This window comes from Cellulomonas sp. 73-92 (assembly GCF_001898175.1).
Classification (GTDB): domain Bacteria; phylum Actinomycetota; class Actinomycetes; order Actinomycetales; family Cellulomonadaceae; genus Cellulomonas.
The window spans coordinates 1-57,523 of the sequence record NZ_MKTH01000012.1 but is presented as its reverse complement, the minus strand read 5'-3'; the positions used below and the strand labels follow the sequence as shown (position 1 = coordinate 57,523).

General features: G+C 73.5%; 49 protein-coding genes, 2 tRNA genes and 1 riboswitch (1 of these 52 cut by a window edge). Of the genes, 27 read left to right on the top strand and 24 right to left on the bottom strand.

What is annotated here, in order from left to right; translation table 11 throughout:
- The 5 genes from BGO37_RS06085 to BGO37_RS06065 form a co-directional block, all read left to right on the top strand.
- A protein-coding gene (locus tag BGO37_RS06085) for a response regulator transcription factor (RefSeq protein ID WP_291753117.1) crosses the window boundary here: on the top strand, positions 1-646 show its 3' portion. 5 nt of this gene lie to the left of the window's left edge; 646 of the gene's 651 nt are visible here — the last part of the coding sequence; its start codon lies off the left edge, out of view; its stop codon occupies positions 644-646.
- Positions 643-1,881, top strand: coding sequence for a HAMP domain-containing sensor histidine kinase (locus tag BGO37_RS06080; protein ID WP_291753116.1), 1,239 nt, complete (start codon positions 643-645; stop codon positions 1,879-1,881). Before BGO37_RS06085 ends, BGO37_RS06080 begins: the two co-directional genes overlap by 4 nt.
- Positions 1,882-2,219: 338 nt before the next feature.
- Positions 2,220-2,690, top strand: coding sequence for a hypothetical protein (locus tag BGO37_RS06075; protein ID WP_291753115.1), 471 nt, complete (start codon positions 2,220-2,222; stop codon positions 2,688-2,690).
- A 112-nt stretch (positions 2,691-2,802) separates the two neighbouring features.
- Entirely contained in the window at positions 2,803-3,462 is a 660-nt protein-coding gene (locus BGO37_RS06070; RefSeq protein WP_291753113.1) for a hypothetical protein, read from the top strand.
- Between the two features lie 158 nt (positions 3,463-3,620).
- Positions 3,621-5,108, top strand: coding sequence for a DUF2079 domain-containing protein (locus tag BGO37_RS06065; protein WP_291753111.1), 1,488 nt, complete (start codon positions 3,621-3,623; stop codon positions 5,106-5,108).
- A gap of 307 nt (positions 5,109-5,415) precedes the next feature.
- Here BGO37_RS06065 and BGO37_RS06060 read toward each other — a convergent pair whose 3' ends face one another.
- The 3 genes from BGO37_RS06060 to BGO37_RS06050 form a co-directional block, all read right to left on the bottom strand.
- Entirely contained in the window at positions 5,416-6,081 is a 666-nt protein-coding gene (locus BGO37_RS06060; RefSeq protein WP_291753109.1) for a hypothetical protein, read from the bottom strand.
- Between the two features lie 255 nt (positions 6,082-6,336).
- A complete protein-coding gene (locus BGO37_RS06055) occupies positions 6,337-7,209 on the bottom strand; it encodes a hypothetical protein (protein ID WP_291753108.1) in 873 nt (290 codons plus the stop codon).
- Between the two features lie 337 nt (positions 7,210-7,546).
- Positions 7,547-7,625 (bottom strand) — tRNA-Phe (locus tag BGO37_RS06050).
- A 447-nt stretch (positions 7,626-8,072) separates the two neighbouring features.
- Between BGO37_RS06050 and BGO37_RS06045 the strand changes: the two genes are divergently transcribed.
- Positions 8,073-8,957 (top strand): OST-HTH/LOTUS domain-containing protein, encoded by an 885-nt coding sequence (locus tag BGO37_RS06045; protein ID WP_291753106.1) that lies wholly within the window; start codon positions 8,073-8,075, stop codon positions 8,955-8,957.
- Positions 8,958-10,525: 1,568 nt separating this feature from the next.
- Here BGO37_RS06045 and BGO37_RS06040 read toward each other — a convergent pair.
- A tRNA-Arg gene (locus BGO37_RS06040) sits at positions 10,526-10,598 on the bottom strand.
- Positions 10,599-10,783: 185 nt separating this feature from the next.
- Here BGO37_RS06040 and ppk2 point away from each other — a divergent pair.
- The 6 genes from ppk2 to BGO37_RS06010 all read left to right on the top strand — a co-directional run bounded on the left by ppk2 (position 10,784) and on the right by BGO37_RS06010 (position 16,723).
- Complete coding sequence (gene ppk2 / locus BGO37_RS06035; protein WP_291753104.1) at positions 10,784-11,674, top strand: polyphosphate kinase 2; 891 nt, start codon at positions 10,784-10,786, stop codon at positions 11,672-11,674.
- Positions 11,675-11,715: 41 nt separating this feature from the next.
- Positions 11,716-12,450 carry a TRIC cation channel family protein gene (locus BGO37_RS06030; RefSeq protein WP_291753103.1) on the top strand — a complete coding sequence of 245 codons (735 nt, stop codon included), beginning with the start codon at positions 11,716-11,718 and terminating at the stop codon, positions 12,448-12,450.
- A complete protein-coding gene (locus BGO37_RS06025; RefSeq protein ID WP_291753101.1) occupies positions 12,447-13,691 on the top strand; it encodes an amidohydrolase in 1,245 nt (414 codons plus the stop codon). The genes BGO37_RS06030 and BGO37_RS06025 overlap by 4 nt, the downstream gene beginning before the upstream one ends.
- Positions 13,692-13,975: 284 nt before the next feature.
- Entirely contained in the window at positions 13,976-15,280 is a 1,305-nt protein-coding gene (locus tag BGO37_RS06020; protein WP_291753100.1) for a glycoside hydrolase family 6 protein, read from the top strand.
- A 283-nt stretch (positions 15,281-15,563) separates the two neighbouring features.
- On the top strand, positions 15,564-16,025 hold the full coding sequence (locus BGO37_RS06015) for an OsmC family protein (protein ID WP_291753099.1): 462 nt from the start codon (positions 15,564-15,566) through the stop codon (positions 16,023-16,025).
- Between the two features lie 5 nt (positions 16,026-16,030).
- Positions 16,031-16,723, top strand: a complete 693-nt coding sequence (locus BGO37_RS06010; protein ID WP_291753098.1) for a hypothetical protein — start codon at positions 16,031-16,033, stop codon at positions 16,721-16,723.
- A 169-nt stretch (positions 16,724-16,892) separates the two neighbouring features.
- Here the strand turns inward: BGO37_RS06010 and BGO37_RS06005 are convergent, their stop codons facing one another.
- Positions 16,893-18,815 (bottom strand): FAD-dependent oxidoreductase, encoded by a 1,923-nt coding sequence (locus BGO37_RS06005; protein ID WP_291753097.1) that lies wholly within the window; start codon positions 18,813-18,815, stop codon positions 16,893-16,895.
- A gap of 87 nt (positions 18,816-18,902) precedes the next feature.
- On the bottom strand, positions 18,903-19,889 hold the full coding sequence (locus BGO37_RS06000; RefSeq protein WP_291753095.1) for an aldo/keto reductase: 987 nt from the start codon (positions 19,887-19,889) through the stop codon (positions 18,903-18,905).
- A 174-nt stretch (positions 19,890-20,063) separates the two neighbouring features.
- Between BGO37_RS06000 and ddaH the strand changes: the two genes are divergently transcribed.
- Complete coding sequence (gene ddaH, locus BGO37_RS05995; protein WP_291753093.1) at positions 20,064-20,900, top strand: dimethylargininase; 837 nt, start codon at positions 20,064-20,066, stop codon at positions 20,898-20,900.
- On the opposite strand, the gene BGO37_RS05990 is transcribed toward ddaH, so the two are convergent.
- The 5 genes from BGO37_RS05990 to BGO37_RS05970 all read right to left on the bottom strand — a co-directional run bounded on the left by BGO37_RS05990 (position 20,893) and on the right by BGO37_RS05970 (position 25,912).
- Entirely contained in the window at positions 20,893-22,104 is a 1,212-nt protein-coding gene (locus BGO37_RS05990) for a CAP domain-containing protein (RefSeq protein ID WP_291753091.1), read from the bottom strand. The two genes, ddaH and BGO37_RS05990, sit on opposite strands and share 8 nt — an antisense overlap.
- A gap of 272 nt (positions 22,105-22,376) precedes the next feature.
- Positions 22,377-23,324, bottom strand: a complete 948-nt coding sequence (locus BGO37_RS05985) for a universal stress protein (protein ID WP_291753089.1) — start codon at positions 23,322-23,324, stop codon at positions 22,377-22,379.
- 46 nt (positions 23,325-23,370) lie between these two features.
- A complete protein-coding gene (locus tag BGO37_RS05980) occupies positions 23,371-23,850 on the bottom strand; it encodes an HNH endonuclease (protein WP_291753302.1) in 480 nt (159 codons plus the stop codon).
- Positions 23,851-24,115: 265 nt separating this feature from the next.
- The gene (locus BGO37_RS05975; RefSeq protein WP_367188087.1) at positions 24,116-24,706 is read right to left on the bottom strand and encodes a C40 family peptidase; all 591 of its coding nucleotides are present in this window, start codon (positions 24,704-24,706) and stop codon (positions 24,116-24,118) included.
- A gap of 157 nt (positions 24,707-24,863) precedes the next feature.
- Positions 24,864-25,058: riboswitch (cyclic di-AMP (ydaO/yuaA leader) on the bottom strand.
- Positions 25,059-25,216: 158 nt separating this feature from the next.
- The gene (locus tag BGO37_RS05970; protein ID WP_291753085.1) at positions 25,217-25,912 is read right to left on the bottom strand and encodes a metal-dependent transcriptional regulator; all 696 of its coding nucleotides are present in this window, start codon (positions 25,910-25,912) and stop codon (positions 25,217-25,219) included.
- A gap of 103 nt (positions 25,913-26,015) precedes the next feature.
- Between BGO37_RS05970 and serC the strand changes: the two genes are divergently transcribed.
- Positions 26,016-27,137, top strand: coding sequence for a phosphoserine transaminase (gene serC, locus BGO37_RS05965; RefSeq protein ID WP_291753084.1), 1,122 nt, complete (start codon positions 26,016-26,018; stop codon positions 27,135-27,137).
- A gap of 78 nt (positions 27,138-27,215) precedes the next feature.
- Here serC and BGO37_RS05960 read toward each other — a convergent pair whose 3' ends face one another.
- The 5 genes from BGO37_RS05960 to BGO37_RS05940 all read right to left on the bottom strand — a co-directional run bounded on the left by BGO37_RS05960 (position 27,216) and on the right by BGO37_RS05940 (position 33,557).
- A complete protein-coding gene (locus tag BGO37_RS05960; protein WP_291753082.1) occupies positions 27,216-27,926 on the bottom strand; it encodes a peptidase in 711 nt (236 codons plus the stop codon).
- A 94-nt stretch (positions 27,927-28,020) separates the two neighbouring features.
- A complete protein-coding gene (locus BGO37_RS05955; protein ID WP_291753080.1) occupies positions 28,021-30,243 on the bottom strand; it encodes a DUF4012 domain-containing protein in 2,223 nt (740 codons plus the stop codon).
- 60 nt (positions 30,244-30,303) lie between these two features.
- The gene (locus BGO37_RS05950) at positions 30,304-31,599 is read right to left on the bottom strand and encodes an MFS transporter (protein ID WP_291753078.1); all 1,296 of its coding nucleotides are present in this window, start codon (positions 31,597-31,599) and stop codon (positions 30,304-30,306) included.
- The gene (locus BGO37_RS05945; protein ID WP_291753077.1) at positions 31,596-32,021 is read right to left on the bottom strand and encodes a MarR family transcriptional regulator; all 426 of its coding nucleotides are present in this window, start codon (positions 32,019-32,021) and stop codon (positions 31,596-31,598) included. Before BGO37_RS05945 ends, BGO37_RS05950 begins: the two co-directional genes overlap by 4 nt.
- Before the next feature lie 210 nt (positions 32,022-32,231).
- Positions 32,232-33,557 (bottom strand): UDP-glucose/GDP-mannose dehydrogenase family protein, encoded by a 1,326-nt coding sequence (locus tag BGO37_RS05940; protein ID WP_291753076.1) that lies wholly within the window; start codon positions 33,555-33,557, stop codon positions 32,232-32,234.
- 125 nt (positions 33,558-33,682) lie between these two features.
- Here BGO37_RS05940 and BGO37_RS05935 point away from each other — a divergent pair, with 125 nt between their 5' ends.
- On the top strand, positions 33,683-34,150 hold the full coding sequence (locus BGO37_RS05935) for a VanZ family protein (RefSeq protein WP_291753074.1): 468 nt from the start codon (positions 33,683-33,685) through the stop codon (positions 34,148-34,150).
- A 143-nt stretch (positions 34,151-34,293) separates the two neighbouring features.
- Here the strand turns inward: BGO37_RS05935 and BGO37_RS05930 are convergent, their stop codons facing one another.
- The gene (locus BGO37_RS05930) at positions 34,294-35,760 is read right to left on the bottom strand and encodes an NCS2 family permease (protein WP_291753073.1); all 1,467 of its coding nucleotides are present in this window, start codon (positions 35,758-35,760) and stop codon (positions 34,294-34,296) included.
- A 172-nt stretch (positions 35,761-35,932) separates the two neighbouring features.
- On the opposite strand from BGO37_RS05930, the gene BGO37_RS05925 reads away from it, so the two are divergent.
- Positions 35,933-36,166, top strand: a complete 234-nt coding sequence (locus tag BGO37_RS05925; protein ID WP_291753072.1) for a DUF2530 domain-containing protein — start codon at positions 35,933-35,935, stop codon at positions 36,164-36,166.
- A 25-nt stretch (positions 36,167-36,191) separates the two neighbouring features.
- On the opposite strand, the gene BGO37_RS05920 is transcribed toward BGO37_RS05925, so the two are convergent.
- From BGO37_RS05920 to BGO37_RS05895, 6 genes are all read right to left on the bottom strand, one after another.
- Positions 36,192-39,242, bottom strand: a complete 3,051-nt coding sequence (locus tag BGO37_RS05920; protein ID WP_291753071.1) for an ATP-binding protein — start codon at positions 39,240-39,242, stop codon at positions 36,192-36,194.
- Positions 39,239-40,162 carry a DUF3027 domain-containing protein gene (locus BGO37_RS05915; protein ID WP_291753070.1) on the bottom strand — a complete coding sequence of 308 codons (924 nt, stop codon included), beginning with the start codon at positions 40,160-40,162 and terminating at the stop codon, positions 39,239-39,241. Before BGO37_RS05915 ends, BGO37_RS05920 begins: the two co-directional genes overlap by 4 nt.
- A 2-nt stretch (positions 40,163-40,164) precedes the next feature.
- Positions 40,165-40,548 (bottom strand): cold-shock protein, encoded by a 384-nt coding sequence (locus tag BGO37_RS05910; RefSeq protein WP_291753069.1) that lies wholly within the window; start codon positions 40,546-40,548, stop codon positions 40,165-40,167.
- Positions 40,549-40,620: 72 nt separating this feature from the next.
- Entirely contained in the window at positions 40,621-41,100 is a 480-nt protein-coding gene (locus tag BGO37_RS05905; RefSeq protein WP_291753068.1) for a (4Fe-4S)-binding protein, read from the bottom strand.
- On the bottom strand, positions 41,100-41,408 hold the full coding sequence (locus BGO37_RS05900) for a GNAT family N-acetyltransferase (RefSeq protein ID WP_291753067.1): 309 nt from the start codon (positions 41,406-41,408) through the stop codon (positions 41,100-41,102). The genes BGO37_RS05905 and BGO37_RS05900 overlap by 1 nt, the downstream gene beginning before the upstream one ends.
- A gap of 148 nt (positions 41,409-41,556) precedes the next feature.
- Positions 41,557-42,774 carry a M20 family metallopeptidase gene (locus BGO37_RS05895; protein WP_291753066.1) on the bottom strand — a complete coding sequence of 406 codons (1,218 nt, stop codon included), beginning with the start codon at positions 42,772-42,774 and terminating at the stop codon, positions 41,557-41,559.
- A gap of 170 nt (positions 42,775-42,944) precedes the next feature.
- Here BGO37_RS05895 and BGO37_RS05890 point away from each other — a divergent pair, with 170 nt between their 5' ends.
- The 11 genes from BGO37_RS05890 (at position 42,945) to BGO37_RS05840 (ending at position 56,978) form a co-directional block, all read left to right on the top strand.
- A complete protein-coding gene (locus tag BGO37_RS05890; protein ID WP_291753065.1) occupies positions 42,945-45,566 on the top strand; it encodes a helicase-associated domain-containing protein in 2,622 nt (873 codons plus the stop codon).
- Between the two features lie 10 nt (positions 45,567-45,576).
- A complete protein-coding gene (locus BGO37_RS05885; protein ID WP_291753064.1) occupies positions 45,577-47,223 on the top strand; it encodes a DNA repair helicase XPB in 1,647 nt (548 codons plus the stop codon).
- A 97-nt stretch (positions 47,224-47,320) separates the two neighbouring features.
- Positions 47,321-48,979: a cation:proton antiporter family protein gene (locus BGO37_RS05880; RefSeq protein ID WP_291753062.1), complete on the top strand. Its 1,659-nt coding sequence runs from the start codon at positions 47,321-47,323 to the stop codon at positions 48,977-48,979.
- A gap of 74 nt (positions 48,980-49,053) precedes the next feature.
- Positions 49,054-51,093, top strand: a complete 2,040-nt coding sequence (locus BGO37_RS05875; RefSeq protein WP_291753060.1) for a TPM domain-containing protein — start codon at positions 49,054-49,056, stop codon at positions 51,091-51,093.
- Positions 51,094-51,156: 63 nt separating this feature from the next.
- Positions 51,157-51,924 carry a PspA/IM30 family protein gene (locus BGO37_RS05870; RefSeq protein WP_291753059.1) on the top strand — a complete coding sequence of 256 codons (768 nt, stop codon included), beginning with the start codon at positions 51,157-51,159 and terminating at the stop codon, positions 51,922-51,924.
- A 98-nt stretch (positions 51,925-52,022) separates the two neighbouring features.
- Positions 52,023-52,742, top strand: a complete 720-nt coding sequence (locus BGO37_RS05865; protein WP_291753057.1) for a response regulator transcription factor — start codon at positions 52,023-52,025, stop codon at positions 52,740-52,742.
- Positions 52,739-54,514, top strand: coding sequence for a HAMP domain-containing sensor histidine kinase (locus BGO37_RS05860; RefSeq protein WP_291753056.1), 1,776 nt, complete (start codon positions 52,739-52,741; stop codon positions 54,512-54,514). Before BGO37_RS05865 ends, BGO37_RS05860 begins: the two co-directional genes overlap by 4 nt.
- Positions 54,515-54,535: 21 nt before the next feature.
- On the top strand, positions 54,536-55,318 hold the full coding sequence (locus BGO37_RS05855; protein ID WP_291753055.1) for a hypothetical protein: 783 nt from the start codon (positions 54,536-54,538) through the stop codon (positions 55,316-55,318).
- A gap of 113 nt (positions 55,319-55,431) precedes the next feature.
- Complete coding sequence (locus tag BGO37_RS05850; protein WP_291753053.1) at positions 55,432-55,731, top strand: WXG100 family type VII secretion target; 300 nt, start codon at positions 55,432-55,434, stop codon at positions 55,729-55,731.
- Between the two features lie 14 nt (positions 55,732-55,745).
- A complete protein-coding gene (locus tag BGO37_RS05845) occupies positions 55,746-56,024 on the top strand; it encodes a DUF4031 domain-containing protein (RefSeq protein WP_291753052.1) in 279 nt (92 codons plus the stop codon).
- 123 nt (positions 56,025-56,147) lie between these two features.
- Positions 56,148-56,978, top strand: coding sequence for a hypothetical protein (locus BGO37_RS05840; RefSeq protein ID WP_291753050.1), 831 nt, complete (start codon positions 56,148-56,150; stop codon positions 56,976-56,978).
- Positions 56,979-57,036: 58 nt separating this feature from the next.
- Here the strand turns inward: BGO37_RS05840 and BGO37_RS05835 are convergent.
- The coding region (locus BGO37_RS05835) for a TCP-1/cpn60 chaperonin family protein (RefSeq protein ID WP_291753046.1) at positions 57,037-57,523 on the bottom strand (487 nt) is incomplete at its 5' end.

Here is a 57,523-nt window from a genome sequence, read left to right as displayed (position 1 = left end):
GGTCCTGGTGGTGGAAGACCACGTGACGTTGGCGGAGCGCATCGCTGAGGGTCTGCGGGACGCGGGCATGGCGGTCGACGTCGTGCACGACGGCGGCGCCGCCCTCGAGAGCGCCACGACCGTCACCTATGACGTGATCGTGCTGGACCGTGACCTGCCGGTCGTGCACGGCGACGCAGTCTGCCGCACGCTCGTCGCGAGCGGTGCACCGACGCGGATCCTCATGCTCACTGCGGCGACGGAGGTCGACGACCGAGTCGCAGGCCTCGATCTCGGCGCCGACGACTACCTCGGCAAGCCCTTCGCGTTCTACGAGCTTGTCGCGCGGATCAGGGCACTCGGGCGGCGCGAGCCATCGACTCCGCCGATCGTGCGCGTCGGCGACCTGAGTGTGGACCGAGCGCGGCACCGCGCGACCCGGGCCGACCAGCTCCTCTATCTGACCCGCAAGGAGTTCGGCATCCTTGAGCTGCTCGCGTCGTCCGACGGCCGGGTCATCAGCGCCGAGGAGCTGCTCGAGAGGGTGTGGGACTCGACCATCGACCCGTTCAGCAACATCGTTTCGGTCACCATGGCCAGGCTCCGCCGCAAGCTCGGCGAACCACCGTTGATTGTGACCGTCACCGGCAAGGGGTACCGGCTATGAGGCACCGGCGCCTGACGATCCGGGCCCGATTGACGCTGCTGGCGACGGCCCTGTCCGCGGCCGCGGGTGCCGTCGTCGTCGCGACCACCTACGCCCTTGTTGCGGGCACCGTGCCCGCGAGCAAGGCCATCGCGCGGTCCACCAGCTCGGACGCCCTCGCCGCCGCGTGCAGGACGGCACTGCACGACCCCACCGCGGACGCCAACCTGCGCGAGAAGTGTCAGATCGCCTTCAAGGCCGGCGTCCAGCTCGGTGCGCAGACCCAGAGCGACACGACACTCAGCCACCTGTTGACGTTCTCGCTGGTCACCCTGGTCGCGGCGACGGCGCTCATGGCCGTCGCGAGCTGGTTCGTCGTCGGGCGGGTGCTCCGCCGCATCCAGCGCATCACCACGGCAGCCCGCGCTGCCTCAGACGCCAACCTCTCCGAGCGCGTCGCTCTGCAAGGCCCGCGCGACGAGGTCTACGAGCTCGCCGACACGTTCAACGCGATGCTCGCGCGGCTGGACGCGTCCTTCGCCAGCCAGCGCCGCTTCATCGCCAACGCGAGCCACGAGCTGCGCACGCCCCTGACAGTCATCCGCACGTCGGTGGACGTCGCGCTGGCCAAGCCGTCGCCGACGGTCGAGGAGCTGGGCGCGATGGCTGTCGACGTCCGGGAGGCGGCGAACCGTGCGACGGCACTCATCGAGGCGCTGCTCACGTTGGCGAGGACCGATCAGGCGCTGACCACGCGCGAACCGGTGGACCTCGCGACGGTGGTCGAGGATGTCGTCGACTCGGTCTCGCACGAGGGCCTCGACGTCGACGTGTCGCTCGCGCCAGCGCGGACGACGGGCGACCCGGTGCTGCTCGAGCGGCTCGTCACGAACCTCGTCGACAACGCGGTCCGCTACAACCGGCCTGACGGGCGCATCGCCATCAGCACCCGGACCGACGAGGACGCCGACCGGGTCGTCGTCACGGTCGCCAACACCGGTGCGGTCATTCCCGCCGGCGAGGTCCGGGCCTTGTTCGAGCCGTTCCGTCGCCTGCACGACCGCACCGGCCCGGATGGATTCGGGCTCGGCCTGGCCATCGTCGATGCGATCACCACAGCCCATTCGGGATTGGTGACGGCCGTCGCACCCGACTCCGGCGGGTTAGCCGTCACGGTCCATCTCCCCCGACCGGCGGCCGCGCCTCCGGCGTCTGTCGGGCCCGGCCCGACCGCGGTGGCCGTCGGACGAGGCTGACGCCGTCGGGAGCTCGACGCTCTCGACGGCGCAGCGGCGAAGCAGGACAGGCCCCGGCCTGCGGCGATCCGGGCCACGCCGCCCACTTCGCCGCGTGAGGGTCCACTGACGCGCGCTCGAGCACGGCGTCGCAAAGGAAGACGCCACGCAGGTCGCCGAATGGCCGCTCTGGATCGAGCCGCTCGACGACGACGCCCCCTGCGATGCGCGCTGACCAGGTGTTTTGCCTCGGCCATCAGGCGCCAGACCGAGCGCGCACTACTACGATTCGAGCCACCGACGACGAGCAGTCCGCAAGGGGGCGGTGCTCCATGTGGTGGTCACGCACGGCTCGATCCATGGTGGCGCTCGGCCTCGTGGTGCCGGCGCTCGCCGGCTGCGGCGTCGCGACGGGCGGCACCGGCGGCGGCGGGTCGTGCGTCGGGCCCAGCGGACAGGTGCCGACGAGCGCAGCGCCCGGCGAGACCGTCACCATCCCTCTGACGTACCTCTGGGACCCCAACGACTGTCACGACACGAGCCTCAACGGCGAGACGTGGCCGCCCCGCACGGTGCTCACCCAGGTCACCGCGGAGCTCCGGGGCCCCTGCTCGGCGGGCGCGCCCGTCGTGGCCTCGGACACGACGAAGGTCAACGACGACGCCGATCACACGGCCACCGTCCACCTGGCGGTACCGACCGACGCCCACGGCGTGTACTGGGTGCTGGTGTCCGGCAACCCTGTCGGCGGCATCAACGTCGGCCTCGACCCGGCGGCGTCAGCGACCAACGTCGGCTTCGACCCGACGGCGTGCGCGATGCAATCTTGACCCAGCCGTCGGCGGCGCCGTCCGCGAGAGATCAGGTCCGACCGCAGCGGTGTCGATGAGGCCGGTGGGGCCGCTCGAGAGTCGCAGGGGGTGCTAGATCAGCGCGGAGTCCGTGACGGCGGCACTGGCCGGCTGGGAAGACCGGCTGCGCGGCCTCGGGTCGGTGGCCGTGGACTGCCTGCGCCCGGGCATCAGCTGCGAGCAGGCCGACGCGCTCGCCGCGGAGTTCGAGGGCGGGCTCCCGGGGGAGGCCGCCGCGATCTGGATGTGGCACGACGGCTGCGACCACGGCGACGCGCCCATGCCCGGCCTCCGGGGCCTGGTCCCGCACCGGTTCTTCCTGCCGCTGCGCCAGGCGTTCGCCCAGGCCCTCGAGCTCTACGAGATGACGTCCGAGCCGACGCGGTACGTCGAGCACCTGGCCGACCGCCACGAGCACGCCGCCACTCTCCGGGCGTCTCCCCTGGACAGCGAGCAGCCGGGCCATGCCTCGTGGTACCGGCCCTGGTGGCTGGTGGTGCTCACCGGCGGCGGGACCACCTTCGTCGATTGCGCCGACCCCGACTCCCCCGAAGCGCCCATCGGTGTCTGGGACCCGCACGACGACCTGTACGTCGGCACCCTGACCCTGCCCGAGCGCGTGTGGTGGTGGCACTGGGCGCTGGACACCGGGCACTGGTGGGTCGACGACGACGGCCTGTGGGGCTACGACCACACGACGAGCCCCGAAGCGGTGCTCGGCGACATCGCGTTCCGCCACGTGCTGCCCTGACACGCCACGGCCGGCGCTCACCGCCCGAAGTTCGCCGCGGCACGCCCGCTGCAACCGAGGGCGATTCGCCTCTCGGGGCGACCGTCCGTCGATAGCCTCGCCGAGACGCGCTCGCCGGTCGGCGGGTGCGAGCCGGGGGCGACTGAGCAGTGGCAGCGGTGGCGCTGCAGGCCGGCGCACCTGCGCCGGCCGGGCTCCGCGCCGGCTGGCGCGGTCGCCTGCAGCCGCCAACAGCGGAGCTGCTGCTGGGCGCCGGCACCTTCGGGCTCTACTCGACCCTCTCGCTCGCGCGCTTTCACCACATGGATGCCGGGATCGACCTGGCGATCTTCGGCCAGGCGGTGCGCGAGTACGCGCACGGGCACCTGCCGTGGTCCACCATCAAGGCCGTCTCCGGCTTCAACTTGCTCGGCGACCACTTCTCCCCGGTGGTGGCGCTCGCCGCGCCCGCGTACTGGCTGGCGCCGCACGTCTGGGTGCTCCCCCTCGTGCAGGCGGCCCTCATCGGGTTGACCACGTTCCTCATCACGCGCACCGTCACGCGGCGGCTCGGGCAGGCCACTGGTCTGCTGGTCGGCGCGCTCTACGCGCTGGCCTGGGGCACCCCGGGGCTGGCGCTGTTCGACCTCCAAGAGGTCGCGTTCGCCCTGCCGCTGGTGGCGATGTGCTACCTGCGCCTGCTGGAGGGCCGCGACCGGTCGGCGCTGTTGTGGGCGCTGCCGCTCATGCTCGTCAAGGAGGACTCGTTCTTCCTGCTGCTCGGGCTTGCCCTCGTGCTGCTGGCGCGGCGCCGACTCCGGCTGGCGGGCGTCGCGGCACTCTACGGAGCCGGGTCGTTCGCCCTGATCGTCGGTCTGATCATCCCCGCCATCTCGTACTACGGGCGGTACACGTACTGGAGCTCCAGCGCCGCCGGCCAAGGCTTCGTCGCGCGGGCCGTCACGGACCTCGGCCACGCCTTCGGCAGCGGCCAGGCGCCACGCCTGCTGGTCGTGCTCCTTCTGCCGACCCTCGGGCTGGCCCTCCGCTCGCCGCTGATGCTCGGCGTGATCCCGCCGCTGCTGTCCAGATGGACGTCACCCGACGCGACCTACTGGGGCACCGGGTACCACTACAACGCCACCATCACCGTCATCTGCGCGATCGCCCTCGCCGACGCCCTCGGCCGCATGAACCGGCAGCGGCTCACCGGTCGGCTCCTCGCGGCCGGCCTGGGCGTAGCCGTCGTCCTGTCGTTCTGGGCACCCGTCGGGCGCCTGCTCGCCAGCCTGCAGGAATCCCGCTGCGGCGAGTGCGAGCACGACATCACCACGGTGCTCGGGATCATCCCCGACGGCTCCCGCGTCACCGCGGCCGACGGTGCCGCCAGCTACCTCGTCGACCGCGCCACCGTGATCGGACTGCACGAGCACTTCGTCGACAGCACGGGCCGGCCGGTGCAGCCCGACTACATCGTCGTGGAAGACGCCCACACCCAGGGGCGGCAGACGGACTGGTTCACCAGCCAGGCCCCGGAGATCCAGTACCACCTGCTCGGCGAAGCACTCAGGCTCCAGCAACCCGGCCTCCGCGACTACGACGTCGCGGTCTTCGTTCCCGGTCCGTGGCCTCGCGTTCCGCCAGACCTTTCAGAGGCGCCAGGTTGACAGATGCCGTAGCGGTCAAGGCTCCAGCCGGTCCCTTGGCTGGCAGCGTGCGGCCGGCGCCGACCCACGCGGGAAACCGCCCAGCGTGACATTCGGGCGGCGTCCGCGCGGCGACCTCAAGCTGCGAGGAGTGGCGCCGCCTGTCTTGTCTGAGGGACGTATCCGCTCTGATGGAGCGCGACCGAGGGCGCTCGAAGCGCCGCCGACCGCCGCCGTCGCCGACCGACTGGCACGGGGAGGCCTGGCCGATGACCGTACGTGAGTGGTCAACCGCGAGAGCAGACACCCGGTGAGGCCACCCACATCGTCAGCCAGCAATTGGGTTCTGCTGCTGGCCCGTTGGGCCGCGGAACTGCCAGTTGTGCCGAGGTGCCGAGGGCCGAGCTGCATCGTTGAGCAACTGGGCCTCAACCTCCGCCGTATCTTCGCCCGCGGCGCGGCGCCGCAGGAGCTCCTGAGTGAGCAGCCCGAGAGCGGTTCGATCAGGGGGCGGGGCGATGATATCTCGCAGATTCCGGCCTTCCGGCTCGGCGCCAACTAAGGAATCCGCGAGAGTGCCCATCTGTTTCAGCGACATCTCGCGCATCGCTTTGGTCTTTGCGTCGAAAATCACCCAGAATTGCCGCTCACCCCCTCCACCTTCTTCCCCAGGATCAAAGCCGATCGCGGACGAGATGATGCCATGGGTTGCCACGTGCCGCTCCAGGAGAAGATCGGCGACACGCTCTAGGTAGCTCTGGACGTTGGCTCGCAAGGCACGGTCAGACAGTGTCGGTGCGACTCGATTCGCGTATGAGAGGATCGCTCCCGGCCGAGAATAGTCCGGCAAGTAGTCAATGAGCGCATGGCGCGGCGCCGACCCCAGTTCGATCGCTAAGGCGAGTTCCAAGACCATAAGCTCCAAACGGGCTGACATGGCAACGATTCTGCCGAGCGCCTTGTAGTACTCGTCCGGCGGTTCAACCTCGGTCATCTCTATTCCCTTGCATCGGCTCGCGCGGACATCGACATCCAGCCGAATCCTCGGGGCGAGGCGGTCGTTAGCGACTCCGTATCCTTGGGGCACGGACGGGTCTCGGGCCAGCACGGCGCAGGGGCTCGCGAGTCCCACCTCGGGCCGTGGCCGCGATCAAAGCGGCTGCGCTCAGCCGTACTTGCCCCTGAGCAGCATTGGCGGCGTCTCGTTCCGTTCATACCGCTTGTGCCGATCTGCGGACGCAGCTGGGTGTCAATTTGGACCAACCTCGACTGTGTCCTGGCGCCTCGCACGGCGCCCGAATCGCCGGCCGGCGCTGCGGCGGATGAGGGCCGCCTCTTCACGCAGGCGGGACACGCCACCTGGGACGGCGAGGAGCGCGGCGCCGAGACCGTAGATGGCGGTCGCCCACTGTGCCGTCGATCCGTTGGGTTCCGCGCCTGGTTCAGCTTCGGTCGCAAGAATGACCGCAAGGGCCACACCCGCCGCCGTCGCCCACCTCTCCACTCGAAGGCGGCGTGAGGAAGACGCGCTGACGAACGAGCCGTACAGCCTCGCAAGGACGATCGCGGTCATGACCGTGATGAGAACCCGCGTCGCCGTGGTCCAGCCGGACGGCGCAACAAGCAATGCCGCAGCAGCTGCCAGGGGGGTGTAGCGAGACCAGCGCGCCCGCCGGGGTGCGAGCCTCCATCCCACCCTCGGCGGCTGGGCATGCGGCACGGGTAGCACTTCAACACGGCGTTGCCGCATCGAACCGAGCAGCAGCCAGACGTTGTCCCAGCCACGCCGGGCGCTCAGTACTCGCGCGGCCGGGAGTTGACTGGGGTCGAGCCTCCAACACTCCGATTGGCCAACTTCGAGGCGTACGGGGCCGCCGATCTGATCCGTCAGGTCATACCCGCCAAGGCCGCCCCGCGTACCACCAAGCACGAGGTGCTCGATAGTGTCTGCGGTGCGCCCGGCATTGAACGCTCGGACGAGTAGCACATCCCGGTAGAGAAATGCATGCACACGGATGCTCGAACCGGTCATGCGCCACGACCAGATGCCCCAGCTAAGCGACAGCACGGCAATGAGCGCAGATGACCCGGCGATGACGGTGGGGACGGGAACGGTGCCCATCAGCACACCGTATGGCCTGCTCCTGACGTTGGCGGCGCGGCGCAGCGCTTGCCAATGAGGTGGGAGCGCTGACTTGTCCGTCATTCACGCTGGCCACGAGCCGACCGGCCGGTCGCCCGCTCGTTCCGGCAGCACAACGGCGCCCAGAGACAGAGACGCGGTGGCGTCCGTCGGTTTCCGTCCACGTCCTTGACGGGCCGTCCAACTCCTGAGACAAGCCTCTGACCACACGCTGACCGATACCCGGCAAGTCAGACACTTCCCCTACCGCAGCGGCGGTGCAGTACGCCCTCTGAACTGCGCAAACAACATCAGGAGGAACCACACACCCGATCTGTGCGCCTGAGCGGATTCGAACCGCCGGCACCCGCTTTAGGGGTTCGCTCTTGGTCTGTGGATAACAAGCTGACCTGCGCAAACACAGGGGGGTAGTTCGTCGTGTGACCCGGTTCCGAGGCCTCGCTGACCATACGCTGACCAAAGTCTGCGGCAAGCAGCGGCGCTGAAGGTCCTAACGTCGCGGCGACCGGCCTTGGCGGCACGCCGGGTGGGGCGCGATGTGGACGGGGAGCGGGCACCGCGGGACGTAGGGAAGCGGCAGAATGCCCACCATGTCCGCCCGCCTCACCGTGTACGAACTCGCCAGGGAGTACGGGGTGCCCTCTCGCTCCGTCCTTCAGGTGATCAACAGCACACCGCACCTGGCAGGGGCGAGGAGCGCGTCCTCACGCCTCACCGACGCCCAGGTACGTGAGGTGCGCCTCCTTCTTGACGGTAGGGCGGAGCGCCCCGCTGGTGCTCCTGAAAGAGCCGAGACCTCACAGGGCCATGAGTCTCCAGAGTCCACAATCCACGGCGGGCCCGTGAGCGAGATCAAGCCGGAGGAGAGCACAGCGGACCGCCAGGCCGCAACACCCGACAGCGTCCGCCACGAGCTCGAAGCCCTGGTGCGGCAAGCTTTCGACCGTGCGCGGGAGAGCGGCAAAGAAGACTGGCGGCACATGTCCACGGCCGTGCTGAAGAACCGGCTCTCGCAGATCCTCGGCGAGAAGTTCGACCAGGGGCGCTTCGGCTATGAACGGATGACAGACCTCGTCCAGGATCTTCCGGACGTCTTGGCTGTTGACGACACACGGCGCCCACCGGTGCTCTATCTACTGCCAGAGCCCCCGCGGGCACCATCGGGCGTTGCTGAAGATGCGATTACCATTGACGAGTCGATCACCGTACGCCCCGACCTTTGGGCCGCCACGATCGATTACGCAAGCGGCGAGCCGTACTTCCTTGTCGGCGGCACCGCAAGGCCTTCGTCGCGAATCGAGGGCTCACCCGATATCCCCGTTCCTCTGCCGACGATCACCCAAGAGGTCCTGGATGCCTGGCGCGCTGACTTTGCGGAATCGATCGAACGCATGCACGGCGTCGATGATGAAGATGTGCGAGCGCGCGCACAAGTCTGGCTGAACGAAAGAAGAGGCACCCGGGCGCTCCCGGGAGTGCTCCAGGGGCTGTGGAACCTCTACCTCAAGCGCGCCGTCGTGGCACGCCTGCGCGATTGGTATGCCGGGGCCGACCTTCCCGTCCCCGCCAACCTCACGATCGAGCGTAAGGTGGCCCGGACCCAGCCGCGACCGTCCGAGGAATCCCGGCTCCGCGAGGCCCTCATTGCCACAATCCGACGCATGAGCCCCGACGAATTGAAGGCCGTTCAGCTGCCGGCGTCCGCCCTACTGCACGTACTCCCGTGAGCGGCGCGCCGGCGAGTGGGCACCGAGCTGACGCGCCAGGGGCCCCGGGAGTTCAGGTGGCGCGTCGGGTGTGGTTCATCGGTGTGGAACGTGAGTCGGGAGACCAAGAGGCCCTCCGGCGTGCGGCGGAGCAGTTGGCGCGGGCTGCCGCGCTGACGTTCAACGTTCGCCGCACGAAAGACCAGCGAGTCCGCGGCGGCATCGAGAAGGATCGTCCGTACCGTGTGTTGTCGCCACGTGATGCCCGCGAACTCTACGAGTCCCTACACCTGAGCGACTGCATCGTGATCGCGTCACATGCCTCTTACGTCAAGTCAGATCCGTCGAGCGAGCCAGCAACGTTGCGCGAGCTCATACCTCTGGGCGACTACGTCGCGCACAAGGCCGACTTCGCACTGGTGCGTGGTGTCGGGGACGTTCGTAGCGCGCTTGGGCGGTTCGGTTCTTGGCCTCCAACGGGGTCATGTGGCAGCGAACACGATCCGCGCGCGCTTCCGCTTCACATATTCGACCCGACCTACTCGTGGCCAGAGCCGTGGACGGACCAGTGCCTCCGAGACTTCGGCGCCCGCTACGACACGCGGAACGGCGGCAGAGTCGATCACGCTGGACGCACATGGGAGCGACCTTCAGCCCTCCACGGAGCAGCGGGCGAGGAACGCGAGGCGCTGCGAGTGGCTGGCGCGCTGCTCCCCCTTGGCTATCACTGGGACGTACAACGTGGACGCGGCAAGGAGCGAATCGCGTCCTCCTACGAGGTGTGGCGCCTTCGGCACGAGCGGTGCCATGTCAACGTCTATCCGAACGGATATGTCCGCGGCAACAAGCAAGCAGTCCGCGTATGGCCCGCGCGATGACCGACTAAGAAAGACGCCCCGCCGATGGCGGGGCGTCCTCTGCATAGACTCGAGCGCTACTGCGAGCGAGGGCTCTTTATCAACGGTGTGAGTGGATCGCGACCGAATGCACGCTACGTGGATTCGGGGCTCGATCTATAGTGCGCCACCCTTGTCGTCGGGAACACCCTGCACTGCTGGGCGAACACGATGCCTCGTGCTTCAGCCCCTCCGGGAGGAGTCCTGCTCCCCGCGGATCGCTTAGGACGATACACGCGTGAACCTGCCCGCGCACTAGGTCCAGAGGGTGATCCGCCCCACAAGACTCCCTGTCAGCGCAGGCGGCACGGTGACGTGGCCGCACCAGGCGCCACCGGGAGCGGTTCGCGGCTGGCGCCGTCAACCCGGCATCGCCGAGATGCAAGAAGGGCCGCGGTCCGTCATCAGCTCTCGCCCGCCGAGCGAGTCGGCTCATCGAGGAGGGAACGCGGCCCGCTGGCCGTCCCACTCTTCGACGGCCCGGGTCAGCTCCCCGACAGTGGTGCTCACGATGAGGAAGAAACCGGGTCAAGATCCGCACCGCCTTGTACCGCTGCTCAGCCACGCTCAGCTCCCTCATCCAGGGAGCGTCAACGATCAACCGAAACCGGTGTCAACCATCAACCGGAACTCCGTCAACCCTCAGCCGAACCTCAAACGTCCAACATCAGGCGGAACCACACAAACACTCGGTGCGCCTGAGCGGATTCGAACCGCCGACACCCGCTTTAGGAGAGCGGTGCTCTATCCCCTGAGCTACAGGCGCGTCGGGCGTTGCCGCCCGCGCGTCCGCAGGCCTGGGGCCGTGCGGACGACGACGAGCCTACCGGGCACCTCGGTCCCGGCGGAGAGCCGGCAAGCGGGAGCACCCCACAGCGCGACGCTCACCCAGTTCGGGGCAGATCGGTGCTTGCCGTCGCGGTTTCGAGGCCCGGCGGTACCGTCGACGCCATGACGCACGGCGACGACGCCCCGGTCGAGAAGGTCAAGAAGACGAAGAAGTCGAAGAAGGGCGCGGGCCGCCGCTCCGACAAGATCCCGAACGGCGTCTACGAGGCCGAGCTGTTCCGGCTGCAGACGGAGCTCGTCAAGCTGCAGACCTGGGTGCGTGCCACCGGGGCCCGGATCGTCGTGGTCTTCGAGGGACGTGACGCGGCCGGCAAGGGCGGCACCATCAAGCGGTTCACCGAGTACCTGAGCCCCCGCACCGCGCGCATCGCGGCCCTGCCGACTCCGACGGAGCGCGAGAAGACCGAGTGGTACTACCAGCGGTACGTCGCGCACCTGCCGGCGGCCGGCGAGATCGTCGTGTTCGACCGCTCCTGGTACAACCGCGCGGGTGTCGAGCGCGTCATGGGCTACTGCACGCCGAAGCAGTACACGGAGTTCATGCGGCAGACGCCGATCTTCGAGCAGATGCTCGTCGACGACGGGATCCTGCTCCGCAAGTACTGGTTCTCGGTGTCGGACAACGAGCAGCTGCGCCGGTTCAAGTCGCGCCTGTCCGACCCGCTGCGCCAGTGGAAGCTCTCGACCACCGACCTGGAGTCCATCTCCAAGTGGGAGGACTACTCGCGCGCGAAGGACGAGATGCTGGTGCACACCGACGTGCCGGCCGCACCGTGGTTCATCGTCGAGTCGGAGATCAAGAAGCACGCGCGGCTCAACATGATCAGCCACTTCCTCTCCACGATCCCGTACACCGACGTGGCGCAGCCGAAGATCACGCTCCCGGACCGCCCCGCGCCGAGCACCGGCTACGTCCGGCCGCCACGTGAGCTGTCGACGTACGTGCCCGATCACGTGGCCCAGCTCATCGGCGACAAGGAGAGCCACTTCTAGGCAGCGCCAGCCCCGCCGCCAGGGTTCGGGAAGGAACCGCCGTGATCGGTCCGGACGTCGCGATCAGCGAGTCGCTGCGCTGGATCGACCTCACGGGCGTGGCGGCGAACGCCCTGCTCGGCGGGGTCCTGGCGCGAGCGGAGCGGCTCGACCCGGTGGGGTTCGGGGTGCTGGCCATCCTGTCCGGCCTGGGCGGCGGGCTCATCCGGGACACCCTGCTGCAGCACGGCACGCCGGTCGCGCTGACCGACTACGCGTACATCCTCACCGCGCTGGCCTTCGCCGCGGTCGCCTTCCTGCTGCCGGTGGGGGGCCACCTGTGGGACCGCGCGTTCCCGTTCGTCGACGCCCTGGCGCTGGGCTGCTGGGCGGCGGCTGGGGCGCAGAAGACCCTCGTCGTCGGCCTCGGCTGGCTGCCGGCCGTGCTGCTGGGCACCATCACCGCGGTGGGCGGCGGGATGGTGCGCGACGTGGTGCTGCGGCGCATCCCGGCGATCTTCGGCGGCAACACCCTCTACGCGATCCCCGCGATCGTGGCCAGCGGCGTCATGGTCCTCTGCTACGACAACGGGCTGCGGGTGGCCGGCCCGGCGATCGCCACCCTCGTCGGCGCCGGGTTCACCCTGCTGGCGCGCTGGCGCCGCTGGCAGCTGCCGGCCGCACCGGCGTGGGAGGGCGGCACCCTCCGGTATCCACGCCCGCGCTGGCGGCGTGAGAATCGAGAGGCCGCCCCGCCGGCGTCGGCGGACGACGAGACCGATCGGAGGTCGCCGTGAGCACCGAGTCCCGCGCCCAGACCGTGCTGGCCGCCCTGCCGTCCGTCCGGCCGTGGCAGGAGGACTTCTACCGCGACCTGCACAGCCACCCCGAGCTGTCGCACCACGAGACCCGCACCGCACGACGAACCAGCGACCGGCTGCGGCAGGCCGGCTTCGAGGTCCACGAGGGCATCGGCGGCGCCGGCGTCGTCGGGATCCTGCGCAACGGCGACGGCCCCACCGTGCTGCTGCGCGCCGACATGGACGCCCTTCCGGTCAAGGAAGCCACCGGCCTGCCCTACGCCAGCACCGCGACCGACGAGGCCGGAACCCCGGTGATGCACGCCTGCGGCCACGACGTGCACGTCGCGTGCCTGGTGGGCGCGGCGCAGCTGCTCGCGGACGCGCACGACGAATGGTCCGGGACCCTGGTGGCGCTGGTCCAGCCGGCCGAGGAGACCGGCGACGGCGCCCGCGGCATGCTCGACGACGGCCTGGCCTCCGTGATCCCCCACCCCGACGTCGCCCTCGCCCAGCACGTGCTGCCCTTCCCGTCGGGGCGGGTGGCCACCCGCTCGGGCCCCACCCTCTCGGCCGCCGACAACCTGCGGATCACCCTGCACGGCCGCGGCGCGCACGGCTCGATGCCGCAGGCCGCGGTCGACCCGGTGATCATCGCCGCGAGCGCGGTGCTCCGGCTGCAGACGGTCGTCTCGCGCGAGCTGGCGCCGGGCGAGCCCGCGGTGCTCACGGTCGGCAGCGTGCAGGCGGGCACCAAGAGCAACGTCATCCCCGACAGCGCGACGCTGCTGCTCAACATGCGCACCTACAGCGACGCCACCCGCACCGCCATGCTCGACGCGATCCGCCGCATCGTCACCGCCGAGGGCGAGGCGGCGCGGGCGCCGCAGCCGCCGGACATCGAGGCGTTCGAGCGCTTCCCGCTGACGTCCAACGACCCGGCCGTCACCGCCCGCGTCGCCGAGGCGTTCACCGCGTTCTTCGGCGACCGCGCCGGGGAGCTGCCGCGGCAGTCGGCCAGCGAGGACTTCGGCGACGTGCCGAACGCGCTGGGCGTGCCGTACACGTACTGGGGCATCGGCGGCATCGACCCCGGCGTCTACGCCGCCGCCGAGCGCGCCGGACGCGTGAACGAGGACATCCCCGTCAACCACTCCGCCACCTTCGGCCCGGTGCTGCAGCCCACGCTCGACACCGGCACGCAGGCCCTGGTCGTGGCGGCGCTCGCCTGGCTCTGAGCCACGCCACCGCCCGCCGCCGTCGGCCGCCGGACCCCGATCCGTGCCGCCGGGGCACGCAGCCGGGCTCGGCGAACCGCACGCAGGGTTCGCGGCCCGGTCCGGCGACGCCGCGACAGGGACGACGGCGCTACCGATTGACAGCGCTCCCACAACCGGACAAATCTGGTAAGCGACGGCGGCGCCACCACACCGGGGTGCTGTGGCGCTCGCCGTCGCAAGGGAATCCGAGTCCACCCCGCCGACGCACGGACGCGCCGGCTCGTTCGAGTGGGAGCGTTCTCATGGCACCAACAGCAACGAAGCTCGTCTCTGTCGCGGCAGCCGCCGCCCTCGTCTTCCTGGCCGCCGGCCCCGCCGCGGCGTGCCGCACGCCGGACCCCACCGGCAACCCGCTGCAGCCGGGCGCCCGGCTGTACGTCAACCCGCACAGCACCACCGCCCAGGCCGCCGCCCAGCTGCCTGGCCCGGCGCGGCCCGGCAGCCCCAAGGCCGACGCCCAGCTGCTCGCTCGGTTCCCCTCTGCCACCTGGTTCACCGGAGGCACGCCCCGCAAGGTGCAGAACGACGTCGCCACAGTGGTCCGCGGCGCGCAGAAGGCCCACGCGGTGCCCGTGCTCGTCGCCTACAACACCTCCAACCGCGACTGCGGCCAGTACTCCGCCGGCGGCGCGCAGACCACCGCCGAGTACGAGGCCTGGATCGACGGCCTGGCCGCCGGCATCGGCGACGCGCCGGCCGCGGTGATCCTCGAGCCCGACGGGCTCGGCCTCATCCCCAACTACACGAGCAAGATCGACGGCAGCTCCAACTGCACCATCGCCGGCGTCGACCCGGCCCAGCGCTTCACCCAGCTCGGCTACGCGATCGACACCCTCAAGAAGGGCGCCCGCACGTCCGTCTACCTCGACGCCACCCACACCGGCTGGCAGAACGTCGGCGAGTCGGCCCAGCGCCTCCTGCTGGCCGGCGTGCAGCGCGCGGACGGCTTCTTCCTCGACGTCTCCAACTACCAGTTCAGCGCGAACCTCGTCGACTACGGCACGTGGATCTCGGACTGCATCGCGCTCGCCGAGCGCGACAGCGCCGCCGACCCGACGGCGTACGACTTCGGGAACAACTGCGGCAACCAGTACTGGAACGGCGGCCCGGCCACGAGCTGGAGCGGCGCCGCGATGGACAACACGAAGGTCTGGAGCAACCAGCCGTACAGCGGCAACGCGGCCGACCTCGCGTGGAACACCGTCGGCATCGACTCCCGCTACGCCTCGGCGCTCGGCGCCACGGTGCCCACCACCCACTTCGTCATCGACACCAGCCGCAACGGCCAGGGCCCGTGGGTCGGCACGCTCGACTGGTGCAACCCGCCGGGCCGCGGCCTCGGCGTGCGCCCGACGACGACCACCGGCAACGCCCTGGTCGACGCCTACCTCTGGGTGAAGGTGCCCGGTGAGTCCGACGGCCAGTGCGACCGCTCCGGCACGGGCACCGACCCGGAGTGGGGCGGCATCGTCGACCCCGCCGCCGGGGCGTGGTTCCCGGCGCAGGCGCACCAGCTGATCGAGCTGGCGAACCCAGCGCTGCCGTAGCCCGTACTGCGGCGCGACGGCGGGGCCGGGACCACGCGCCCGGCCCCGCCGTTCGTCGTCCGCCGCGCTCGTCCGGCGTGGTCGTCGTCCAGCGCGGTCGTCGCCCGCCGTGGTCGTCGTCCGCCGCGGTCGTCGCCCGCCGTGGTCGTCGTCCGCCGTGGCCGACGACGCCGCACGGGCCGACGACGCCGCACCGGGCCGACGAGGGACGCACGCACCGCATCGCCGCAGGTCACCCCCGTGCGCGCAGCGGCGCCGCCACGCCGCATGCGAGGATCGCCGCATGACGACGATCGACGTGAACCCGGTCCTCGACCCGATGGCGAACTCGCAGGGCGCCCGCCTCTGGGTCGAACGGATCGGCCACCGCCGGTACACGGGCCACAACGACCGCGGCGCGCGCGTCGAGATCGGCAACACCGGGGACGCGGGCGTGTTCGGCCCCGTCGAGCTCATGAAGCTCGCCCTCGCGGGCTGCGCCGGCCTCACCGCCGACAGCTCGCTGTCGCGCCGGCTCGGCGACGACGTGCCGGTCACCATCGAGGTCGGTGGCCCCACCGACGGCCCGGAGGACCGCGTCCCCGCGTTCGCGGAGCGCCTCGTCGTCGACCTGACCGGGCTGGCCGACGACGAGCGGGAGAAGCTCCTCGTCGTGCTCCACCGTGCCATCACGGAGCACTGCACGGTCAGCCGCACGCTGGAGGCCGGCGCGAGCGTGACGCTCACGGTCGCCAGCGAGGGCTGAGCCCGATGCCGTTCATCGACGCCGCCCTGGACAAGGCGGTGACGATCCCGTCCGCGACCATCCACGCCCACGTGGACAAGGTGCGCCGGCGCAATCCGGGCGCCGACCCGCAGCAGGTGGTGCGGCTGCTGGAGCGGGAGTACCTCCAGGTGGTCGCCGCCACGGGCGGCGCGGTCGGGGTCGCGGCCGCGGCGCCATCGGTGGGCACGGGCGTCGCCACGGCCCTCACGGTGAGCGACGTCGCGACGTTCTTCGGCGCCTCGGCGGCGTTCGCGCTGGCGGTGGCCTCCGTCCACGGCATCGACGTGCAGGACGCCGAGCGCCGCAAGGCCCTGCTCATGGCGACCCTGCTGGGCGAGCCGGGCGCCAAGGTCGTCGAGGACGCGGCCGGCATCACGACGACGCGGGTCGCGCGCACCCTGCTGACGCGCATGCCGCTCGGCACGGTCAAGCGCGTCAACGCCCAGCTCGCACGGCGCCTGGTCAAGCGGCAGGCGGTCAAGCAGGGCAGCCTCGCCCTCGGCCGGCTCGCGCCCTTCGGCATCGGCCTCCTCATCGGCGTCGTCGGCGGGCGTGCCCTCGGCCGGACCGTCGTCGAGGGCGCCCGCACCGCGTTCGGCCCGGCCCCCGAGCAGTTCCCGCGCACCGTGGAGGCGTCGCCCACCCTCCCGGCACTGCCGCCCGCCGATCGGGCCTGACGAGCGGCGAACCGCCGCTGGGCTCCCGGACCTGACCCGTGCGGCGAGCGGCTGCTGCCCGCCGGCCCACCTGAACCCGCGCGGTGGTCCGTCGCGGCTTCTCCCCCGCAGCCGCGACGGACCACCGCCTGGAGGCGACGGCCCCGGGCGGCCGCCGCCGAGCGGGCGGCTACAGCGTCAGCGCCAGCCGGGCCCCCTCCTCGACTGCGTCGGACAGCCGGCGGACCTGTCTGGCGTCGCCGATGACGTGCACCGGCACGCCGAGGGACTCCAGCTCCGCCACCACGCCGGTGTCCGGCTCCGCGCCGACCGCCATCACCACGGTGTCGAACCCCTCGAGGGTCAGCGGGCCGGCCGGCGTGCTGCACTCGGCGCCGTCCTTCGTCAGCCGCGTGACGGTGGTCGAGCGGTGGATCGCCACGCCGGCGGCCGCCAGCCCGGCCAGGACGAACCCGAGGGTGATCGGGTTCAGCCCGCGCCCGACGACGTCCGTCATCTCGACCACGGTCGCGGCGCTCCCGAGGGCCACCACGTGCTCCGCGGTCTCCAGCCCGACGAGCCCGCCGCCGACGACGAGCGCGTTCGCGCCGACGGTCGCCCGCCCGGACAGCAGGTCGACGGCCTGCACCACCTCGACGCCGTCCGACTCCAGGTGCAGGTCGATCGGCGTGCCGCCGGACGCGACGACGATCTCGTCCGGCGTCAGCGCCGCCACCACGTCACGCGTCGCGGCGGTGCCGGTGCGGATGTCGACGCCGTGCAGCTCGCACATGTGCTGCCAGTACGCGATCGCCTTGGTCAGCTCCTGCTTGGCCGGCGGCACGCAGCCGGGGACCGCCTGCCCGCCGAGCGTGGCGGTGCGCTCGAGGAGCGTCACGTCGTGGCCGCACGCCGCGGCGACCCAGGCCGCCTCCATGCCGCCGGGGCCCCCGCCGACGACGACCACGCGCCGCCGCAGCGGCGCCGGCACGATCCGCATCGTCAGCTCGTTGCCCGAGAACGGGTTGACCATGCAGCTGACGCCCGCGCCGCCCGCGAGGACGTCCATGCAGCGGCTCATGCACGCGACGCACGGCGCGATCTCGTCGGTCCGTCCCTCCGCGACCTTCCGCGGGAAGGCGGGGTCGGCGATGGACGCCCGCCCCAGGGCGACGAAGTCCACCGCACCGGAGGCGAGCACCTGCTCCGCGAAGACGGGGTCGGTGATGCGCCCGACGCCGATCACCGGGATGGTGACGGCGTTCTTCACCATCGCCGCGCCCGGCAGCTCGTACCCGGGCGCCACCTGCGCCGGCGCGATGATGTAATCCATCGACGCGTAGACGCCGTTCGAGACGTCGATCGCGTCGTAGCCCGCGGCCTCCAGCAGCGTCGCCAGCGCGGCGGCCTGCGCCGGCTCGATCCCGGAGGGGACGCGCTCGTCGGCGCTGATGCGGATGATCATCGGGTACCGCGGGCCGCACGTCGCCCGGATCGCCCGGGCGATCTCGGTGGCGAACCGCGCGCGGTTGACCAGCGACCCACCCCAGCGGTCGTGCCGCTTGTTCGAGTACGGCGAGAGGAAGTTGTCCACGAGGTAGCCGTGGGCGCCGTGGACCTCCACGCCGTCGTAGCCGGCGGCCTTGGCGCGGCCGGCGGCGTCGGCGAACTGCGCGACGATCGCCCAGATCTCGTCGTCGGTCAGCTCGTGCGGCATCTCTTTGTTCACCGGGCACGGCACCGGCGACGCCGCCACCGGCTGCCGGCCACCGGTGGCCGCCGATGTCGTCTCGCGCCCGGCGTGGTGCAGCTGCACGACGATCCGTGCGCCGCCCGAGTGCGCGGCGTCCGCGATGCGCCGGGCGCCCGGGATGTCGTCGTCGCTCCACAGGCGCGGCTCCCTCGGGCCGCCGAGGCCCTCCGGGGACACGCACGTGTACTCCTGGATGATCAGCCCGAAGCCGCCCTCGGCACGAGCCGCGTAGTAGGCGACGAGCTCGTCGCCCACCGATCCGTCAGCCTCCGTGTGGAACGAGCCCATGGGAGGCATCACCATGCGGTTCTTGAGCGTCAGGGTCCCGATCCGGCCCTCCGCCAGCAGGTGCGTGAACATGCCCAGTCCCTCCCTCGCGACGTGTGCACTTCGCTCCATGCTTCGCGCGCACGCCCCGACGGGACCGGGCCGTTCGTCCCTCGCGGGTTACCAGCGGTGGTGGACGTGGAAGCGGATCGACTCGTCGTAGATGCGCTGCAGCCCGCCGAGGGTCTCGTGGTCGAGCGGCGGCAGCTCGGCGGCCTCGGCGTTGCCGCGCGCCTGCTCGGGCGAGCGGGCGCCGGGGATGACGACGGAGACGCCGGGCTGGTCGATGATCCAGCGCAGCGCCAGCTGCGCCGTCGTCGCGCCGGCGGGCGTGAAGGATGCCACCTCGCGCGCCGCGACGACGCCGACCTCGAACGGCACGCCCGCGAAGGTCTCGCCGACGTCGAACGCCTCACCCTTGCGGTTGTACGTGCGGTGGTCCGACGCGGCGAACGTGGTGTGCTCGTCGTACTTCCCGCTGAGCAGCCCGGAGGCGAGCGGCACGCGCGCGATGATGCCCACGCCCGCCTCGCGCGCCGCGGGGAGCACCTCCTCCAGCGGCTTGCGCCGGAACACGTTGAGGATGATCTGCACCGTCGCCACGTGCGGCCGTGCGATGGCCAGCAGCGCCTCCTCGACGGTCTCCACGGACACGCCGTAGGCGGCGATGCGGCCCTCGGCGACGAGCGTGTCGAGGTCGTCGTACGTCCGCTCCCGCCGGTACACGTCCGTGGGCGGGCAGTGCAGCTGGACCAGGTCGATGGTGTCGACGCCGAGGTTGGCCCGCGAGCGGTCGTTCCACCGCCGGAAGGCGTCGAGCGTGTAGGCGTCGGCGACGTGCGGGTCCGCCCGGCGGCCCATCTTGGTGGCGACCGTGATCCCCTCACGGCCCCGCTCCGCCAGCACCTTCCCGACGAAGGTCTCGCTCCGGCCGTCCCCGTAGACGTCGGCGGTGTCGAGGAAGGTCACCCCCGCGTCGAGCGCGGCGTCGAGCACCGCGCGCGCGGCCTCGTCGTCCACCTCGCCCCAGTCCCCGCCCAGCTGCCAGCAGCCGAGCCCGACGACGCCGACGGAACGGCCGGTACGGCCCAGGACCCGAGTCTCCATGCGCCCGAACCTACCGGGCCCGGAGCCGGTCCGGACCACCCGGTCGAGACCCGGTCCGGACCACCCCGCCCGGTGCCCGGCGCGGGGCACGCTGCTCGGGTTCGGCGCGGGGACGTCGTAGGCTCGCCCACGGCCCACGACCGCCGCCGACGCGCTCAACCGCCGAGGAGAACGATGACCAGCACCGCCCCCGGGGCGACCCCCCGGCACTACCTCATGTGCGAACCCACGTACTACACGGTCTCGTACGAGATCAACCCGTGGATGCACCAGGAGCTGGCGACGGACACCCAGCGCGCGGTGGACCAGTGGCGGCGGCTGCGCGACGTGTTCGTCGACCTCGGGCACACCATCGACCTCATCGACCCGGTCCCCGGCCTGCCCGACATGGTCTACGCCGCCAACGGCGCGACCGTCGTCGACGGCATCGTCTACTCGGCGAGGTTCCGCTACCCGCAGCGCCAGCCCGAGGGCCCGGTGTACGAGAAGTGGTTCGCGGACCACGGCTACGTCACCCACACCGCCCAGCGCGTCAACGAGGGCGAGGGCGACATGCTCGTCGTCGGCAGCGTGCTGCTGGCCGGCACCGGCTTCCGCAGCGAGCGCGCGGCCCACGCCGAGGCGCAGGAGCTGTTCGGGCACCCGGTGATCTCGCTCGAGCTCGTCGACCCGCACTACTACCACCTCGACACGGCGCTCGCCGTGCTCTCCAGCTCGGCCGACGAGCCGCAGATCGCCTACTACCCGCCGGCGTTCTCGGCGGGCTCGCAGAACGTGCTGCGCCAGCTGTTCCCGGACGCGGTGCTGGCCGACGAACAGGACGCGGCCGCGCTCGGCCTCAACATCGTCTCCGACGGGCAGCACGTGGTGCACGCCCCCGGCGCGACGCACCTGGCCGCGGCCGTGCGCGAGCGCGGCTACGAGACGATCGCCGTCGACACCACCGAGCTGCTCAAGGGCGGCGGCGGCGCCAAGTGCTGCACGCTCGAGATCCGCGAGCCGATCAGCTGAACTTCACGGCTCCGTAGAGCCAGCCGCCGGAGCTCGCACCGCCGATGAGCATCCGGCTGACGTCCGTGCGCAGCATCTGCGCCCGGTGCGGCGCCGAGTTGGCCCACGCGTCGATGAGCGAGGCCACCGAGCCGCTGGTGCAGCCGACGATGTTGTCGTAGCCGGAGTGCCAGATGCCGCCCGAGGCCGCCATGTCCTCCGCGTGCGCGACGAGCGTGGACGACCGCGAGATCGCCAGCGCCGGCAGGCCCTGGCCCGCGCGCCACGCGTTGATCGCGGCGCCGATGGCGCTGTAGCTCGACTCGCCGACACCCGCGCCGACCGGCGCACCGGGGCAGACGAGCCCACCCGCCGGGATCGGCTGCACCGTGCCGCCGCTGGGGGCGGGGACCGTGCCCGACGAGGTCACGGGCTTGGTCGCCACCGGCTTCTTGACCACGGGCTGGGCGGCCGCGGCCTTCGCCACCGCCGCGGCCTGCGCCGCCGCCTGCTGCTCCGCCGCGATCCGCGCCTGGTCGGCGGCCTGCCACGCGGCCTCCGAGACCGTCACGGCCTTCGCCGGGGCTGCGACCCCCGCGGCCGCGGCGCTGATGTCCGCCACGCTCGCGGACGGGTCGGCCGCGGTGCTGGTCGCCAGGCCGATCGCCGCCTGCAGGGCGGCCACCAGGGTCGGGTCGGCGTGCACTGCGGCGGTCAGCTGCTGCGTGCCGTCGGCGGCCGCGGCGAGCGCCGTCCGGCGGGCCGCGGCGAGGGCGTTGGACCAGGCGGTGGCGGCGGCCTGCTGGGCGGCGTACCGGGCGGAGAAGTCGCTCTCCTGGGCGGCGCGGTCCGCCGCCAGCCGGATGTCGGCGGCCTGCCGCTCGGCGATCCGCACGGCGCGGTCGTGCGCCACGACGATGCTGGCCGCGATGAGCGCACCGGAGACCGTCACCGCGACGACGATGAGGCCGGCACGGCCCCTGCGGCGATCCGGCGCGGGCTCGGCGACCGTCGTCGGCGGCAGGGACGCGGGCGCGTCGAGCGTCTCGGGCTCCGCCTGCGGGAAGACGCTGCGCTGCGTCGGGACGTGATCGAGGAGGGGCGCGGCCGGGCCGACGCCGGTGCCGGTCAGCTCGATGACGGCCGGCTCGCCCTCGGGCGTGCCGTCGAGCGAGGTCTTCTGGTGCGGGACGGAGGTCGCCGCGACACGCCGAGTGAGCGCCATGACGCCGCCTTCCCAGTGCCGAGGTGTATACGCCTCCGGGACATCGGCACGGGACGGCTGGGACTGAAGGGGCGAATCGCCCTTTCTTCGCACACGCCGCGCCATGGAGGGACGGTAAGGAGCACGCCACGGCCGCTGCGTGGGACTTGCGACCCACCGAGGACGTCCCCGAGACGCTAGCAGGCCCGTTTCACCCGACGGCAGTGTCACCCGATCGGGTGGTTCTTGCCACCGCAGGCCTCCGACGTGGTAAGCGGTACCGGCGGAACCGGTTACTCCGGATGCACCCCGTCGTCCTCGAGCGTGCACTTCTGGGTGACGATCATCACCGGGCACTGGGCGTGGTGGAGCACCGCCTGGCTCGTCGAGCCCAGCAGCAGCCCGGCGAAGCCGCCGCGGCCGCGCGAGCCGACGACGAGCAGGTCGGTGTCGGCCGAGGCCTCGGTGAGCAGCTGCGCCCCCGTGCCGTCCCGCACCGTCCGGGTGATCTCCGGCGCGCCCGGCTCCTCCGCGGCCACCCGGTCGATGAGCACGTCCAACGCGGTCGCGACGTCCTCCAGCACCTGCTGGTGGTCCACCGCGGCCGGCAGCCACGCCAGGGTGCCCGAGCCGGCCGTCACCGGGACGCCCGTCACCGCCACCAGCTCCGCTCCCCAGACCTTCGCCTCGCGGATCGCCCAGCGCAGCGCCAGCTCGGCCTGCGGGGAGCCGTCGAGGCCGACGACGACGCGGCGCACCGGCCGCACCACGAGCGGCTCCTCCTCCGGCGGCGCGCCCTTCGCCTTGCGGCGCGTCGGCACCACGATCGTCGGGCACTGGGCGTGCGCCGGGAGCGCCGAGGAGACGGTGCCGAGCAGGCGCTCGGCGAAGCCGCCGCCGCCGCGCGTGCCCACCACCGCCATGGTGACCCGCGCCGACTCGTCGATGAGCACGGCGGCGGCGTCGCCGACCGTCACGTGCGACGTGACCGGCACGCCGGCGTTGGCGACGTGCTCGGCCGCGTCGGCCACGACGGCCTGCGCGCCGGCGCGGATCGCCGAGTCGTCGAGCGCGGCGTAGCCGCCGTCCAGGGACGCCGCCGCGAACGACGGCAGCGCATAGCCGCACACGAGCCGCAGCCCCAGCCCGTGGATGACCGCTTCCTGCGCCGCCCAGTCCAGCGCGTGCAGGCTCGCGGCCGAGCCGTCGACCCCCACCAGAATCTCCCGTGAGCGCGTCATAACCCCATCGTGGCACGTCCTTGACGCTTTGATGGGTCAAGGCGCGTCATGCCGCGAGGTAGCGGCTCCAGGACGGTTCGGAGCGCGCCGCGGCCGCGCCCAGCGCCACCGACCACCGCGGGGCGCGCGGCGTGAACGACAGCTGCCACCCGATCTCGTGCAGCAGCCGGTCGGCCTTGCGGTGGTTGCACCGCACGCAGGCTGCGACGACGTTCGTCCACTCGTGGCGCCCGCCGCGGGACCGCGGCTGCACGTGGTCCACCGTGTCCGCCCCGCCGCCGCAGTAGGCGCACCGGTGGTTGTCGCGCTGCAGCACGGAGCGCCGCGTCGGCGGCACGGCACGCCGCACCGGCACGTGCACGTACCGGGTGAGGGAGAGCACCACGGGAACGGGAAGGGCCGCACGCTCGGAGTGGAGCATGCGGCCCTCGGATTCCAGGATCGTCGCCTTGCCGGTCATGACGAGCACCACGGCGCGTCGCAGGCTGACGACGCAGAGTGGCTCGAGGCTCGCATTGAGGAGCAGGGCCCGGGCGGGGGAGCCCGCCGAACCGTCCGCGCCCGCCCCCTGCGGGGTCCAGTCGGGCGCGGCGTACGTAGATGGTGGCGCGGCGTCGGTGCTCAGCACGGTGCTCTCCTGACCTCGCAGGTCGGGCCGGCTGGCTGCCGGTCCGTGCACAGGCAACTCGCGTGATGCACGAACAGGGTAAACCGCGCGCCGAGGTGCTCCCGCAACGACGAAGGCCCCGCACGACGTGTGTCGGCGGGGCCTTCGTGCGGAACGTCGCTGGTCAGCTCACCCGGATGTAGACCGGGCTGGACTGCCAGATGGCGCGGAACTGCACCGTGCCACCGGGACGCGGAGCGTCGATCTCCATGCCGCCGCCGGCGTAGATCCCCACGTGCCCCGGCGTCCAGATGAGGTCGCCGGGCAGCGCGTCGGCCGCCGAGACCACGGTGCCGACGTAGCGGTCGGCACTCGACGTGCGCGGCAGGCTGATGCCGAGCTGCGCGTAGACGTACTGGACGAACCCCGAGCAGTCGAAGCCAGCCGGGCTGGCGCCGCCGTACACGTACGGCGTGCCGACGTAGCGCGCCGCGATCTGGAGCACCGCGCTGCCGGCGACCGAAGGAGGCGTCGGGTTGTTGGCGACCCGGATCGCGGAACGGCTGGTCTTGACCGTGGCCCGGACTACCGGCTTCGGGGCGGGCTTGACGGGGGTGACGCTGTCGACGTCGAGCGTCCACTGCGCATCGGCAGGGGCGGTGACGACGGGTGCGAGCTCGAGCTGAGCCTGCGCCTGGGCGGCGAGGGCAGCCGTGTCGACCGACGGGAACCCGACGGCACTGTCACTGCTCGCGAAAGCGGGCGTGGCACCCATGGCGGACACGACGAGTCCGGACGAGGCGGCCACGATGGCGGTACGACGGCCGACGACCTGCAGCTGCGAGGTCGCCGTCGACGTGAACTGCGTGAGAGGGGTCGACGGGCGCGTCGCCGCGCGATGCCGACCGTGAGACGTGCGTACGGACAAGCTGGCTGCCTCTCCTGACGCCTGCGAGGTCAGCTGTCGGGTTCGGGTGGGAGATCACCCGGCCGGTCGAGCGGTCCGAAGACCGTCCGCCCGGCTTCACCCCAAGGACACCGTCACCGGTGCCCGCGATTGGGTCCCCCGCTCCTGCCGGCGAGTCGTGCGGACCCCGTGCGGCGGCAGGATTTGGCGATCCGCCCGAGGGCTTTCCGGAGGAGGGTTCCGGCAAGCGGTTCGACCGTACCCGACCGTTCGGCCGCTTGTCACGTTCCGGTCACGAACATGTTCAGATGTCCAGAAGTCGCCCACCAGGCACATCACGGTGCCCGCGAGGGACCGGCCGCCGAAGTGGGACCTAAGTCACACGGCGGCGACGAAGATGTGGCGCGCAACCTCGTCCGGCAGGTCGAGAAGATCGGGCGATCCGGGCATACCGACGGTCACCATCCCGTCCTCGCGGACCACGCTGACGCGGGCGCCGGGGGTGACACCCGCGTCCGCGAGCCGGCCGAGCAGCTCGACGTCCACCTGCACCGGCTCACCGATGCGCCGGACGACCGCGAGCGTCCCGTTCGCGGGGCCGTCGGGGTCGACGAGCGAGACGACGCCCTCGAGGAAGCCCGGCACGGCGCCGTGCTCGCCGATCTCCGCCAGGCCCGGGATGGGGTTGCCGTACGGGTCGAAGTGCGGGTGCTCGAGCAGCTTCGTCAGCCGCATCTCCACCTGCTCGCTCATCACGTGCTCCCAGCGGCAGGCCTCGTCGTGCGCCAGCGGCCAGTCCAGGCCGATGACGTCGATGAGCAGCCGCTCCGCCAGCCGATGTTTGCGCATGACGCGCATGGCCTTGAGCCGGCCGGCCTCGGTGAGCTCGAGGTGGCGGTCGCCGGCGAGGACGACGAGACCGTCCCGCTCCATGCGCGCGACAGTCTGCGACACGGTGGGACCGGAGTGGCCGAGACGCTCGGCGATCCGGGCGCGCAGGGGCGTGATGCCTTCCTCGCTGAGCTCGTAGATCGTCTTGAGGTACATCTCGGTGGTGTCGATCAGGTCGCTCACGCGTCGCCTCCACGCCGTGTCCACGCTGTGCCAACGTCCCTTGCGGGCGCAGGCCGCCCCGGGATCCCAGGGTAGTGGCGTGGCCGGCGCATATCCTCGGCGCATGGCCCCCGATCTGCGCATCCCCGCCGACCTGCTGCCTGCCGACGGGAGGTTCGGGTCGGGCCCGTCGAAGATCCGGCCGGAGCAGGTGGCGGCCCTGTCCGCGGCCGGTGCGTCCCTCCTCGGCACGTCCCACCGGCAGAAGCCGGTGCGCGCGCTCGTCGGGCACGTGCGCTCGAGCCTGAGCGCGCTCCTCGGCCTGCCGGACGGCTACGAGATCGTGCTCGGCCTCGGCGGCTCGTCGGCGTTCTGGGACGTCGCGACCTGCTGCCTCGTCGAGCACCGCTCCGCCCACGGCGTGTTCGGCGAGTTCGGGTCGAAGTTCGCGGCGGCCACCGCCCGGGCGCCCTTCCTGGCCGAGCCGGCCGTGGCGCAGTCCGAGCCCGGCACCGTCGTGGTCCCCGGGCCCGTCGAGGACGCCGACGTCTACGCCTGGCCGCACAACGAGACCTCCACCGGGGTCATGGCGCCGGTGCGCCGCGACCCGGGGTACGGCGACGCGCTGGTCGTCGTCGACGCCACGTCGGCGGCCGGGGCGCTGCCGGTCGACATGTCCCAGGCCGACGTCTACTACTTCGCCCCGCAGAAGGTGCTCGCGTCCGACGGCGGGCTGTGGTTCGCCGCCGCCTCCCCCGCCGCGATCGAGCGCGCCGCGCGGATCGAGGCCAGCGGTCGGTGGGTGCCCGAGTTCCTCTCGTTCAGCGCGGCCGTGACGAACTCCCGCCTGGACCAGACCCTCAACACGCCGGCGCTCGCGACGCTCGTCATGCTCGCCGAGCAGCTGGACTGGATCGAGGCCAACGGCGGCCTGCCGTGGGCAGTGAACCGGTCCGCGACGTCCGCCGGCCACCTCTACTCGTGGGCGCAGGCACGCGACTGGGCGACACCGTTCGTGGCCGACGAGGCCGCGCGCTCGACCGTCGTCGGGACCGTCGACCTGCTGCCGCCCGTCGAGGCGGCGACCGTCACGGCGGTGCTGCGCGCCAACGGCGTCGTCGACACCGAGCCCTACCGGCGGCTCGGGCGCAACCAGCTGCGGGTCGGCATGTACCCGGCCGTCGACCCCGCCGACGTGCTCGCGCTCACCGCCTGCGTCGACTGGGTCGTCGAGCACCTGTCCTGAGCACGTCCTGAACGCGCGGACGGGCGCCCTCCGCGCCCCGTTCCGGGGGATGGCGCGGAGGGCGCCCGTCAGCCGTGGTCAGCGAGCGGCGCGCCGACGAACGATGACGCGGAGCCCGAGCAGGAGACTGCCGAGCAGGAGCACGCCGATGGCGGCGAGCATGACCGGCCCGGCGTCCGACGTGCCCGTGGCGGCCAGGACGGCGGTGGAGTCCTCAGCCAGCACCTCGGACCGCGGCGGGTCGGCGCACGGAGCCTGCTCCGGCGGGTAGGTGACGGTGACCGTCGCCTCGGGGTTGACCTTGAACGTCACCGGCACGGTGGGACGCACCCAGTTCCAGTCGTCGCCCTGGACCCACTGACCGTTGACCAGGCGCCAGCCGGGCCAGTCGGTGACGTTGCCCTGCGCGTCGACGACCGTACCGGGCCACAGGACGCTGCCGGACAGCGGCAGGTTCGCCTGCGTGAAGGAGTGCGGGCCGCTGGGGTCGCCCCAGACGAGCGTGACCGTGGTGTTCGGGGTGCCCTGGGGCTCGACCGCGTAGTCGAGCCACGGCGCGTTGCCCCGGCACACCGCCACCGCCTTGAGGACGACGAGCTGGCAGACGCCCGTTGCGGCGTACCCGCCCTCCTGGTCGAGGCATGCGTAGCCGGACGGACCGGGCGTGGCCGCGGGGGACGAGGTCGCCGGGGTGGAGGGCGAGTCGGCCGCCATGGCGGGACCCGCGATCGCAAGGGTCGTCAGCAGCACCGCTGCGACCGCGACCGAACGGTGTGCGAAGCGCAACACGATGACTCCCCGGTTGGGACGAAATGAACCCTTTGTCCAGATTGTGCCTTGTCGGAGGCAGATGAGCACCTGCTCGTCGGGGTGAAACCGATGCTCACCCGCCGCAGGAAGCCGTCTGCATCCCGTCGGACGTCAGGGTGGGCGTGCTCCAGACCGTCAGCGACCCGTCGTGGAGGGGCACCGTCGCGCGGTAGGTGGCGTGGCCGCCGGGCGGCAGCCACGACGTCACCACCTGGACCGCCCGGCCGGCGTCCGTGGCCATCGTCCCGGAGACGAACCCGTCGTCGAGCCCCAGGGCCCCGAGCTTGGCCCCGACGGGGCTGTACACGGTGATGTTCGTGGCCAGCCAGCCGGTCGGCAGGGCGCTGACGGGGAACCCCGTCACGTAGTGCGGGAGCTTGGCGACGTCCGCCGGGGGTGCGTACGTCAGGTCGAGGCGCACGGTCGCGGTCGGATCGGGCCCGGTGCAGCGCAGGTCCTCGACGCTGACCTTCGTCGTGAGGTAGTAGTCGAGCTTGCCCGCGGTGCCGTCGTCGAGGAACACCCCGGCGTCGTGCGGGTGGTCGCCGCTGAGGAACGCCGCGCCGAGGCTGCTCGCCGCCAGCCCGCTCTGCTCGTCGGCGTGCGACGACCAGACCCGAACGCGTCCCTGCTGCGCCGCCTTCGCCAGCGCGTCCACGACCGCCAGCCGGTCGCCCTGGCCGTTCCCGACCGCGTGGAAGATCGCCGCCGAGGCGTCCAGGTACAGGGCGTCCGCGGCGGCGTTGTCCCACCCGTGCGGCGTGTTCGTGTAGGGCAGGTCGACGTAGACGTCGCGCAGCAGGGTGCTCACCAGGGAGCTCGCATCGAGCGTCGTGCCGGAGCGTGTGGTCACCGGGCCGGTCGCCTTGAGCAGCTCCGCCGCCGCGACCGCGTCCGTGACGATAACGCCGTCGACCTTCTGCCCGGTCTCCGCGTCCCATCGCGCGGCGATCAGCTGCGCCGTCCGTGGGAAGTCGGGCGTCATCGTGGCGTCCTGGATCCAGCGGCCGAGCCGGTTCGTCTGGATCGCGTCCTCCTGCGGGGTCAGCGGCAGGATCGGCGTGGCCAGGCCGGGGAAGCTGCTCGTGGTGAGCTGCTCGCCGAGGTCGATGGTGCCGTTGTCGGCCTTGAGCAGCGCGACCGCCCCGACGATGCCGCCCTGCGTGCGCAGCTCGGCCGAGTTCAGCGCGACGAGCAGGTAGCTGCGCGGGCCCTGCGCGCCGAGGAGCGCCGGCAGGAGCTTCGCGAGCTGCGCGCCCGAGCTGACCGTGCCCGAGACCTGGGCGAGCTGGTGCTGGAGCTGCACCACCGGCGCCGCCAGGCGCGGCGTCAGCCCGGAGGCGTCGATCGCGGCGATCGCGCGCGACGAGGCGTCGACCTGGTCGGCCGCGGCGACGATCGGCGGCAGGGCGTCGACGAGCGGGCCGAGCACCAGCCGGCCGTCGGTGCGGGGCGCGTCCTGCGCCGAGAGCGCGCCGTCGACGGCGTCGAGCGCGGGCCCAGCGGTGCGCACCAGGTCGTCGAGCGCGACCGTCACCGTCCGCACCGCGCCGAGCTGCCGACCGGCCCAGGGCAGCACCGTCGCGGCGCGCCACACGGGGTCGTCGACCGCGCGCCGCGCCGTGTCCAAGTGCTGCACCAGCGGCGGCAGCGCCGCCTTCAGGCTGACGAGGTCGCCGTCGCGGGCGTCCTGGGCCAGGGCGGTCACGCCGTCCTGCGCGGCCTGGAGGGCACGGCCCGCCTGGTAGACGCGGGCCGCGAGCCAGGCCGCGGCGCCGACGAGCACGACGAGGACGACGACCACGGCGACGAGCACCCGCCGCCGCCTGCGCCGTCGCGCGGCCAGGACCACCGGGGCGTCCGGTCCACCCGCGGACTTGGACGCGTCGACCGCGAGCACGCGGTCGGCCGGCGCCTCGCCGAGGGGCGCGTCGTCGGCCCTGGTTCGGTCGGGGGCGGCGTCATCGGCAGCGAGAGGGGCACCGGCCGGCTGCTCGGTCGAGCGCGCATCGTCGGCCGGGCTGACGACGGGAGCGACCTCGTCGGCCCCGCTCCGGTCGGGAGCGACCTCGTCGGCCCCGCACCGGTCGGGAGCGACCTCGTCGGCACCGCTCCGGTCGGGAGCGACCTCGTCGGCCTGGCCCCGGTCGGGCGCGACCTCGTCGGCCAGCGCCTGGTCGGGGGCGACCGCGTCACCCGCACCCTCGGCGGGCAGGACAGCGGCGCCACCGGCCTCGTCCGGGAGCAGCTCGACGGCGGCCCCGGGCTCCTCGGCGCGGGACGAATGGTCGCTCACCTGGCGATCGTGACATATCGGGCACGCGCCAACCGCGCCGGGGGCCGCAGTTCACCCGGGTCAGACCGGTGCGCGCGTCCCTAGCATCCGTGCGTCGTCCCGCGGGTACGTCACCTGCAGGTGCGGGTGCTCGTCGGCCCGGAAGCGGACCCGGACGTGCATCGAGCGCCCGACCCAGACCAGCGCGGCCACGGCGACCATCACCGCGGTGATGCCGCCGATGCCGATCGCCCACCGGGCGCCGAACTGCTGGCCGACCCAGCCGACGATGGGCGACCCGAAGGGCGTGGCGCCCTGGAACACCATCATGTAGAGCGCCATGACGCGCCCCCGCATGCGCGGCTCGGTGCCGAGCTGGATGGTCGCGTTGGCGGCGGTCATCATCGTCAGCGACGCCAGGCCCACCGGGACGCACATGATCGCGAAGGTCAGGTAGGTGGGCATGATCGCCAGCAGGCAGGCCGCCACGCCGAAGGCGAAGGCGGCGCCGACGACGAGCCGCACGCGCGGGTTCTCGCGGCGCGCGGCGAGCAGCGCACCGGACAGGGAGCCGATCGCCAGCACGGAGCCGAGCAGGCCGTACTCCCCCGCGCCCTTGTGGAACACCGTGCGGGCGATGAGCGCGCTGGTCATCTGGAAGTTGAGGCCGAACGCCGACACCACGCCGATGACGACCATGATGACGAGGATGTCCGGGCGGTGGCGCACGTACGCCAGGCCGTCCCGGATCTGGCCCTTGGACCGGGCGACCATCGGCATCGGGTGCAGCTCGGTCGTCCTCATCGCGACGAGCGCACCGATGGTGCAGGCGAACGACGCCGCGTTGAGCCAGAACATCCAGCCCGTGCCGATCGCGGCGATGAGCAGGCCGGCCGCACCCGGGCCGACGAGGCGGGCGGCGTTGAACGACGCGCTGTTGAGGCCGACCGCGTTGGCCAGCTTCTCCTTCGGCACGAGCTGCGCGACGAACGTCTGGCGGACGGGCGCGTCGAACGCGGCCGCCACGCCGAGCGCCGCCGCCAGCACGTAGACCTGCCACAGGCGCACGTGCCCGGACAGCACCAACGCGCCGAGGATCGCCGCGAAGACGCCCATCGCGCCCTGCGTCGCCATGAGCAGCCGCCGCCGGTCCAGGCGGTCCGCCAGCAGCCCCGCCCACGGGGAGAGCACCAGCGCCGGGGCGAACTGCAGCCCCGTCGTCAGGCCGAGCGCGACGCCGGAGTTGTGGGTCAGCTGCGTGAGCACCAGCCAGTCCTGCGCCGTGCGCTGCATCCAGGTGCCGATGTTCGACACCAGCGCGCCCGTGAACCACAGCCGGTAGTTCCGGAAGGAGAGGGACGAGAACGTGGTGCTCACGACGCGGCGATCTCCTTGAGGAGCGCGGCCGCACGGGCGAGCACGGCGCGGTCGTCGGGCGCCAGCCTGGCCAGGCGCGACGTCAGCCACGCGTCGCGGCGGCGGCGCGTCTCGCGCACCTCCGCCTCGCCCGCGGGTGTCAGCGCCACGACGACCAGGCGCCCGTCCGTCGGATCCGGGCCCTTGCTGACCAGGCCGAGCTCGGCGAGGCAGTTGACCGTGCGCGTCATGCTCGGCGGCTGCACGCCCTCGATCTCCGCGAGCCGGCCCGGGGTCGTCGGGCCCTCGCGCGTCAGCACGACGAGCACGGAGTACAGCGGGTACGACAGGTGCGCCTCGCCGACCTGCGCCCGCAGCCGCCGATGGGTGCGGCCGACCGCCTGTCGGAGGTCGGCCGCGAGGCCCGCGCTGGTGATGGCCACGATCGTTAGCATAACTCATTACTCAAGGTAACGATCGTCGCGAGAAGAGCCGCCGCACGCCCGTCTCCCCGATACCCCAGGCCCCCGGCCCCCCAGCCCCCAACCCCTCAGGCCCCGGGCCTCAGGCCCCCGGCCCCCCGGTTCTTCACTTTCCTGAAGCCTGGGCTGCGATTCGCTGCCAGAAGTTCAGGAAAATGAAGATGGGGGTGCTCAGGGGCGGCCGAGGGCGCGGTAGGTCCAGCCGGCTGCGCGCCAGCGGGCGGGGTCCAGCACGTTGCGTCCGTCGAGGATGGCCTTGCGGTTGACCACGGCGGCCAGCTCGTCGGGGTCCAGGTCGCGGTACTCCGGCCACTCGGTGGCCAGCAGCACCACGTCGGCCTCCTCGGCGGCCTCCAGCGCGGTCGCGGCGAACCGCAGGTCCGGCCACTTCGCGCGGGCGTTCTCGATCGCCTTCGGGTCGGTCACCGTCACGTGCGCACCCTGCAGCTGCATCTGGGCGGCCACCGACAGGGCCGGGGAGTCACGCACGTCGTCGGAGTCCGGCTTGAACGCCGCCCCGAGCACCGCCACCCGTCGCCCGACGATCGAGCCGTGGCACACCTCGCGGGCCAGGTCGACCATCCGCACCCGGCGGCGCATGTTGATCGAGTCGATCTCCCGCAGGAAGCCCAGCGCGTCGGAGACGCCCAGCTCCCCGGCCCGCGCCATGAACGCCCGGATGTCCTTCGGCAGGCAGCCCCCGCCGAAGCCCAGGCCCGCGTTGAGGAACCGGCGCCCGATGCGCGGGTCGTAGCCGATCGCGTCCGCCAGCCTCGTGACGTCCGCACCCGTGGCCTCGCACAGCTCGGCCATCGCGTTGATGAAGCTGATCTTGGTCGCCAGGAACGAGTTGGCCGCCACCTTCACCAGCTGCGCCGTGGCCCGGTCCGTCACCACCAGCGGGGTGCCGGCCGCCAGCGGGGTGGCGTAGACCTCGTCGAGCACGGCCCTGGCCTTCTCGCCCGCGGGGGTGGTCACGCCGTCGTCGTCGGTGGGCAGGCCGTAGACCAGGCGGTCCGGGTGCAGCGTGTCCTGGACGGCGAACCCCTCCCGCAGGAACTCCGGGTTCCAGACGAGGGTCGCGCCGGTCGCCTCCAGCGACGCGGCCAGCCGCTCGGCCGTGCCCACCGGGACGGTGGACTTGCCGGCCACCACGTCGCCGGCCTGCAGGAACGGCGTCAGGGCGCTGGTCGCCGCGTCGACGTAGCTCAGGTCGGCCCGGAACTCCCCGTGCGACTGCGGCGTCCCCACGCAGATGAAGTGGACCGCCGCGCCCGCCGCGTCGGCCATCTCGGTGGAGAACGTCAGCCGCCCGGTGGCCGCGACCTCCTCGAGCAGCTCCGGCAGGCCTGGCTCGTAGAACGGCGCCCGGCCCTCGCGCAGGGCCGCGACCTTCCGCTCGTCCACGTCGATGCCGACCACCTCGTGCCCCAGCCGCGCCATGCACGCGGCGTGGACCGCACCGAGGTACCCGCACCCGATCACCGAGACCTTCACGCCCGAGCCCCCATGTCGAATCCGCACGAATGCCGCGAATCTACCCAAGCGGCGAGCCCGCACCGACCGGCGGTCGAGGGGTTCACCCGCAACATCGCCCCATCATGGGTCCGTACCCTGGGCCGATGCCCTCCGCACGCGCCGCCCGCGGCCGCGCCGTCACCCGGGTCGTGTTCGGCTGCTACCTCGTCGTGCTCGGGTACCTCGTCTTCACCCCGCAGCCCGACGACCACCGGGCCTTCGGCTGGGTGCGCCGCACCATCGACTGGGTCGCCGCGCACGGTCTGCCCCTGACCTTCGCCGTGGCGGAGGCCATCGGCAACGTGCTGCTGTTCGTGCCGTTCGGGCTCCTCCTCGGCGGCCTGCTGGGGCTGCGGCGGTGGTGGCTGGTGTGGCTCGTCGGCTCGGCGACGTCCGCGGCGATCGAGACGATCCAGCTGGCGATCCCCGGCCGCTGGACCACCCTGCAGGACTGGATCCTCAACACGCTCGGCACCGCGCTCGGCCTCGCCGTCCTCGTGCTGGTCGCGCCGCGCACGCGCACCGCTGCGGAAGCCACCGCGCGAGCGCAGCCCCCGTCCGCGAGCGCATAGTTCGTCGGCGAGATCGGGGCTTCCGGCGCCCGAAACCCCTGCGTTCGCCGACGAACTATGCGCTCGGCGGGCGGGGAGAACCGCCGGGATGACGAAGGGGGCCGGGTCCCGCGGGACCCGGCCCCCTTCGGCACCGGTTGGCGTCAGCTGACGAGCGACTGCAGCGGCCCGCGGATGAAGTAGGCGACGAACAGCAGCGCGATGAGCCACAGCAGCGGGTGGATCTTGCGCGCCTTGCCGGCCACGGCCTGCAGCACGACGTAGAGGATGACGCCGCCGCCGATGCCCGCGGTGATCGAGTAGGTGAACGGCATGAGGATCATCGTCACGAACGCCGGGATGGCGATCTCGTAGCTCTTCCAGTCGACGCCCAGCACCTGGGTCACCATGAGGAAGCCGACGACGACCAGGGCGGGCGCCGCGGCCTCCGACGGGATGACCGCCACGAGCGGCGCGAGGAACGTCGACAGGGCGAAGCAGATGCCGGTGATCACGGAGGCGAGCCCGGTCCGCGCGCCGTCGCCGACGCCGGAGGCCGACTCGATGTACGCGGTGTTCGACGAGACGCCGGCCGCGCCACCGGCCACGGCGGCCAGGGAGTCGACGATGAGGATCTCGCGGGTCTTCGGCGGGTTGCCGTTCTCGTCGTTCAGGCCGGCCTCGGAGCCGATGGCGACCATCGTCCCCATCGTGTCGAAGAAGTCGGACAGCAGCAGCGAGAACACCAGGACGATCGCGGTGATCGCGCCGATCTTGCCGAACGCGCCGAAGAGCGAGAAATGGCCGAGCAGCGAGAAGTTCGGCGTGTCGACGATGGTCTTCGGCAACGACGGGACGGTCGACTTCCAGCCGGCGGGGTTGTCCTGGGAGGCCGCGCCGACCTTGGTGATGGCCTGGACGACGATGCCGACGACGGTGGTGCCGAGGATCGCGATGAGGATGGCGCCGCGCACCTTCTTCACCATGAGGATGACCATCGCCAGCAGGCCGACGACGAAGACGAGCACCGGCCACGTCTGCAGCGACCCGAACTGCCCCAGCTCGACCGGCGTCGCCGCGCCCGGCGGCACCCGCACGAAGCCCGAGTCCACCAGGCCGATGAAGGCGATGAACAGGCCGATGCCGACGCTGATGGCCGTCTTGAGCCAGGTCGGCACCGCGTTGAACACGGCCTGCCGGAACCCGGTGAGCACGAGGATCGTGATGACGATGCCCTCGAGCACCACGATGCCCATCGCGTCCTGCCACGCCATCTTGGGCAGCGTCGCGATGGAGAACGCGACGACCGCGTTGATGCCGAGGCCGGTGGCCAGCGCGAGCGGGAAGTTCGCCCAGACGCCCATGAGGATCGTCATGACGGCCGCCACCAGCGCGGTCGTCGCCGCGATCGTCGCCGGCGAGGCCAGCGCCTGCCCCGTGGCGTCCTTGCCGCCCAGGATGATCGGGTTCAGCACGATGATGTAGGCCATCGTGAAGAAGGTGACGAACCCGCCGCGGATCTCGGTGCCGATGGTGGAGCCGCGTTCGGAGATGTGGAAGTACCGGTCGAGGAAGTTCTTGGGCGACCCGTCGCTACGCGTGGGGGTCTGCGTGGTGCTGGGGGAGGACATGGCGGAAGTGTGACAGAGGTGTGTGCGCCGCCGAAGACCGTTTCACGAGCCGTAACACGGGGTTAACGCGGGGCCTCTGCCGGGTGTCACCGGCGCCCCTTGCACCCGTTCGCCGCGACCGGCGCTCACCCTTCGGGCCGGCGCGGCCGGGCCGGACGGATACCCTCGCCGCATGACCTCCCCCGCCCCCGACCCCGGCGAGCCGATCCAGGTCGACCTCGCACGGGTGGCGGGCGTCGGCGCGCTGGTCTGGCTGGTCGCGCTCGTGGTGTGTCTGCTGCTGGCCGTGTTCTCCCTGATCTCGTGGACGCCGGTCGAGGTCTGCGGCGTGGGCGTGCTCCTGGGGATCTTCGGGGTCGCGTGGTCACGCCGGCACGACCGCATGGGACGCCGCCTGCCCCGCTGACGCCACCCCGGCGTGCCGCCGGCCGTCAGTCGTCGAGCTGGGCCTCGGCGGCGCGCCGCTCGTCGGCCAGCACCGCCTCCAGCGCCCAGCGGCGGTCCCAGCGGCCGACGACCTGGGCGAGCCCCGCGGCCAGGCCGGCGGTGGTCACCGCGTGGACGCCGGCCTCGTCGGCCCAGAACTCGACGTCCACGCCGTCGACGCGCAGGTCGTCGTGCTCCCACCAGGTGCGCGGCGCGTCGTCGGGCAGGAGCGCGCGGGCCGCGTCCGGGACGGGCTGCCGCACGCCGTCGCCCGAGACCTCCCCCGCGGCGAGCTCGGAGGCCAGCGGCAGGTCCAGCACGTCCGCGAGCGCCGCGGGGTCGCCGCCCGCGAGCACCGGCACGATCGCGGCGACGTCGGTGCGCTGACGCCACATCGGCGCGGCCGCCACCGCGGCATCCTCGGCCGGCACCACGGCGGCACGGTCGGGGCCCACCATCGCGACGACCTGCTCGGGCGGCCCGCCGGGCGCGTCTGCCGAGAGGCGGGCCAGCGCGCGCCACGCCGCGACGGCGTCGGCGGGAGCCACCGCCTGGCCCACCGGCAGCGCGTCGAGCAGACGCACCCAGCCGTCGAGGTCCAGGCCGTCCAGTCGGGTCCCGCCGAGGGCGCCCAGAACCTCGTCGTCGAGCCCGTCGAGCCAGCCGGGCGCCGTCGGCAGCCATCCCGAGGCGCCGCCGAGGGCGAACGGGCCGCCCACCGGTCCGCGCGTGCGCAGCCACCAGGAGGTGTACGAGGGCGCGCGGCGCCCGTGCTCGTCGACCACCGGGGTCGTCAGCGCCCGCCGCAGCTCGGGCGTCCCGGCGACGAGCCGCAGCACGTCGGGCCAGGCGTCCTCGAGCACGGCGTCGAGGTCGGCGATCGCGGCGACGTCCCCGACGAAGGCGCCGGGCGCGAGCTCGTCGGCCAGGTGCTCCAGGTACTCGGGCCACCCGTCGAGGGCCTCGTCGGGCTCGTCGGCGCCGGGGTCGGCGACGACGTCGCGCAGCCGCATGACGACGAGCGACGAGCGCACGCCGACGGCCCGCAGCACGTCCTCGCCCCACCGGTCGACCGCCGCCAGGCTCACCGGCGCGAGCACGCGGTCGTCGAGCAGCCGGGCGGCGGGCGAGCCGGGCAGCACCAGGCCGTGGGCGGGGGCAGGCTCGCCGTCCGCGGCGGTGAGCTCGACGAGACCGAGCCACGGCAGCTCGGGCACGGCGCCGTCGTCGAGCACGCGCCCGACGACGTCCAGGACGGCGTCGGTCACCGCGCCGTCGCCCTCCTCCTGCTGGAGCACCGCCTGCCGCACGGCGTCCGCCGCCAGCACCTGTGCCGGCGTCGCCGGCTCGGCGCCCAGCCGCTCGAGCACGGGGTGGGCGGCCTCGGGGTCGACGATGCGCACGCCCCACGTCGTCAGCGCGCGCAGCGTCGCGGGAGCGAGCCGGGACACGTCGTCGGCGTCGAGCAGGAGCGTGCCCCGCGCGCCGCGGACCACGCGCCCGCCGGCCAGCGGCACGGGCAGCGCGGCGAGGGCCTCGCGCGCGAGCGGGTCGTCCGCCGCGCCGTCGAGCGCCGCGTACACGTCGGGGCCGAGGGCCAGCGGCAGCTCGTCGACGACCTCGGCGAGGGGGCGCGTCTCCACCCCGAGCACGCGGGCCTGGGACGCGTACCGCTCCGGGATCCGCACCAGGCCGCTCACGTGCGCCGCGAGGGCGGCGGCGGCGCGGTCGTCGAGCTGCGGGTCCGTGACCACGGCCGCCTGCGGCACGACGAACCCCTCGGCGCCCGCCAGCAGGGGGGTGCGGGCCAGCCGCTCGACGATCCGCTCCGCCAGGGCGGCGTCCACCCGACCGGACGCCAGCCCGATCGGCACGAGCGCCAGCGGCTCGACCGCACCCGGCAGCGCGGCGGCACCGGCCGGCGACCGATCCCCCGCGCGCGCGTCCCCCACCGCCCGGCGTCGATAGTCGCCCGCGGCGTCGATACCTGTACCTGTCGACGCCGCATCCAGGTATCGACCTGGCGCCCGGTCCTCGTCAGCCAGGCGCGCGGCGAGGGTGGCGTAGGCGTCGGCGGCGCGATCGAGCAACGCGTCGGTCAGCGGGCCGGCCGCCACATGACGGCGCGTCGGGTCCAGCGGGAGCGTGGCGACGAGCAGCGCGGGCAGCGTCAGCGGGTCGTCGGTCGGGGTGGGCGCGTGCACCACGCGCGGCCAGTCCTGGCCCTCGCGCGGCAGCGCCCAGGTCACGCGCCAGGCCCGGGCGTCACGCTCCTCGACCGGGCGGTCGGCGAGCAGGGACAGGGGCAGCTCGCCCTCGGCCGTCGTCACCGCCCAGCGGCGTTCGACGTCGGCGATCCGGCGCACCCGCTCGTCGTCCTCGACGACGATCTCGACGAGCCCCGGCAGGGCCAGCAGCAGCGCGTCGTCGACGCCGGCCAGCAGGCCCGCCACCTCGTCGGCCGCCACCTCGTCACGCAGCTCGAGCACCACCGCCGTGTCGTAGCCCGTCGGCGGCCGCCCCTCGGCCGGCCACGGCAGGCGCAGCGCCGGGAGGGACCCGTCCCGCCGGCGGACCTCCTCGGCCAGGCCCGGCACGTCGCTCGACGCGGCGCCGAGCGCCGCCGCCGTGTCCGCGAGGGAGAACCGCACGCCGCCGCCGGTCGACAGCACGCCGACCTCGTCGGACACCGCCCGCACGGCCGCGAACCCCACGCCGAACCGGCCCACCGTGCGCCCGTCCCGCTTCGCCGACGCCCGCATCGACGCGAGCGACGCAACGCCCGCCGCGGTCAGCGCCTCGCCCGTGTTGGCGGCCACGAGGACGGCACGGCCGTCCGTTCGCGCCAGACGAAGCAGCAGGTGGCCGGGCACGCCCGCGCGGATCGCCGCGTCCGACGCGTTCTGCGCCAGCTCGACGAGCAGGCGGTCGCGGTAGTAGCCGCGGGCGTGGTCCTCCTCCGTGTTGGCGTCCTCCCGGAGGCGCGCGGGCAGCGCGCGCCAGGCCTCCAGCACGGCGGCGCGCAACGCGGCGGTGCCGAAGGCGTCGCCGGTCACGGCTCGGCGGGCTCCTCGCGCGGCTCGTCGGCCTCGGCCAACGACTCGACGGGCGGCTCCTCGGCGGTCTCCGTGAGGTCCTCGACGGGCACGTCGATCTCGTCCCCGGGGACGTCGACGTCCACCACGTCGCCGGCCGACGGCGCGTCGGCAGCACCCTCCGGCACCACCTCGACGGCGGCGACGTGCGCCTCGACGATCTCGACGGCCTCGTCGTCCACGATCGGGTCCGGCGCCGGCCACTCCGTGACGGCGGCGACCTCGGTCTGCGAGTGCGCCCCGCAGCCGTGGTCGAGGCTGACGACCTTGCCGTCGTCGGGCGACCACTCGTTGGCGCACACCCCGAAGACCTGGCCGAGCGGCCCCTGCAGCGGCACGAGGAACCCGCACGTCGCGCACGCCGCCTCCGACGCCAGCGACCCGGCGCTCGTCGGCCCGCGCGACCCGCGGTACCAGCGCTGCGCCGCCTCCTCGCGACCCTCGGGCGAGAGGATCCGCTCGCGTGCGAGCGCCAGCTCGTCGATCGCCACGGCGTCGACCTCCGCGTCGCCGGACGGCCGCCAGCCGGGCACAAGCCGCGGGTCGTCGGGCCGGAACGGCAGCACGTCGCCGGGGCCGATGTCGCCGGGACGCAGCCGCTCGGCCCACGGCACCCAGGCCTTGGCGAGCACGGCCTCGCGGCCCGGCAGGAGCGCCGCCTCGCTCACCGTGACGGTGCGGCCGCGCGGCACGCGCGCCACGGTGACCGTCCACTCCCACCCGTGGTAGCCCCGGGCGAGGTTGGCGAAGCGGTGCGAGACGAGCCGGTCGGCCTCCTCGACGGCGCCGAGGTAGTCCCCGACGTCGGCGGGGTCCTCGGCGAGCTCGACCGCGACCTCGCGTGCGAGATCGACGGCCTTGTCCAGGACGGCGTCGGCCACGGTCAGGCCTCGAGGTCGTCGGCGACGGCGCGCAGGAGCTGCGCGTACTTGCCCGCGCGGTCCTTCTCCGGGTAGCGCCCGCGCCGCAGGTCGTTGCCGACCTTGTCGAGCACCTTGATGAGGTCCTCGACGACGACCACCATCTCGTCCGCCGGCCGGCGCTTGGCCTTGGCCACGGACGGCATCGGCTCGAGCATCTTGACGGACAGCGCCTGCGGGCCGCGGCGGCCGTCGGCGACGCCGAACTCCACCTTGGCGCCGGGCTTGGGCGCCGTCACGCCGGCAGGCAGCGCCGAGGCGTGCAGGAATACCTCGCCACCGTCATCGCTGGCGATGAAGCCGAAGCCACGCTCGGCGTCGAACCACTTGACCTTGCCGGTCGGCACGGCGCACCCCTTGTCTCGCTGAAGCTGTACCGCACGAGTTTACCGGGCGGGTCCCGCTCAATTCGCGGTCTGTCAGTCGTCGGTGACCGCGGGCTCGGAGTGCGGGCGTCCGCCGCTCGGCTCGCGGTCCGTCACGGCGACGCTGCGCCAGCCGATCCGCTCGTGCGACCCGTCGCAGAACGGCTTGTTGCCCGAGGAGCCGCACCGGCACAGGGCCGCCCGGGTCTCGGTCATCCGGCCGGCGTCGCCGAGGTCGAGCCGCAGGTCGCCCCGCACCAGCAGGGGACCGTCGGGCACCGCCGTCACCGTCGTCACCGGGTCGGGAACCTCGGCCGGGCCGTCGTCGAGCTCGTAGTGCAGCGCGCCCGTCGGGCAGCGGCGCACCACCTCGGCGACGAGCAGCGGGTCCCGCTCGTTGTCGACGACGATCCACGGGCGCCGCTCCGGGTCGAACACCAGCGGCAGGCCGCGCACGCACTCGGCGACGTGCCGGCACCGGGTGCGGTCGTAGTGGACGGTGATCCCGGTACCCGGGTAGGCGCGGTCCGCCATCACGCCTCCGGCGGGGCGGGCGTGTGGCCGACGAGGTCCCTGTACTCGTCCTCGTGCTTGCGCAGGAACGCCCGCACGTACGGGCACAGGGCGATGACGCGGAGGTTGCGGGCCCGCACGCTGTCGAGCGCGGAGCGGACCAGCTGGGTCGCGATGCCCTGCCCCTCGTACTCCTCCGGCACCTCGGTGTGCGTGAAGACGACCGCGTCCTCGCGCATCGTGTAGTACGCCGCGCCGACGAGCGTCCCGCCCGGCAGCCAGGCCTCGAACCGCTCGCGCTCGGGCGCGTCCGCCACGGTGACGTCCATGCCTCGATCGTGCCGTGCGCGTGGGGTTGCGGCACGTGGGCACACCGCGCGCACCGGTGCCGATCGGCGGACGACGACCCGGTGACGCGCACGACGAGCCGGCGACGCGGTCCGGGGAGCGCCGATCAGGGCTGGCGGCGCCGGACCGTCAGCCCTGCGCGAGGCGGTCCAGCGCCAGGGCGGCCAGGACGGCCGGGCCTACCGCGAGGGCCTCGTCGGCGAAGCGGGCGCCGGCCGAGTGGTTGTACGGGGCCGTGCCCGGGTCGAGCCCGGGTGGCGTGGCGCCGAGCCAGAAGAAGGCGCCAGGCACCTGCTCGAGCACGTAGGAGAAGTCCTCCGCGCCGAGGACGGGCTGCGCCTCCTGCACGTACGTGGCCTCGTCGTACATCGCGGTGGTCAGCGTCGCGAGGCGGGCGACCTCGGGGGCGTGGTTGACGGTGACCGGGTAGCCGGGGATCCACTCCAGCGCGGCGGTCATGCCGTGGGCCGCCGCGATGCCGTCGACGAGGCGCCGGATGCGCTCCTCGGCCGCGGCTCGGTGGGCCGCCGAGAGCGTGCGGACGGTCGCGTCGAGCAGGGCGTCGTCGGGGATGATGTTGTTCGCGGTGCCCGCCTGGACGAGGCCGGCCGTCACCACCACCGGGTCGAACACGTCGAACGTGCGGGTGACCATCGACTGCATGGCCAGCAGCATCTCGGCCGCCACGGGCACGGGATCGGCCGCGTACCAGGGCGTCGACCCGTGGCCGCCGCGCCCGTGCACGGTCACGCGGAACCGGTCGGCCGCCGCCAGCAGCGGACCTGGCCGGGAGGCCACCCGGCCGGCGGCCAGCAGCGAGGCCCGAACGTGCAGGCCGTAGCCGGCGACCACACGCTCGCCGGCGGCCTCCAGGACGCCCTCGGCGATCATGAGCTCCGCGCCGCCGTCGCCCTCCTCACCGGGCTGGAACATGAAGACGACGGACCCGGGGAGCTCGTCGCGCCGGGCGGCCAGGAGCCGGGCGGCGCCGACCAGGCCGGCCACGTGCATGTCGTGCCCGCACGCGTGCATGACGCCGGCGTTCTCGGAGGTGAACGGCTCCCCCGTCGCCTCCGTCACGGGCAGGGCGTCCATGTCGCCGCGCAGCAGCACGGCCGGACCGGGGCGACCGCCGTGCAGCACGGCGACGACCGAGTCGAGCGCCGCGCCGGTCCTCACCTCGAGGCCCACCGGTGCCAGCGCCTCGAGGATCAGCGCCTGCGTCGCCGGCAGCCGCAGCCCGATCTCGGGGGCGCGGTGCAGCGCGTGACGCAGGCCGGCGACCTGCGGCAGCTGGTCGACCGCATCGGCGCGCAGCGCGGCGAGGGTGGCGAGATCGAGGGTCATGGTGGGGGCCTCCGGGACGGGATCGACGCGTCACGCTATCGCCCGGCAGGCGACGCCCTGGTCAGCGCGGACGGCCGTGAGCGAGCGCGACGACGACACCGCACGAGGCGGCCGGTCCCGACGGAGGCGTTCGCGCCGGCACCGGTGCGCACGAACGTAAAGTTGTGCGGATGGCCATCTCCGACTACCTGACCGCGCTGGACGACGAGCACCTCGTCGCCCTGCTGCGTCGTCGGCCGGACCTGGCGTCCCCATCCCCCGTCACGCTCGCCTCTCTCGCGGCGCGCGCCACGTCTCGCTCCAGCCTGGAACGCGCGCTGGCCTCGGTCGATGCCGCCGTGCTGCAGGCCGTCGAGGCGGTCGTCGCGCTCGCGCCGGACGGACCCCCGAGCCGCGAGCGCGTCGTCGCCGCGATCACCGGGCCGTCCGCCGGTGACGGAGGGACGGGGTCCTCGCCGGCACCGACCCTCGCGCTCCCCGCGGCGCCGGGCGACGGCGGGGCCGCACCGCTCGGCGCGGCCACGGACGCGTCGTTCGTCGGGCGCGCCGTGGACGAGGCGATCGGGCTCGCGCTCGTGTGGCCCGACGACGAGGGGCTGCATGCGGCGCCCGGGCTCGCCGAGATCCTCGGCCCCTACCCGGCCGGCCTCGCGCCGGCTCCGACGGAGACCCGGCTCACAGCACCTGCCGGCACGGCGCCGACCGGCGCCTCCCCCGCCGCCACCGCCCCGGCCGGCACCACCCCCTCCGGTGCGATCGCCTCGCTCGCCGCGGGGCCCGCGCCGGTCGTCGTGCCGGGCGACCTGCCCGCCGACGAGCGCGCCGTGCTCGACGCGCTGACGTGGGGACCACCGGTGGGGCTGGTCCCCGCCGCCGGCAACGCGGCCCTCCCGGTCGTCGGGCGGCTGCTCGACGCCGGGCTCCTCGTCCGCGGCGGCGCGCGGCAGGTCGTGCTGCCGCGGGCGGTCGCCCTGGCGCTGCGCGACGGGCGGACCCACCGCGCGGCAGCCCGGCCACCGGCGCCCGACTGGCCGGTGCGGCGGCCGGACGTCGTCGCGGCGGAGTCCGCGAGCGCGGCCGAACGGCTGGTGCGGCTCGTCGTGCGTCTCGTGACGGCCTGGGGCGAGGAGCCACCCTCGGCGCTGCGGGCCGGCGGCCTCGGGGTGCGCGACCTGCGGGCGCTGGCACACGCGCTCGACATCGAGGAGGCGGAGGCCGCGTTCGTCGTGGAGCTGGCGAGCACGGCGGGCCTGGTCGCCGACGACGGCGAGGAGCGGCCCTCGTTCGCGCCGACCGAGGACGCCGACGCCTGGCTCCGCCGCGACCTGCCGGCCCGATGGGCGCACCTGGCCGCGGGGTGGCTGACGAGCGAGCGCACGCCCTGGCTCGTCGGGACGCGCGACGAGCGTGGCTCGGCGCACGGCGCGCTCGAGCCCGACCTGCACCGCCGGTGGGTGCCGCGCGTCCGCGCCGCCGTGCTCGACGTGCTCGCCACCGCGCCGGCCGGCGCCGCGCCCCCGCTCGACGACGTGCTGGCGGTGCTGCGCTGGCGCACGCCGCGCAACGTGCCTCCGTCCGGCGCGGTGACCGCCCTGCTGCGCGAGGCGGAGCTGCTCGGCGTCACGGGCGCCGGCGCGCTCTCGCCCGCCGGCCGGGCGTCGCCGATCGACCCCTCGGCGGCCGCCGACGCCCTCGCGGCATCGCTGCCCACGCCGGTCGACGAGGTGCTGCTGCAGGGCGACCTGACGGGGATCGTGCCGGGCCGCCCGGGCGACCGGCTCGCGGCGCTGCTCGACCGCACCGCGGTGGTCGAGTCGCGCGGTGGCGCGCTGACGGTGCGGTTCACGCCCGAGTCGGTCCGCGCGGCGCTCGACGCGGGCGCCACCGCCGACGAGCTGCTGGCAGAGCTGACGGCGGTCGCCCGGAGCGGCGTGCCCCAGCCGCTGCGGTACCTCGTGCGCGACACGGCCCGCCGCCACGGCGTGCTGCGTGCAGGCGTCGCCCTCGCCTACCTGCGGGCCGACGACGCCGCGCTGCTCGCGGGCCTGCCCGACGACCCCCGCCTCGCGGGCCTCGGGCTGCGCCTGCTCGCGCCGACCGTCCTCGTGGCGGCGGTGCCGCCGGTGGAGCTCGTGACCGCGCTGCGCGGGCGCGGGCTCGCGCCGGTGATGGAGGGGCCGGACGGCCTCGTCGTGCACGCGCCCGCGGTGCGGCGGCGCACCCGCCCGCGGCCGCAGCGCGAGGAGCAGCCGCCCGACGACGAGGCCCGGCTGACCGCCCTCGTCGCACGCCTGCGACGGGCCGAGGCCGAGGCCTCGCGCGACGGCGCGCACGAGGGCGGGCCGTCGACCGTCGGCGGCAGCGGCGCGGGTGCCGCGAGCGGCCGCTGGGGCGCCGGGCAGGAAGGGCTGGGACGGGCGACCGGCCGCGGACCCGGCCGCTCGACCGGGGCCAGCCGCCCGGTCGCCGCGCGCACCGGCCACGCGGCGGACGCCGCCCGCGGGAGCGAGGCGCCGGCCGGATCGCCCGGTCCCTCGAGCGCCGCCCGCCCGGCCCCCGACGCGCCCTCCGGAACAGCCGACCCGGCCGCCGCGTTGCTGCTCCTGCGCGAGGCGGCCGCCGAGCGCTCCCTGGTCTGGGTCGACGTCGTCGGCGGGCGGGGTGTGCTGGAGCGGCGGCTGCTGCGTCCCGTGAGCGTCGATGGCGGGCGGCTGCGCGCGATCGACCCCGCCCGCGAGGCGGAGCTCGTCGTGGCGGTGCACCGCATCGCCGGCGCCGAGCGAGCGTCATGAGAGGAACCGAGTGACTGACGGACCGCTGATCGTCCAGAGCGACAAGACCCTGCTGCTCGAGGTCGACCACCCGAAGGCCGGCGACGCCCGCCGCGCCATCGCCCCCTTCGCCGAGCTGGAGCGCGCTCCGGAGCACATCCACACCTACCGCCTCACCCCGCTCGGCCTCTGGAACGCGCGCGCCGCCGGCCACGACGCCGAGCAGGTGGTCGACACGCTGCTGGAGTTCAGCCGGTACCCGGTGCCGCACGCGCTGCTCGTGGACGTCGCCGAGACGATGGGCCGGTACGGCCGGCTCCAGCTGGTGAACGACCCCGCGCACGGGCTGGTGCTGCACGCCCTGGACCGCGCGGTGCTCGCCGAGGTGATGCGGTCGAAGCGGACCGCCGGGCTGCTCGGCGCGCGCATCGACGAGGCCGACGTGCTGGTGCACCCGTCCGAGCGCGGCCACCTCAAGCAGGTGCTCGTCAAGCTGGGCTGGCCCGCCGAGGACCTCGCTGGGTACGTCGACGGGGAGAAGCACCCGATCGAGCTGGCGCAGGACGGCTGGCACCTGCGGCCGTACCAGGAGCAGGCGATCGACGGCTTCTTCCACGGCGGCTCGGGGGTCGTCGTGCTCCCCTGCGGCGCGGGCAAGACGCTCGTCGGCGCCGGCGCGATGGCCCGCTCGTCGACGACGACGCTCATCCTCGTCACCAACACCGTCAGCGCCCGGCAGTGGCGCGACGAGCTGATCCGCCGCACGTCGCTGACGCCCGAGGAGATCGGCGAGTACTCCGGCTCCCGCAAGGAGATCCGGCCGGTGACCATCGCCACCTACCAGGTGCTCACCGTCAAGCGGAAGGGCGAGTACCCGCACCTCGAGCTCCTGGACGCCCGCGACTGGGGCCTCATCGTGTACGACGAGGTCCACCTGCTGCCCGCGCCGGTGTTCCGCATGACCGCGGACCTGCAGGCCCGACGCCGGCTGGGCCTGACCGCCACGCTGGTGCGCGAGGACGGCCGCGAGGACGAGGTGTTCTCCCTCATCGGCCCCAAGCGGTTCGACGCCCCGTGGAAGGACATCGAGTCCCAGGGGTACATCGCGCCCGCCGTCTGCACCGAGGTCCGGCTCACCCTGCCGGACCACGACCGCATGACCTACGCGATGGCCGACCCCGACGAGCGCTACCGCCTGGCGGCCACCGCGGCCGGCAAGCACAAGGTCGTCGACCGGATCGTCAAGCAGCACCCGGGCGAACCGACGCTCGTCATCGGCCAGTACCTCGACCAGCTGCACGAGCTCGCCGAGCACCTGGACGCGCCGCTCATCACGGGCGAGACCACGGAGCGCGAGCGTGAGCGGCTCTACGCGGCCTTCCGCGAGGGGACGGTGCCCACGCTGGTCGTCTCCAAGGTCGCCAACTTCTCGATCGACCTGCCGGAGGCCTCCGTCGCGGTCCAGGTGTCCGGGTCCTTCGGGTCGCGGCAGGAGGAAGCGCAGCGTCTCGGCCGGATCATGCGCCCGAAGGGCGACGGCCGCACCGCGCACTTCTACGCGATCGTCGCCCGCGACACGGTGGACCAGGACTTCGCCGCCCACCGGCAACGGTTCCTCGCCGAACAGGGCTACGCCTACACGATCGTCGACGCCGAGGACCTCGGCGGCGCGGCGTAGACCCCGTCGCCCAGGTCGTGACGAACGGCACTGATCGGAAGCGCTCCCACCTGGCAAGATCCGTGACACACCTGGCCACCGGACCGGGGAGGCGACCATGGCGGCGGCGGCGCTCTACCTGGGAGCGGCGCTGCTCGGCGGCCTCGTCGCGGTGCTGCTGCGGCTGCCCCCGCTCGTCGGCTTCCTCGCCGCCGGGTTCGCCCTCGGCGCCGCGGGAGCGCCGGACCTGCCGTACCTGCCGACGATCGCCGACTTCGGCGTCATCCTGCTGCTCTTCGCCATCGGGCTGAAGCTGGACGCGCGCACGCTGCTGCGCAAGGAGATCTGGCTGACGACGACGCTGCACCTGGCCGTGTCGGTGGCCATCGCGATCGGCTTCCTCGGGCTGCTCGCCGTCGTCCGCTTCACGCTCGTGTCCGACGCGCCGTTCGGGTCGCTCGCGCTCGTCGGGTTCGCGCTGGCGTTCTCCTCGACGGTCTTCGTCGTCAAGGTGCTCGACGACCGCTCCGACACCACCGCCCTCTACGGCCGCATCGCGATCGGCGTGCTCGTCATGCAGGACATCGCGGCCGTCGTGTTCCTCTCGCTGTCGACGGGCGTCGCGCCCAGCCCCTGGGCGTTCGCGCTGCTGCTGCTCATCCCGGGCGCCTGGGTGCTGCACCGGATCTGGGACCGGGTCGGGCACGGCGAGCTGCAGGCGCTGTTCGGCGTGCTCGTCGCCGTCGTCGTCGGCTACTGGCTGTTCGAGCTCGTCGGCATCTCCGGCGACGTCGGCGCGCTCGTCGTCGGCGTGCTGCTCGCGAGCCACCCCCAGGCCGGTGAGCTGTCGCGGTCGCTCATGACGTTCAAGGACCTCATGCTCGTCGCGTTCTTCGTCGAGATCGGCCAGCACGGCACGCCGCACTGGGCGGAGATCGCCCTGGCCGCGGCGCTGCTCCTCATGCTCCCGCTGCAGCTCGGGGCGTACGCGCTGCTGCTGTGGCTCATGCGGCTGCGGGCGCGCACGTCGTTCCTGGCCGGGCTCGCGCTGGCGAACTACTCGGAGTTCGGCATCCTCGTCGCGGTCGTCGGCGCGGAGACCGGGCTGCTCGACGAGCACTGGACGGTGGTGGTGTCGCTCGCGGTGGCGTTCAGCTTCGCGCTGTCCTCCGTCGTCAACCGCCGCGGCGTCGAGCTGGCCAGCCGGATGGCCTCCTGGCTGCCGGAGCGCGCCGCCGACAAGCTCCACCCGGACGACCGCCTGGTCGACGTCGGCGACGCGGACGCCCTGGTCCTGGGCCTGGGCCGCGTCGGCGCGGCCACCTACGCCCGGCTGCGCGACGAGTACGGCCTGTCCGTGGTCGGCGTCGAGCACGACCAGCGCCGCGTCGCCGAGCTGGAGGACGAGGGCTTCGAGGTGGTCCGCGCCGACGCGACGGACCTGGAGTTCTGGACCCGCGTGCAGCGCGCCGGCAAGGTCGCCGTCGCGGTCCTGGCGATGCCGTTCCACAACGCCAACCTCATCGCGCTGGCGCGGCTGCACACGGCCGGCTTCACGGGCAAGGTCGCCGCGGTCGCGCGGTACGACGACGACGTCGCCGAGCTGCGCCGGCACGGCGCGGACGCGGTGTTCCACCTGTACGGGTCCGCGGGTGCGGCGCTCGCCGACCACGCGGCGGCGGTGCTGCTGCGCCGACGGCCCGAGGGGATCGAGGCGGCGCACAACCTGCTCCACCTGGAACCGCCGGCCGAGCCGGCCGCACGCACCGACGCCTGAGACCCGGGCGCCGGGAACCGACCGGGCCCGATCGTCGTTGCGGGCGGGTGAGGGGGAGGTCGAGACTCATGCTCGTGCACGCCGATCGTGGTCGACGGTTCGCCGGGGGGCTCCGCTCGGGAGGCGCCCTCGCGATCGCCGCGGCCCTGTTCCTGTTCAGCGCCCTGCCGGCCGCCGCCGCCGGCCCCGTGACCATCGGCGCGGACCACATCACCGACCAGTCGGGCGTGCTGAGCGCCTCCGACACGTCGAGGGTCCAGTCGTCGCTCGACCAGCTCCGCTCCGACACCGGGCTGCAGCTCTACGTCGTCTACGTGCCGACCTTCGACAACCAGGACCCGGTCAGCTGGGCGACGGCGACGATCCAGGCCTCCGGCCTCGGCACCAACGACGTGGTCCTCGCCGTGGCCACCCAGGCCCGTCGGTACGCGCTCGCCCCGCAGTCCGTCACGAACGTCAGCTCCACCCAGATGCAGGCGGTCTACACGGCGGTGGGGCAGAAGCTGAGCGGCAACGACTGGGCGGGTGCCGCGGTGGCCGCGGCCGACGGCCTGCGCTCGGCGGCCACCACGGGCGCCGGCTCGGGCGGTGGCGGTGGCGTCCCCGTGAGCCCGCCCGCCACCTCGTCGGGACCGGGCTTCGGCTCGGTGCTGCTCGTCGGCCTGGTCGCCATCGCGGGGATCGTCGTGCTCGTCGTCGCGCTGGCGAACCGCCGGCGGGTGCCCGCGCCGGCCGCACCCTCCCCCGACGAGCTGGCCGGGCTGCCGACCGCCGAGCTCGACCGGCGCAGCGGCTCGGCGCTCGTCGCGATCGACGACCAGCTGCGCAGCTCGGAGCAGGAGCTGGGCTTCGCGCAGGCGCAGTTCGGGAACGACGCGACCAAGGAGTTCGCCACCGCGCTCGCCGACGGCAAGACGAAGGCGACGGAGGCGTTCCGGCTGCGCCAGGCGCTGGACGACGAGGTGCCCGACACCGAGCAGCAGCGCCGGGAGTGGACCACCCAGATCCTGCGCCTGTGCGCCGAGGTGTCGGCCGCGCTGGACGCGCAGAAGACGGCCTTCGACGACATGCGAAACCTCGAGGACCACGTCGAGCAGGCGCTCGACGACCACGCGCAGGCAGCGGCCGGCCTCACGCAGCGGCTCGGACCGGCGCGGGCGACGCTCAAGGCGCTCGCCGCCCAGTACCCCGCGGACGCGCTGGCATCGGTCGCGCAGAACCCCGACCACGCGCAGACGCTGATCTCCGACGTGCAGGACGCGATCGAGGCCGGCCGCAAGGCCGCCGCGGAGCCCGACCACCGCGGCGAGGCCGTCGGCTACGCGCGCGCCGCCGAGGCGGCGCTCGACCACGCCAAGACCCTGCTCGACGGTGTCGACGCCGCCGGCGCCGACCTGGCCGCGGCCGGGCAGAAGATCGACGCGGCGATCGCCTCCATCACCTCCGACCTCTCGGATGCCGCCCGGCTCGCGCCCGGCGATCCCGCGGTGGTGCCGCAGGTGCAGGCCGCCCAGCACGCGGTCCAGGCCGCGAGCGCCGTGCGCGCCGGCACGGGCGACCCGCTGGCGGCGCTGCGTGGGCTGACGTCGGCCGAGGCGGCGCTCGACGCGTCACTGGCGCCGATGCGCGAGCGCGAGGAGCAGGGCCGGCGCGCCCTCGTCCTGCTCGACGACACCCTCGGCCGGCTCGACTCTGCCATCCGGGCGGCGACGGACTTCATCAACACCCGCCGCGGGGTCGTCGGCCCCGAGGCCCGCACGCGCCTTGCGGAGGGGCAGCGGCTCCGCGACCAGGCCGTGGCCCAGCGCGCCACCGACCCGGTCGGCGCGCTCCCGCTGGCGCAGCGCGCCCAGCAGTACGTCGACGACGCCGTCGCCGCCGCCCGTCAGGACGTCGACAACAACACCCCGCCGTGGGGCGGTGGCCCCCGCATGGGCGGCGGCAACAACCTCGGCGGCATGGTGCTCGGCGGCCTGATCCTCGGCTCGATCCTGCGCGGCGGGGGCGGCGGGGGCGGCGGCTGGGGCGGAGGCGGAGGCGGTGGTGGCGGCGGCTTCGGTGGCGGCTTCGGCGGCGGAGGTGGCGGCGGAGGTGGCTTCGGCGGCGGGTTCTAGCCGCGGCAGGCGTGGGGCAGGACGACAGGGGAACCACATGGACACGACGAGGAAGGCACACCGATGACCGAGAAGCAGTCCATCTTCGGCCGGATCGCGCAGCTGGCGAAGGCCAACATCAACGCGCTGATCGACCAGGCGGAGGACCCGCAGAAGATGCTCGACCAGCTGGTCCGCGACTACACCAACTCGATCGCGGACGCCGAGCAGGCCGTCGCGCAGACCATCGGCAACCTGCGCCTGGCGGAGCAGGACTACAACGCGGACGTCGCCGCGGCGAGCGAGTGGGGCGGCAAGGCCCTCGCGGCCTCGTCGCGTGCCGACCAGTACCGGGCCGCGGGCGACGCGGCGAACGCCGACAAGTTCGACGCCCTCGCCAAGGTCGCGCTGGGCAAGCAGATCACGGCGGAGAACGAGGTCAAGGAGGCCGAGCCGCTCATCGCGTCGCAGCGCGAGGCCGTCGACAAGCTCAAGACCGGGCTCGTCCAGATGAAGGAGAAGCTCGGCGAGCTCAAGTCGCGCCGGGACACGCTCGTCGCGCGCCAGAAGTCGGCGCAGGCGCAGATCCAGGTGCAGGAGGCCATCGGCTCCATCAACGTCCTCGACCCGACGAGCGAGCTGTCGCGGTTCGAGGACAAGGTCCGCCGCCAGGAGGCCTACGCGCAGGGCCAGGCGGAGATCGCCGCGACGTCGCTCGACTCGCAGTTCGCCGAGCTCGAGAGCAGCGACCAGCAGATCGAGGTGGAGGCGCGGCTCGCCGCCCTCAAGTCGGGCCAGGCCCCGCAGCAGCTGGGCACGACGAGCGTGACCCCGCAGATCGCCGCGCAGTGACGTCCGCCCCTGGCGGGCCCCGGCAATCCGGTGGCCCGCCGGGGGCGACGGACGCAGCCAACTCTCAGCAAGTTCTCAGACGGTGCGCACACACTGGGATGGTGAGCACCATGCCCGAGGCGCGCCTGCTCGTCGTCGACGACGAGCCCAACATCCGTGAGCTGCTCGCAACCTCGCTGAGGTTCGCCGGGTTCGAGGTGCACGCCGCGGCGGACGGGCACTCGGCCCTCAAGCTCGCCAAGGACGTCGAGCCGGACCTCGTCGTGCTCGACGTGATGCTCCCGGACCTGGACGGCTTCGCCGTCACGCGCCGGCTCCGCGAGCGCGGCCAGTTCGTCCCCGTGCTGTTCCTCACGGCGCGCGACGACACCGCCGACAAGGTGCAGGGCCTGACCGGCGGCGGCGACGACTACGTCACCAAGCCGTTCAGCCTCGAGGAGGTCGTCGCCCGCATCCGCGCCGTGCTCCGCCGCACCCACCACGTCGAGGACGACTCGAGCGTGCTGCGCTACTCCGACCTCGAGCTCGACGACGACTCGCACGAGGTGCGGCGCGCCGGCCAGCAGGTGGAGCTGTCCCCCACCGAGTTCAAGCTGCTGCGCTACCTGATGCTCAACGCGGGTCGCGTGCTGTCCAAGTCCCAGATCCTCGACCACGTGTGGCAGTACGACTGGGGTGGGGACGCGAACATCGTCGAGAGCTACATCTCCTACCTGCGACGCAAGATCGACTCGATCGACAACGCCGAGGGTCGGCGCCTGCCGCCGCTCATCCACACGAAGCGCGGGGTCGGGTACCTGCTGCGCGAGATGACATGACCGAGCGCAGGGCGAAGGTCGAGGGCTTCGCGCCGGTCCAACCGCCGCTCGCCGCCGCCACGCCCGCGCACCCGGGCGCCCCGCGGGACGCCTCGCCCCCGGCCGGCGGCGCCGCTCCGACCGCCCCGGCGCGCGCCGCGAGCCCCGCCGAACCGGCTCGTGCCGCGACCCCGCCCGGGGCCGCCGCGGGCGCCGACGCGACCCCCGTGGACGACGTGCCCGCGGCCGGTGGCGCTGCCGGGGACGTCGCCACCGGGCCCCGTGCGCCGTCCGGATGGGCCCGGCTGCGCGCCCGCTGGGTCGCGGTCCAGGACCGCGTCCCGCTGCGCGTGCGCCTCGTCGTGCTCATCACCGTGCTGCTCGGCGCCGGGCTGGTGCTGGCCGGCGGCACGAGCGCGACGCTGCTGGAGCGCTCGCTCGTCGCGCAGATCGACGACAAGCTCAAGACCGAGGGCACGACGCTGGCGGGTCAGCAGGTCAGCGCCCTGCTCAGCGGCCTGACCACCAGGAGCGGGCCGAGCGACTACTACGTGCGCCTGCTGGCCGACAACGGCCAGACGCTGACGTACTGGGGCTGGGGGGCGACCCTCGCCCGGTCCGGCACGCCCGACCTGCCCGCCCTGACGGTCGACCAGGTGCGGGCGATGGACGCCAACGGGGACGCGAACGCGTTCACCGTGCGGTCGAACGTCGCAGGCTCGCACTGGCGCGCGGTCGCGTACCCGCTCCCCGCCGCCTACGGCGGCTCGGTGATCATCGCGCTGCCGCTGGGCGGCACCACCGACACCACGGAGACGATGGTCGTCATCCTCCTGCTGTCCGGCATCGGCATCCTGCTGCTCGGCGCGCTGGCCGCCGGCTGGGCCGTGCGGCGCTCGCTCCGGCCGCTCGTCGAGATCGAGCACACCGCGGCCGCCATCGCCGCCGGCGACCTGTCGCGGCGCGTGCCGACCCTCCCGCCGTCGACCGAGGTCGGCCGCCTCGGCACCTCGCTCAACGGCATGCTCGCCCAGATCGAGCAGGCGTTCGCCGTCCGCACGGCCTCCGAGGCCCGCATGCGGCGGTTCGTCGCCGACGCCTCCCACGAGCTGCGCACTCCGCTGGCGACCATCCGCGGCTACGCCGAGCTGTACCGGATGGGCGCGCTCGACGAGCGGGAGAAGGTCGACGACACGATGCGCCGCATCGAGGGCTCGGCCACCCGCATGGGCGGCCTGGTGGAGGACCTGCTGCTGCTCGCGCGGCTCGACGAGGGCCGGCCGGTCGCCCACGAGCCGGTGGACCTCACCGTGCTGGCCGCCGACGCGGTGAGCGACCTGCACGCCCTCGACCCCGACCGTCCGGCCCGGCTCGTCCCGCTCGGCCAGGGCGCCGCCGGCGGCCCCGTCGTCGTCACCGGCGACGACGCCCGGCTGCGGCAGGTCGTCGCCAACCTCGTCGGGAACGTGGTGCGTCACACACCGGTGGGCACGCCGGTGGAGATCGCGGTCGGCCTGGCCGACGGCGCCGGCGTGCTCGAGGTGCGCGACCACGGGCCGGGCATCGACCCGGCGCACGCCACCCGTGTCTTCGAGCGCTTCTACCGGGTCGACGCGTCCCGCACGCGGGAGTCGGGCGGGGCCGGGCTGGGCATGGCCATCGTCGCGGCGATCGTCGGGGCCCACCGTGGGCACGTGTCGCTGGCCGAGACCCCCGGCGGGGGCACGACCGTGCGCGTCGCCGTCCCGACAGGAGTCCCGGGGGACCGTGGGTACCATGGGGAGTCCGAGTAAACCGTCGGTGAGGTTCGTCTCATGGGCGCACTAGAAGCGCCGCAGTGGCTGTTGTCAGGGTTCGTCCGCAGCGTTCAGGCCGCAGGTGGGACGGCACAACCAGAGGAGATCCGGAGCACCGGTGAGTCCCTCCTCGAACGGTGGAGCTCCCCGGAGCGTCGGTTCCACAACCTCAAGCACCTCCTGTCGGTGCTGTCGCGCGTCGACGAGCTGACCGAGGAGACGCACGAGCCCGACCTGGTCAGGCTCGCCGCCTGGTACCACGGCGCCGTGTTCGCGTCCGACCTGGCCGCGACCCGCGCCAACAAGGGCGGGGAGGACGAGGTCGCCAGCGCCGGCGTGGCGCGGACCGAGCTCCTCGCGCTCGGCGTCCCCGAGGCGCGCGCACAGCGCGTCCACGACCTCGTCGTCCACCTGGCGCGGCACACGACCGACCGGTCCGACCCCGACAGCGCCGTGCTCTGCGACGCCGACCTCGCGATGCTGGCCGTCGAGCCGCAGCGCTACAAGGCGTACCTCGAGGAGCTGCGCGCCGAGTACTCCCACATCCCGCAGCACGACTTCCTGCAGGCCCGCCAGCGCATCCTGCGCAAGCTGCTGGCCCGCCCGTCGCTGTTCATCTCCCCGCTCTCCGAGCGGTGGGAGGAGCCGGCACGCCAGAACGTCACCGCCGAGCTCTCGCGCGTGGAGAAGGAGCTGGGCAAGCTCGAGGTGCAGGAGGCCGGCTCGGAAGCGCCGGCGGCTCCGGCTGACGGCGAGCCCGTCCCCGCCTCGACGGCCACCCACCCACAGCCCGGAGCCTGACCGCCGCGCCCCGCGCTGCCTCGTCGCGCGGGGCCGCGCCCCGTCGCCGTCCACCTAGCCTCGCGCCGCACCACGGCCCCGCACCGGGGCGGTGGGCACGACGAGGAGGGGCGATGAGCCAGTACCAGGTCGACGTCGCGCAGCTGGCGCTGGCCGCCACGGCGGTCCAGCAGCGGTCGGCATCCATCGAGGCAGAGGTCGCGGCAATGCACCGGCAGCTCGCGGACCTGCAGGGCGTGTGGCGCGGCGCGGCGGCGGGCGCGTTCGGCGCGGTCGTCGCGGACTGGTCGGCGACGCAGCAGCGGGTCGAGCAGTCGCTGGCGCAGATCGCCCAGGCGATGCGGGTCGCGTCGCAGGCGTACGACGAGGCCGAGCAGGCCGCGTCGCGGCTCTTCGCGCGCGTGACGCCGTGACGTAGCCTGCGGCGATGACCGTGCTCGTCGACACGCCCATGTGGCCGCGGCACGGCACGCTCTGGGCGCACCTGGTGAGCGACTCGTCGTACGACGAGCTGCACGCCTTCGCCGCGGCGGCGGGCCTGCCGGCCCGCTCGTTCGACCAGGACCACTACGACGTGCCGCTCGAACGGCACCCGCAGCTCGTGGCCCTCGGCGCGCAGCACGTCACGGGGCACGAGCTCATCCGCCGGCTGGTCGCCTCGGGCCTGCGCGTGCCGGCCCGCGACCGCGGCGCCCTGCGGCACTGAGCGAGGCGCGGGCGGCGACCCGGCCGGCCGCTGCGAGCCCGCCGCGGGCGTGGTGCGAGCCGAGGGGCGGTCGGTCCGTGCGGAGCCCGCCGCCCAGCGGTGTCCCGCGTAGCCTCGTCTGGCATGGCGGTGTCCCCGCAGCACCAGCGGGACGTCGACGCGATCCTCGCGCGCCGGCACGACAACGGCGCCGACCTCTGGGCGACGCCGGACGGCCGGCTCGCCAAGGGCAGCCCCTTCACGACGCTGGACTGCCTGCGCCTGCTGCACGAGCTCGGGGTGCCGCCCGACGACCCGGCGCTCGTCGGGGCCACCGACCTCGTCTGGCGCGCCTGGCGCGACGACGGCCGGTTCCGACTCGCCCCCGGCGCCATCTACCCCTGCCAGACGATCAACGCGACCCGCACCCTCGCCCACCTCGGGCACGCGTCCGACGAGCGGCTGGCGCGGACCTTCGAGCACCTGCTCGCCACGCGGCACGACGACGGCGGCTGGCGCTGCCTGAAGTTCAGCTACGGCCATGGGCCCGAGACCGGCTCGTCCAACCCCGGTCCCACCCTCGGCGCGCTCGACGCCTTCCGCTTCACGGCCCATGCGCCGCCCGGTGAGCTCGACGGCGCCGTCGACATGCTGCTGAGGCACTGGGAGACGCGGGCACCCCTCGGCCCCTGCCACTTCGGCATCGGCACGCTGTTCACCCAGGTCAGCTACCCCTTCGGGCAGTACAACCTGTTCTTCTACGTCCACGTGCTCTCGTTCTACGAGCGAGCGCGGCAGGACGACCGGTTCCGCGAGGCGCTGCGTGCGCTGCGCTCGCGGATGGTGGATGGCCGCCTCGTCGTCGAGCGCTCGAACCCGCGGCTGGCGGCGCTGGAGTGCGGCCGGAAGGGCGTCCCGAACGACCTGGTGACCGCCCGGTACACGGAGATCGTCGCCAACGTCGGCCGCGGATGACGAACGGGGCCGGCCACCCGACGGTGACCGGCCCCGCTCGCTGAGGATCAGGGGTGGATCAGAAGTCCATCCCGCCGCCCATGCCACCGTCGCCGCCCGGCATCGCCGAGTTCTTCTCCGGCTTGTCGGCCACGACGGCCTCGGTGGTGAGGAAGAGCGCCGCGATCGAGGCGGCGTTCTGCAGCGCGGAGCGCGTGACCTTCACCGGGTCGGCGACGCCGGCCGCGAGCAGGTCCTCGTAGACGTCGGTCGCGGCGTTCAGGCCGTGGCCGATCGGCAGGTTGCGGACCTTGTCCACGACGACGCCACCCTCGTAGCCCGCGTTGACCGCGATCTGCTTGAGCGGGGCCTCGATGGCCACCCGGACGATCTGCGCGCCGGTCGCCTCGTCACCGGTCAGGTCGAGCTTCTCGAAGGCCGTCTTGCCGGCCTGGATCAGCGCGACGCCGCCACCGGCGACGATGCCCTCCTCGACGGCCGCCTTCGCGTTGCGCACGGCGTCCTCGATGCGGTGCTTGCGCTCCTTGAGCTCGACCTCGGTGGCC

Excerpts from the sequence above, each read along its gene's own strand:
- BGO37_RS05905 (WP_291753068.1), bottom strand. The coding sequence starts at position 41,100 with ATGGCGGACCGCGCCTACCCGGGTACCGGGATCACCGTCCACTACGAC.
- BGO37_RS05990 (WP_291753091.1), bottom strand. The coding sequence starts at position 22,104 with ATGGCGCTCACTCGGCGTGTCGCGGCGACCTCCGTCCCGCACCAGAAG.
- BGO37_RS06060 (WP_291753109.1), bottom strand. The coding sequence starts at position 6,081 with ATGACCGAGGTTGAACCGCCGGACGAGTACTACAAGGCGCTCGGCAGA.
- BGO37_RS05890 (WP_291753065.1), top strand. The coding sequence starts at position 42,945 with ATGGCCATCTCCGACTACCTGACCGCGCTGGACGACGAGCACCTCGTC.
- serC (WP_291753084.1), top strand. The coding sequence starts at position 26,016 with ATGGCCCCCGATCTGCGCATCCCCGCCGACCTGCTGCCTGCCGACGGG.
- BGO37_RS06000 (WP_291753095.1), bottom strand. The coding sequence starts at position 19,889 with ATGGAGACTCGGGTCCTGGGCCGTACCGGCCGTTCCGTCGGCGTCGTC.
- BGO37_RS06055 (WP_291753108.1), bottom strand. The coding sequence starts at position 7,209 with ATGGGCACCGTTCCCGTCCCCACCGTCATCGCCGGGTCATCTGCGCTC.
- BGO37_RS05855 (WP_291753055.1), top strand. The coding sequence starts at position 54,536 with ATGGGCGCACTAGAAGCGCCGCAGTGGCTGTTGTCAGGGTTCGTCCGC.
- BGO37_RS05900 (WP_291753067.1), bottom strand. The coding sequence starts at position 41,408 with ATGGACGTCACCGTGGCGGACGCGCCCGAGCGCGAGCGGTTCGAGGCC.
- BGO37_RS05865 (WP_291753057.1), top strand. The coding sequence starts at position 52,023 with ATGGTGAGCACCATGCCCGAGGCGCGCCTGCTCGTCGTCGACGACGAG.
- BGO37_RS06080 (WP_291753116.1), top strand. The coding sequence starts at position 643 with ATGAGGCACCGGCGCCTGACGATCCGGGCCCGATTGACGCTGCTGGCG.
- ppk2 (WP_291753104.1), top strand. The coding sequence starts at position 10,784 with ATGACGCACGGCGACGACGCCCCGGTCGAGAAGGTCAAGAAGACGAAG.
- BGO37_RS05850 (WP_291753053.1), top strand. The coding sequence starts at position 55,432 with ATGAGCCAGTACCAGGTCGACGTCGCGCAGCTGGCGCTGGCCGCCACG.
- BGO37_RS05880 (WP_291753062.1), top strand. The coding sequence starts at position 47,321 with ATGGCGGCGGCGGCGCTCTACCTGGGAGCGGCGCTGCTCGGCGGCCTC.
- BGO37_RS05840 (WP_291753050.1), top strand. The coding sequence starts at position 56,148 with ATGGCGGTGTCCCCGCAGCACCAGCGGGACGTCGACGCGATCCTCGCG.
- ddaH (WP_291753093.1), top strand. The coding sequence starts at position 20,064 with ATGACCAGCACCGCCCCCGGGGCGACCCCCCGGCACTACCTCATGTGC.
- BGO37_RS05895 (WP_291753066.1), bottom strand. The coding sequence starts at position 42,774 with ATGACCCTCGATCTCGCCACCCTCGCCGCGCTGCGCGCCGATGCGGTC.
- BGO37_RS05870 (WP_291753059.1), top strand. The coding sequence starts at position 51,157 with ATGACCGAGAAGCAGTCCATCTTCGGCCGGATCGCGCAGCTGGCGAAG.
- BGO37_RS05860 (WP_291753056.1), top strand. The coding sequence starts at position 52,739 with ATGACCGAGCGCAGGGCGAAGGTCGAGGGCTTCGCGCCGGTCCAACCG.
- BGO37_RS06015 (WP_291753099.1), top strand. The coding sequence starts at position 15,564 with ATGACGACGATCGACGTGAACCCGGTCCTCGACCCGATGGCGAACTCG.
- BGO37_RS06020 (WP_291753100.1), top strand. The coding sequence starts at position 13,976 with ATGGCACCAACAGCAACGAAGCTCGTCTCTGTCGCGGCAGCCGCCGCC.
- BGO37_RS05930 (WP_291753073.1), bottom strand. The coding sequence starts at position 35,760 with ATGTCCTCCCCCAGCACCACGCAGACCCCCACGCGTAGCGACGGGTCG.
- BGO37_RS05935 (WP_291753074.1), top strand. The coding sequence starts at position 33,683 with ATGCCCTCCGCACGCGCCGCCCGCGGCCGCGCCGTCACCCGGGTCGTG.
- BGO37_RS05925 (WP_291753072.1), top strand. The coding sequence starts at position 35,933 with ATGACCTCCCCCGCCCCCGACCCCGGCGAGCCGATCCAGGTCGACCTC.
- BGO37_RS06010 (WP_291753098.1), top strand. The coding sequence starts at position 16,031 with ATGCCGTTCATCGACGCCGCCCTGGACAAGGCGGTGACGATCCCGTCC.
- BGO37_RS05975 (WP_367188087.1), bottom strand. The coding sequence starts at position 24,706 with ATGGGTGCCACGCCCGCTTTCGCGAGCAGTGACAGTGCCGTCGGGTTC.
- BGO37_RS06005 (WP_291753097.1), bottom strand. The coding sequence starts at position 18,815 with ATGTTCACGCACCTGCTGGCGGAGGGCCGGATCGGGACCCTGACGCTC.
- BGO37_RS06075 (WP_291753115.1), top strand. The coding sequence starts at position 2,220 with ATGGTGGCGCTCGGCCTCGTGGTGCCGGCGCTCGCCGGCTGCGGCGTC.
- BGO37_RS05845 (WP_291753052.1), top strand. The coding sequence starts at position 55,746 with ATGACCGTGCTCGTCGACACGCCCATGTGGCCGCGGCACGGCACGCTC.
- BGO37_RS05985 (WP_291753089.1), bottom strand. The coding sequence starts at position 23,324 with ATGACGCGCTCACGGGAGATTCTGGTGGGGGTCGACGGCTCGGCCGCG.